Raw genomic sequence first — 57,671 nt, forward strand, 5'->3', positions numbered from 1 at the left:
GCAGATATTAGCTGGTTTATGCGAGTGCTTAACGAAGACATCGCCCGCCGAGCAAATAAAGAAGATAATTGTACAGGTCGGTTTTGGGAAGGACGATTCAAATCCCAAGCACTATTGGATGAAGCTGCACTGGCTGCCTGCCTCGCTTACGTAGACCTAAACCCAATTCGAGCCAAAATTGCCGCAACGCCTGAAACCTCAGACTACACCAGCATCAAAAAACGCATCGACCACGCTAAGCTGGGCAAACAACCAAAAAGCCTATTACGCTTTGCTGGCAGCCCACGAAAACACATGCCTAAAGGCCTGCCTTTTGAGCTCAAGTCTTATATCGAATTGGTTGAACTCACAGGCCAATATATTCGCGCCGACAAACGAGGCTATATTTTTGAGTCACAACCCATACTCACTCGACTCAATATTGAGCCTGAGAACTGGATAAAACTTACTACGCAGTTTTCTCGGATATTCCACGGCGCGGTTGGCCGAGAGCGTAGGATAACCGCTTACTGCGAAACACTGCAAAAACGACGACGGACAAACCTAACAAACTGCGAGCGCTTGCTGGCTTAGCATAACTCACATTCTCAATTCTAGAATTTTCTTACTGTTGTATTAGCAGTGCTTTGTCGTGCGGCGATAACCCTGTTTTAATGTAGAGATATGCCTAGGCGATAAGAATTAACCTATCGATAAACGTTTTTGACCAAAATGACTGGAGTGTTTAGATACTCTTTTACTTCACTTCCTCAGCTTTGATGTTAATAGTAGTGGGTGTCATCAATGATTTCATATCGGCTTATGCTTTTCGGGTGTGATGGAGGGGGTAATACGTTGCTTGTAAGATCTTCTATAATTTTTATGATTAAACTGCTTGCAAGGATTACAGAACCTATCTGCATCGCCTCCTAATTAACAGTCTAAATAGTTTTGTGGGAGGCGGTTCACCCGCCGATAAGTTATGCTCTTCTGGTCTGGTTAAGGGGATTAGTTTTGACTGCGAGTTCTAGTTTTTCTCTCAAAGCAGCAAATTTTCCTGCAATCACCAAAAAACTTTTCAGCACAGTATGTCTCCCTCATCACACCACTACAACGAATCAAATACTGGCTCTATCGCATCTAGACTGAAGTTGTCCAGATCCAAGTGATGCTGTATTCCTAGCGGCAAAATCCACTGCGGATCGGTATGGCCAAAGTCAAGCCGAGTTATTACGGGTAAACTCTTACAGCCAAACTCATCACGTACAACCGATAAAATCACCTCATCAAGCGCAGCCATCTCGCGTTCGCTGTAATCCCGCGCACGGCCAACCATTAAGCCGGATACTTTTTCAAACACCCCCATCACCCCATAGTTACGTAACCAAAAGCGAATATAGTCTTGACTGGGTTTATCCTCAGAGGTTTCTAAAAATAGCAATTTGTCTTGCCAAAATGACGGCGATGGCCAGTATTCTGTGCCTTTTAGCATCTCCATCACTTCAAAACAGCCGCCAAATAGCTGCCCTTCCACTTGCCCTGTACCTTGCAGTACTTTAGGACCATCTGTTGCTATTGAGGGATGCAGCTTACCGACGTTTTCTGGTATTGCCCACTCCGGATATCCATGAGAATAGGCTTTGAATATTGGATAATGGACTTCACCTAGCAGCGCCTGCGCTAAATAGGCTTGATATTCAGCACTAGCGTTGTGGTACTGGGAGAAACCGGCCATGACCGATGGGCCGTTAAAGGTGACTAATCCCCATTGGTTCAGCAATGTAGTGAACGTGGAAAAGTCAGAATAGCCCATCATAAACTTAGGGTTATTCAAGATAACGGATTTATCCAAATAAGGCAGGATCCGCGCGGAATCTGAACCACCAATGGAAGAAATTATCCCGGCCATATTCGGGTCGGCAAAGGCATCATTAATATCTTTTGCACGTAATTGTGGCTGTGAAAAAAGCACGTCTGCGGCAGTTCGAGCCGACGGCATTTCAACAATATTAAAACCAAGCGAACGCAGGTTTGCTAACCCTTGCTCAAAAATATGGGGAAATGTGCCTGGGCCACCCCAGCTAGGTGATACAATCGCAAGGGTATCACCTCGGTTTAGTTTTTTAGGCTTGCGTAATTGCACCGTCTACCATTGTCTTAATGGAATATTCATCAGCAACTAGATATATCCCATTAAGACAGCAGAATCAAATGCTTATTCGAACCTTTCAACGCGAAATGGAGCTAAATCAACAGAGGTAGGTTTGCCTGTCATGAGTTCAGTAATAAGCGTGCCAGTAATGGCCGACATTAAAATCCCCGTCCTAAAGTGCCCACACGCATTAATGTAACCTTCCACTCCATCAACGGGGCCCAAAATTGGCAGCTCATCCGGTGTACCAGGTCTAAGTCCCGCCCAGCAACGTTTAATACTCGACTCTTTTAGCACCGGCAAACACTTCATAGCACCTTGTGACAACTCGGTGATTTTATCTAGACTATTGGTGGTGTCGAAGCCTTTTTCCTCCGTTGATGAGCCAATTAAAATCTCGCCGTTATCCTTTTGTGCAATGTAGCAATCACTGGTACTGATACAACCATTTAATACTTTAGGCATGCGCTCAGACAACACTATTTGACCTTTAACTGGGTAAACTGGCATGTGTTTACCTGTTGCCTGATGGTAAATGTCATCCGCCCAGGCGCCAGCGGCATTAATTAGAGTGTCGCAATGCAGACTTTGATCTTGCGTCCTCACGCCTATCACCTTATTGCCTTCACGCAGTACCTCTAGCACTTCGGTATTCAGAAATAACTCAACACCATTTTGGCGCGCGCCTTCGGTATACGCATCAACTAATCGGTATGGATTTACCTGATGGTCGCAAATAAAATCTATTGCACCAATCGCATCAGGAGTGATGTAAGGCTCCTCTGCACGTAATTGCTGTTGGTCTAGCCAACGGATCTGCGAAGACAAATTAGGGATCCCAGACACTATGCTATCTGCATATATTTCATCATCACGATTGTACATAATGAATTTGAGACCGGTACGTTCAAACTTAAAGTCGACATCGTGTTTGGTCAGCATTTCTTCATGCAGTGCTGGATATAACTCGTTTGACTTGAGCGCAAGTTCAAAAAAGCATTCTGGTAATTGATGCGGCCGCAATGTTTCCGCAGCTTCGGTATCTCCTTCACTTTGGAGCTTAGACAAGGTTTTGAAGAAGATCACACCACAGCCAAGTCCAACCGACTCACCAATTGCCCATAATCCACCCGCAGATGCACGAGACGCGTTACCCGGCTTTTTTAAATCCACTAACGCGATTTTTAGGTTGGTATCACGACTTAAAAAGTAAGCACAAGCAGCGCCTATTACACCGCCACCTGCGATAATGACATCATACTGCTTCATGGTTTTTCTCCAGTAAAGTAAATGGAATTGGGTCTAGTGGGAATCTTGGCCTTATCACACCGAGTGTATCTAAGTGCCCTGCAGCGTGCAGTCGGTCTAGTGCATAGCTAGAGCACATTTTTCCTTGGCAGTCTCCCATGCCAATACGGGTTCTCATTTTCACGCTAGACAAATCTTTCGCACCTTGTTGCAACGCTAAATCGAGTTGCTGGCGCTTTACTTGTTCGCAGCGACACACCACGGTATCTGCTTGTGTTAATGCAAGCAGCCCCTCTCGACGCGCCGAGAAGCGATCAAATCCAGCTCTAAATTTCTGTGCTTGCTTACGCTTAGTTTTGAGCTTGCGCATTCGCGTGTGGAAGTTCGACTCGCTTAAACAGGCTTGCTCATAGGCAAGCATGGTTGCGGCTATTTTTCCTTCAATGATAGCCGCTTCCGCACCTAACAAACCATTGGTATCACCACAAACAAAAATTGAATTTAAGCTACTGCGTAAATTGTCATCTAATAAAGGCACATAACCATTCGTGGTGGTGTACTGATGAGAAACCCCAAGTAGCATGGCAAGCTGTGTGCGGGCAACAAAACCATAGCCAACTCCCAAACTATCCACGGCTAAATGCTGTGCTTTTGACAAGTCCGCATGCCAGTGCTCATCGTAAGGCGCTACGGTAACACTGGAGAGTTTTTCTTGGCCTTCTGCTTTCACGATGCCATAGCCATACTTGAACGGAATATTATGCTTTTTGAGATACGCCAACATACTCAATCCCGAAAGCGTAAGCTTAGGTTTATTGAGCAGCGCCACGGTCTCTTTCGCCAGTTCACTAAAGCGACTCGCTTCATATACGCCAACCACTTGTGCCCCGGATTTATGCAACTGGCAAGCAACCAATGGCAATAATGGTCCAGTTCCGACTAAAGCCACTTTTTTCCCTGGTCGAACTAACCCACTTTTAAGCTGAAGTTGCATCCCGCCCATTAACATCACACCAGGCAACTGCCACCCTTCAAATGGCACACTGCGCTCATGACAACCAGTTGCCAAAACCAACCTAGTGTAATCTATTTGTGTTAGCTGATTTTGTGTTTGCAACAACAAACCACTTTCACCCTCAGGCCCAAGCACTTTGGTTTGTAGTTGTAGCGTTATATCTTGTTTATGATGTTCGTAGCGTACCTTTAGTGCAGCCATCGCTCGTTTAAGATTTTCATCTAAATGAGGAAGCTTACTCGCCTGTCTAAGTGGACCGCGATAGATAACTCCACCAATTTTTGGCGCTTCATCAACTAAGGTGCTAGTAATGCCATATTTAGCCAGCTCAGCTGCACAGCTGACGCCTGCAGGTCCTGCACCAACAATAACGATTTTTTCTTTTTGACAAGTAGACATCACTATACTCCAACCTGCTTGAAACGATTTTGTTTAGTTTCAACCTGCATATTGGGTTGTACTAAGGTTTGGCAAGCCTTTTGTTTATGTTGTTTGTTTATTGTTACCTGACAACAATGACAAACGCCCATACCACAATAAGCACCGGATACGGCCTCTCGATCGCTTTCCATGATTTGCTTATAGTTCGCCGCAAGCAAAACAGACAACACGGTTTCGCCATCGCATGCATTAACCGCAATGTCGTCGATTTGAATTTGAAACTGTAACCCCTCGGGGTCCGTAATATCTTGGGTTCTGGATAATTCAGACATGAAAAAATGCTCCTTCAATAAAGTCGCACAAAGCCTACTATCCAAATATTAAAAATAAACATTTTATTTACTTTATTCACTTTAATTTGATCCAAATTAACTTTTAAGCACTCTCGCGCTAATTCTGTTCAATTCGGTGCAAATGCTGCACTCACCTCCCTAAAGCAGTGCAATGTGAACGTATTTACATACCAATAAAAAATACATCCTATTGATATTAAATAATTTTAATTTTTGGCACAGTTTTTCCTTATCAACTAACACGACAAAAAAGGAGCGTAATTATGTACACTTTATATCAAACGATGTACTTACTTTGGCATTTGGATGTGAGTATCTGGCCTGTGCACGATACAGCAACAAACCCAATAGATGTTAAGGAGAAAGCACAATGACACTTAGCAAACTAGACACTGCCGTACACGCTGTAATGAACGATATGCTCACCCCATCACAAGCCGCAAAAGCCTATCATGTGCCGCAGCGATCACTATACGAAGCACTGAGACGCTCCAAAGAGAAACAGCAAACTCGATGGCAAAAATTAATGCATGAAAAGGCAAGGCTTGAGCAAAGTCTGGCTCGGATAAATAAGGAACTGCATGAACAATTTGTCTAATACCGCAATGCAGCTTCGCATTATTCAGGCACCTAGCTTGAAATACAATCGCTTAGATTGTCAGCTTTGGGTAAAACAACTTAGCGCGCTGACGCAAGCCTGTATTAACCTTGGCGCCTCTATCGGTTTTTTGCAATCATCCTCTAGCAGAGCAATACAGAATTACTGGTGGCAAGTTCTCGATGCTGTGATCAAGTCGCAAAAGACGCTTATTATCGCTGAACTTAATGGCGTAATGGCAGGTTGTGTGCAACTCTCTCCTGCAACAAAAGATAATGCTCAGCACCGAGCTGAAGTTGAAAAACTATTAGTGCATCCAAACAGCCGGCGAAAAGGTGTGGCAACAAAGTTGATGCAAGCCATAGAGCAAGAATCTACACGGCAGCAGATATCGTTACTCGTCCTTGATACACAATCGGATTCGGACGCAGAAATCCTATATCAGAGTCTAGGCTTTAAAGTCGCAGGGCAAATCCCTCATTTTGTCAGTGATGAGCGCGGCGACTTCCATGCCACCACATACTATTACAAACTGCTTGCACCGACCTTGCGCAATCGTATTGGGAACCTAGCTCAAGCGCATTATGTCAATGAATACTAGCAAATCAGTATAATCAAGCGATTCGCTAAGACTTTCGTTGCGCAATAAGACGTCAAATCTTTGTAACTGTTAAATGCCGCCGTCGACGCCGCATTGATCAAATGTTCCTGAGACATAAACAATTTTATTTTTCATAAATTGCTATTTCCCTCCAGCTAAATCAATAAAAGTCCCTGTAACAAAGCTTGCTTCGTTACTTAAAAGCCAAGCGATGGCATTAGCAACCTCAATTGCGGTTCCACCTCGCTTCAGCGGTAAAAAATCGGCTAGACGGTCAACTCGGTCTGGTTCGCCACCGTCACCGTGGATATCGGTATAAATACAGCCAGGTCTCACGCAGTTTACACGGATCTGCTCAGCGGCTAATTCCAGAGATAAGCCTTTAGTGAAGCTGTCTATTGCACCTTTTGCAGCGGCGTAGTCAACATATTCATTTGCCCCACCTAAATAAGAAGCTGCTGACGATACATTTACCATTGCACACTGTGCTGGATTAGCACTCAAACGCATGTGTTTAATTGCTTCGCGAGCACAAATAAAATACGGCGTAACATTATTAGTAAGCATATTGTTGATACGCGCTGCAGTCATGTGTTCAACTCGAGTCTGCGTGTTCAGCACCCCCGCGTTGTTGACCAGATGCGTAACTATGCCAATATCTGCCTTTATCTTGTCAAACATTGCCTCTACAGACTTTTCGTCTGTGACATCTGCTTGCAACAAATGCGCTTTACCATTATTACTTAGGATGGTATTGGCAACCGTTTCTGCGGCTTGCACATTCTGCTTGTAATTTATAACAACGGTAAACCCTTGTTGTCCCAGCAACTGAGCCGTTGCCGCACCAATCCCACGGCTCGCACCGGTGATAAGTACCACTTTTTGCATGTATTATTCCTTAAATTGGGCCAACAGTTACTGATAGTTCAACACTTCTACACCCATGTCTTCTTTGACGTGTTCTATCACCATATAGGTATGATTTGTACCAACTCCAGGTATTTCAACGATTTGACCTAATACCTCACGATATTGACGCATATCCTGGACTCGGATCTTAACTAAATAATCAAAGCCACCAGCTACCATATCACAAGAAACGACGTTGGGGATTTTTACAATATGCTGTTTAAACACCTCAAATACCGCTTCGGTCGAGCTTTTCAAGGTTATTTCAACATGCGCAACCAAATGCTGGCCAAGTTTTGCGGCATTTAATCTTGCCGTATACCCTTCAATATACCCTTCCGACTCGAGTTTTTTTACTCGGTCGAGGCAAGGACTCGGGCTCAAGTTTACCTCTTTCGCCAAGTTTACATTAGAGATCCGACCGTTGCGCTGGAGCGCGTCTAAGATTGCTAAATCGATGCGATCTAATACCCGAGTTTTAATGGAAGTCGTCATATCAGCATAAAATTTTGTGAGGGTTTGAGATTACCCGCAAATTTACCGTATTCCTTGAAAATAAAACAGCATATTCTGCTGTCTTTTCGATAGAATGCCCGCGAAATTAACGATAAAGGGCAAAGCGGTTTATCTCTGTATCTAACGCAGCTTTGTTCAAACACTTAGAACATGCATTCTGGCTAAAATTTGAACCCCCGAATGGGTGTGTTATGGTTAGCAATGTGACTGCATCATTTTGTCGTAATTGAGGCTTCCTATGCAAAAGAAACTACACTTTCAACCTTTGGTTGCTTAGTTTGGCATCAGTTCAGATGTAGTTTTGTAATCTACACATTAGATGTGTGATTCCATAGGCTGGCGCGAATTACATGTATTTTTGACTCCAATTTTTGAGGGTTGCTTATGCTTTTTAACGGCGATTTGACAACTAACTGTCCTATTCGACAAAAGATCCGTGATTTTTACCGCATTGATGAGAACGCGGTTATTGATCATATTTTACCTTTAGCTGAGGTAGGCGTTACAGCTCGAAGCCGAGCATGGGAACGTGCGCGTCAAATGGTATTGAACATTCGTAGAGATCAAGATGGTCAAAACGGTGTAGACGCGCTTTTAAATGAATTCTCTCTTTCTACCGAAGAAGGCGTGGTGCTGATGTGTTTAGCCGAAGCGCTACTTCGTGTACCAGACAAAGCAACGCAAGAAAGCCTGATCCGCGACAAACTCGCACAAGGCGACTGGAGTTCACACTTAGGTAGCAGCGACTCGTTATTTGTTAACGCTTCAAGCTGGGGCTTACTCGTTACCGGTAAAATGGTTAATTACTCAGACAAGAATAAAGAAGAACAATTTGGCGTGCTAAAGCGCACAATTGGTCGTCTTGGTGAGCCTGTTATCCGTAAATCCGTTAACTATGCAATGAAGATCATGGGTAAGCAGTTTGTAATGGGTGAAACCATTCAAGATGCTATCGACCGTGCCGCTGATAAAGAACAAAAAGGTTATGTATATTCGTACGACATGCTAGGTGAAGGCGCACGTACGATGAAGGATGCAGAGCGTTACTTCCAAAGCTATATGAACGCCATCCACGCAATTGGTAAAGCGGCAAAAGGCCGTGGCCCAATTAAGAGTCCTGGTATCTCAGTTAAACTTTCAGCTATTCATCCGCGCTATGAATTCACACACCGTGACCGCGTGATGGACGAGCTAGTACCAAAACTAAAAGAACTTGCTATTGTAGCTAAAGAATACGATATCGGTTTTACTGTTGATGCGGAAGAAGCAGACCGTTTAGATATCTCTTTAGATGTCATTGAAGCGGTATTCTCTGATGATGCACTTGGTGACTGGAATGGTTTTGGTCTTGCAGTACAAGCATATCAAAAGCGTGCTATTTTCGTTGTGGAATGGGTAGCAGAACTTGCTCGTCGCGTAGGCCGTAAATTGATGGTGCGTTTAGTTAAAGGTGCTTACTGGGATACGGAAATTAAAACCACACAACAAGATGGTCTGGAGCACTTCCCTGTATTCACCCGTAAAGCAACGACTGACGTTTCTTATAAGGCCTGTGCTATTAAGCTCCTTGAAGCACGCGATGTATTATTCCCGCAGTTTGCAACGCACAATGCTTACACCGCAGCAACTATCCTAGAGGTTGCTAAAGGCGATAATAAAGGGTTTGAATTCCAACGTTTACACGGAATGGGCGAATCACTTTACGATCAAATCGTTGAAAAAGAAGGTATTCAGTGTCGTGTGTATGCGCCTGTTGGTCAGCACGAAGATCTACTTGCTTATCTGGTACGCCGTCTACTTGAAAATGGTGCAAACTCATCATTCGTAAACGCGATTGTAGATACCACTAAGCCTGTTGAGTCACTACTTCCTGACCCTGTAGAAACACTGCAAGGCCTACGTAACCGTTACAATACGCAGATTAAACTACCTATAGAGCTTTATGGCGATGAGCGTCCAAACTCAAAAGGTAAAGATCTGACGGATATCAATGATTTAACACCATTCAAAGAGAACCTAGACAACTGGTTTAACGAACACCTAATCGATGAAAGCCAAGTACCAGAAGGTCACCTTGCAGTTCGTAACCCAGCGAACCACAAACAAGTGATTGGCTCTGTGCCTTTACACGATGAAGTACACATGCAAAATGTACTAATAAATGCTGACGCGGCTTTTGAGAGTTGGTCACAGACCACTGTCGAAGAGCGTGCAAACCTACTACGCCGTATTGCTGACATTCTTGAGCGTCACCATGACGAACTCGTTGCTATTTGTATTAAAGAAGCAGGTAAAGTAGCCCAAGACAGCATCGATGAAGTGCGCGAAGCCGTTGACTTCTGTCGCTACTATGCAGCTCGTGCAGAAGAGCTGTCTAAAGATGAACGCTTTGAAGCTCGTGGCGTGATCTTATGTATCAGCCCGTGGAACTTTCCTCTGGCGATCTTCTTAGGTCAGGTAGCTGCTGCTATCGTGACTGGTAACACCGTTATTGCAAAGCCTGCTGAACAAACCAGTATGATTGCACTGCGTTGTATCGAATTAATGCATACTGTTGGCTTACCTGAGCACGTAGTACAGCCTGTTATCGCACGCGGTAGCGAAGTGGGTAAACACATCGTGCCTGATGAGCGCATCCAAGCGGTTATGTTCACAGGTTCAACAGAGACCGGTACGCTTATCTCGCAAATTCTTGCTGAGCGTAATGACATTCAGGTTCCTCTGATTGCAGAAACTGGTGGTCAAAACTGTATGATCGTTGACTCAACAGCATTACCAGAGCAAGTGGTTGACGATGTTATTTCTTCAGGTTTTCAAAGTGCGGGTCAACGCTGTTCAGCACTTCGTGTGTTATTTGTACAAGAAGATGTCGCTGATGGCATTATCGAAATGCTAACAGGTGCACTAAAAGAGCTGCATGTGGGTGACCCTTCACAACTTTCAACTGATATTGGTCCTGTGATCGATGAAAAAGCGCTGACCACGCTGACTAAGCACGTTGATTACATGAAGTCGAACGGCAAGCTACTATTCGAAGCTAAGATCCCAGATAACAGCGAGAATGGCGCTTACTTCTTTGCCCCTCGCTTATATGAGATTTCTGATCTATCCGTGTTGAAGCGTGAAGTATTCGGTCCGGTAGTCCACGTTGTACGCTTTAAAGCAGATCAACTTGATAATGTTATCGACCAAATCAATGGTACAGGTTACGGTCTAACAATGGGTGTTCATTCACGTATCGAAGAGCGCTGCGAATACCTAGCTAAGATGTCTCGTGCGGGTAACGTATACGTGAACCGTAACATGATTGGTGCTATCGTTGGTGTACAGCCATTTGGTGGTCGTGGCTTATCTGGTACAGGTCCAAAAGCAGGTGGTCCAAACTATCTAGTTCGCCTTGTAAAAGAAAAAGCGTCACCAGACAACGTCCAAATGACAGATTTAACACCTGATGAGCTAGAAATTCACCACTTCCCAGGTGCAGTTGAGCAAGTTGAAAAACTGATGCAAAACTCAAAGCGTGATGAAAAGATCTGGCGTCGTACAGCTTTGAATGACCGAGTTTCAGCAGTGCGTCAGCTACTTGCTAAAATCGCAACTGTAGACATTATTGATGAGTTGGCAGATGATTTATCATTAACGCTTTCTGATGCACGTGCTCAGCTAAACCGCTTAGAAAAGCGTATGCGTACTTACACCACGCTACCGGGACCTACTGGTGAGTCAAACACGCTGCACTTAGAAGCGCGTGGTTGTGTTGTGGTATATGCCGATAAGAGTACTTCGTTCAACTTTTGGGCGATTTCAATTATCACAGCGCTTGCTGCAGGTAACACAGTGATCACGGTAGCCTCTGACCTATTCTATGAAGAAGCATTGGCATTTAGAGATAAGTTTATCTCTACAGGGGTTGCTGAAGGCGTATTCCAAGTAGCGAAGCAAAACCAACTGCAAGCTATTTTGGCACACCCTCATCTTGCAGGTGCTGTTGTGGCTGCACGCTCTTCACGCCTTGGTTACTTCTCACAACAACTTGCAGAGCGCAAAGGCGCTATCCTGCCAGTGATCAGTGCAGAGTACTACGATACGCTTATCAATCGTCTAGTAACAGAGAAAACCATTAGTATCGATACCACAGCTTCTGGTGGTAACACTTCACTGATGACACTTGTTGAAGACGAAGAGTAAGAAAATATAAGTCGCTATGCTAGACATAGCGATTTTATCGAACAAAGCCAGCGTACGCTGGCTTTAATTTTTTACGCAGCACTTGATGTCCTTAACCCCACGATGACATTAACAATGTCCATTAAATAAACATCTTCAACCAATGCAATCACATCATTCCATTTAGGATTGTATTCGTTATTCTCCCAGCGCCTTAATGTTCGCTCCTCTATACCGTAGCTTGCGGCTGATTCAGCTTGAGTAAAACCGCGACTTTTACGTGCAAATCTAAGTATGGCAGCACCAAGCGGCGCGCGTTCTGAAATTAAAGGTTGGCTCATTAACATCACACTCATTCCTTAAAAAATTGCGCAAATATATGACGTTTATAAAAATCACTTATTTACGCACTCACTGACTAAATGCATTCACTGCGTAATTTAATGAAGATAATAGATCTGTTTATTACGCATTACAACGAATAAATGGATCTTTTTTGCGTCAAAAATGATTTTACTTCGCAAAAAATAGCCCATATAATGACGCACACGTATCATTATTTAAGAGGCAACGCATGGAACAAAGTCTCATGAGCCTAGCGGAGCGCGTAGAATATGCGATCAAGCCGGACAGTATTAGAGCTTTTGCGTTAAAAATTGATGTATCTGAAGGGACGCTGCGCAGAATATTAAAAGGGGAAGACCCAAAACTCAGTGTGATTGAACGCATTGCCAAACAGGCCAATGTAGACTTAATGTGGCTCGTTACCGGGATCCCACTTGATTGCAAAACAGAGTCACCAATCATCCAGCAAAGTATTACCTTGGAAGACTTTAATGAGGACTTTGTTGTTGTGCCTGGCTATCATGTTTCTGTCAGCACAGGTTATGGCGCATTTAACCAAAGCGCCGAGGTTGCACGCTACCTTGCATTTAGAAAAAAGTGGATTGAATTTAAAAATTTAGATAAGTCACAGCTGGTCGTGGTGTTTGCCAAAGGCGACTCTATGGAACCCACTATTCACAATAACAATACAATTTTAGTGGACTTATCGGATAAAAAATTAAGCGAAGGCCTGATCTATGTTGTTCGCCTTGGCGAAGAGCTTTATGCCAAGCGCCTACAACAAAACTTTGATGGCTCAGTACGTTTGATTAGCGATAATAAAGAATACCGAGAACAAGTTGTGATGCCGAATGAATTGGAGCAGCTGGAAATTCTCGGTAAAGTGGTATGGATTGGTAAAGATCTAATTTAATAATACGATGCTAAATCTTGAATACTTATTCTCATTTTTAATCGCCAGCACGGTAATTGCCGTAGCACCGGGTCCATCCAATGCATTTTTAATGGCGCAGACCTTTACTAATGGCCGCGCAGCTGGAATGCAGAGCGCATTGGGCTTTGCACTCGGAGGGGTGATCCACACACTCTTTGCCGTTGTTGGCTTATCGGCACTCCTAAAAGCTTCAGAGACCGCCTATACCACAGTGCAATACCTCGGCGCAGCTTACCTAGCTTATCTAGGTGTAATGACTATCAAGGAGACGCTTGGGAAGGGGCAGATAGCTTGCGAGGAAAAACCACACGTGAGCACCAAAAAGCCTAAAAACGTAATGTTCCAAGCAATGATGACGGAAGTCTTAAACCCCAAAGTCGCCCTGTTCTTTATTGCATTTATTCCTCAGTTTGTCGATAGTAGCTTGGCGACCTCGACAACGATGCAACTGGCCATGTTTGGCTTACTTTATCCTATTTTAGCTTTCCCCATTGACTGCATGTACATCTATGGTGGTGATAAAATTGCAGGCTATTTTAGGCAACATCCCGCAGCGCCGGTGTGGATTGATCGTATTTCTGGCTTAATTTTTATCGCATTAGCGGTCAATTTATTACTCTAAGTAGTGACACAAAATAGGAGCAGTACACATGCAAAAACGCTCACAGCCACTGCCAGCTAAAAAGCATATTGCTTTGGTTGCACACGACGGTATGAAACCAGCCCTACTTGACTGGTGTCAGACCCACTTTGCTAGTCTTAAACAGCACAAACTTTACGCTACGGGCACAACGGGTAACCTAATAGAAAAGCATACTGGTTTAGAAGTAACAAAGCTATTTAGTGGCCCAATGGGTGGCGACCAGCAAATTGGTGCCAAAATCGCGGAGCAAGATGTTCATGTCTTGATTTTCTTTTGGGATCCGCTCGCGTCACAGCCTCATGATCCGGATGTAAAAGCACTGTTGAGACTCGCTGCTGTTTGGAATATTCCCGTTGCCTGTAATGAAGCAACAGCAGATTTACTGATGGCGTGCGATAAAATGAGCCAGCCAATCGCAAGACATCTACCTGATTATGAGCAGTACCTAGCTAGTCGCTTAGATTGATAATATAAAGAGGAAAGAAGCGGGTTATTACCGCTTCTTTTATCACGACTTCAATTACTTAAATAGTTTATCCGCCCATTTAGTCAAACCTGCGGTTACACTACCAAAATTATCCCCGTTCACCATTTCAATATCACCAATTTGCTGTGCAAGCGTTGCTTTGAGCAGTGGTGATTGCGCGCTACCGCCAGTAAGATAAATTACATCGGGCTTTGACCCCGCTTGATGTATGGCTTCTTTCGCAAGCATGCCCATCTGCTCTAAGTTCGACATGACTGATTCGGCAAAATCTTGCTGCGTAAATTCAGAGGTTAACTGTGGCTCAATAAAACCAAGATCGGCGTTAAACTTTGCTTGCTCAGAGAGTGCTATCTTGCCAAGTTCACCTTCACGAACCACCTGATGAGTAAGTTTGTTCTGTTGAATATGAAGTAAACGGGCCAGCTTTGTCGGCTCGGCGACATCTCGCAACATGCTTTGCAATTCTCGCGCTAGTTTATCGCTGTAGAAGTCTAGTTGAGACTGAATATCATTAATTTTACATGCCTGCCAATACAGTTGACTAGGCATCGGCAAACCTGAACTCATGTTAGAGCCTAGACCGCATAACGGCATTAATTGGTGATAAGCAAGCGCAATATCTAAGTCGTTACCGCCGATACGTTTACCCGTATGCGCTAAAAAGTCTTGCTGGCGCTGTGTATTATTGCGATAGCTTGGCCCCATTCGGACAAACGAGCAATCGCTAGTACCACCGCCGATATCAACCACCAGCACAAGTTTATCTTGCTGAAGACGACTTTCGTACTCAATTCCCGCAGCTAGCGGTTCGAAGAGAAAATCCACTTCCTTAAACCCAGCTCTTTTTGCGGCGGTGGTAAGAATATTAACCGCTTGTTGGTTGCTTTCCTCTCCACCAACAGATTGAAAATTAACAGGTCGACCAATCACAGTGTCGGTAATGGACTGTTGCAGCTGCGACTCGGCACGGCGCTTAATCTCCATCATCATCGCCGCAGCAATATCTTCAAAGAAGGCGATTTGTTGAGGTTTAAGCCCAACCGCCCCAAAGAAGGACTTGGGTGATTTAACAAAAAAGCCTTCTTCAGGAAATTCTATATACTCAGAAATTGCCGCTTGACCAAAAAAAACGCCCGCTTCATGCGCTTCTAAATCGAGATCACGTTTGGCTTGCTGTGCTACCGTTAACAGCCCCTGTCGAGACTGCGTGTAGGCTGGATCTGGTTCATTGAGATGGCGGTTAACAAATGCAGGAATTAACGCATTGTGCATGGCATACATAGTCGAAGGCAGGTAATATTTATCTTGCTCGAGACGTAGTAAGTCCACTTCATCATTTTGCATAACGCCTATCGCACAATTAGAACTTCCGTAATCAAACCCGACTTTCATTCTCTACCTCAAACTGCTGAAAAGTCGCGAAGTGTATCATGGTTGTCGTTATTGTCAGATGAATTTATCTAGGTTCCAACACCCTTAACTGGCTTGTGGTAAAAAGCATAGCGCAAACTATCTGACTGCTTGGCTTGATACATAGCGGAGTCCGCCTGTCTGATCCCTGTCTCGATATCGAGGTTGTCAAACAGGCTAACGCCGATGCTAACCCGGCAATTTAGTTTATCGCTTTCAAAGAGGTACGGTTTATCTACCTTATTGATGATTTGCTGGCAGATCCCAACAACATGAGATTTAGCTTTAGAGTACTTCGGGGATAAATGAGTAATTAAAATAACAAACTCATCACCTCCCCAACGGATCACCACATCCCCCTGACGTACGCTAGCGCACAAACGTTGAGCAACCGTCTTGAGTAATTGATCCCCTACATGGTGACCATGTAAGTCATTTGCTTTTTTAAAATCATCAAGGTCTAAAAACAAGATTGCGCAATAACAACCAAGCTGTTGTCCTGCATGAAGTTGCTCCACCAGCCCATGCTGAAGAATATGGCGATTCGGTAACTCGGTTAACTGATCATGATACGCCAGTTTCTCGGCTTCAAGATACTCAAGCTTACGCTCATTGATATCCCGAGATAACACGATAAAACGCATTTCTGCATGATTGTCGCTTGAGGTCGCAACTTTACGAGCGATAGAGACTTCAAACCAACGCTCACCAACAGGTGTGGGCAAGTGAATATGGCTTCCATGTGAGTAGCCGTTAACTTTTGCTTCTCGCAATGCCAACATTACTACTTTAGCGGCATGCTCTGGCATCACCTCAGTCACCGTATGACCAATCAGCTGTTCTGCCGGAGCAACCAATAGCTCAGGGCGGAGTATTCTGGCATCCCAGTGTCTCCCCTCTTCATCCAGTTCAAACATTAAGTCCGGCATTGCGCTTAATGTCGACGCCAATTCCTCATAGCTCGGTTGTACCGAAGCTCGGGTACGAGCCATACGACGATCCTTGACCATGAGGCGCTGCAACATCCTGTTCCATAATTCTATAAACTTGAACTTTGCAATTTGAAACATGCCTATGAACACAGCTCATCTGCGGCTATCGTTATAAAATAATATACCAATTTTTTGAATTATGACTAGGACCTGCCGCACTTTACTGTTTAATTTTTGTTCTCAGAAATAAATTTTGACCGCGACACTCGACTGGCCTCTTGGAAATCTAAGTAAAAGTTGAGCAACAATGAACAAATCACATTTAGGTGAACTCGAACGACAGCACGAATTTGCAGAGGAAAAGCAATTGACGAACGCATAATAATTCCTATAATCGACACGGCAGCGCTTTCCATGATGGAAGGTCACAAGATATATAAGGATGACTATGTCTTTTTTCAAAAAAGCCCTTGGCGCAGTCGGTATCGGTGCAGCAAAAGTAGATACCATCTTAGAAACCCATCACGCCTCTCCTGGCGAAGAAATTTCTGGAACGGTTAAAATCATCGGTGGCAAAGTTGCTCAAGAGATCAACAAAATAGATCTCAACGTAATGTGCAACTACACGGTTGAAAGAGAAGACAGTGAAGGTGAAACAACGACCATCACTAAAAACCACACCCTTGCTAAATTTCAAATCAACGAACGATTTACTATCGAACCTGGTGATGAAAAGCACATTCCATTCGCGCTTGACCTCGCTGAAGAAACCCCGCTTACTGTAGGACAATCCAAAACTTGGATTGCTACCAACCTTGATATTGATATGGCGCTCGATAAGTCAGATAGGGACTATTTACATATCGTACCTACCGAGCTACAACAAGCGGCTATCGATGCGATGGAAGCGCTTGGCTTTAAACTCTATGAATCAGACTGTGAAGGTATTGATGAAGTATCATTCTCACGCCTCCCATTCGTACAAGAGTTAGAGTTTAAAACAATCACAGGTGACTTCCATGGTCGCTTTGATGAAGTAGAAGTGGTTTTCTTTAATCGTGGTGAGCAACTAGAAATCATCTTTGAGATTGACCGTAAAGCGCGAGGTTTTAAAGGCTTCTTTGCAGAGGCGCTAGACCTTGATGAATCAAAAGCCAGACTGCTGATAGATGAATCCGATTTAGAAGACCTAGAAGATGCTATCTATGACATTCTAGAGGCGAATTGCTAGGATACTTCAATAGTATTATGCTTTAGTGCTCGTTGCATTCATACGAATGCAACTTCTATATGAACAAACTCTCTATACTGACTTATGACAAATTTAAGCCATCGAAAAATGCGTACTACAGCGCTTTATAGTTGACTTAAGCTCAATAAGGCAGCACATTAAAACGAATGGTCAAGGTAGATTAGGTGACAATGAATGTCCAACTTTAGAATTTGGAAACTGGTTAGCCTACTGTGTGTTTTGAGCCTAATGCTGGGCTGTGAATCTAAAGAAGAGCGTATCCAGCAAACCATTACACATACACTTCAAGAAGCTTCAACAGCGATAAATACGCTGGGAACCGCCCTTGATAAAAAGCAGGTGAGAAATGCCAACCTTTTGACTGAGTATGGTAAAGTACTTAGTCAGCAAAAACCTCAGCTCAGCGAAATTGCGCAAATTATTTCCCAAGACGCAACAAGCAGTGGCACCTTATATCAGAGTTTATTAACTCGTTATCAGTCCCTCAAGTCCCCCGATCCTAGCATGAACAGCGATGACATTATCAACCAAGCAGTGTTGTTAAAAGAAGCAGCTTCCATCAGTTTATTCAACGATGCGCTCACAGATCCAATCAATGTTTTAGCCGATATGTCAGATGGCAAGCTAGCGCGAGTCGGCGCGATCAGTCAGCAAGCAGAACAAACGGCAAATGGCCAGACCGGTATCGGTAACCAGCTTGTTGGCAATGCCAACTATGGCGAATGGCAGACCAACTCAAACGGCACTAGCTTTTGGATGTGGTACGGCATGTATCGCATGCTTGGAGATATAGTGGGTGATGTGGAGTATGGCCGCTGGAGTAAACACCGCAAATACAGTTACTACAGTGACTATGGTCGCCATAGGTATACTAGCTATAAAGGTTACAAACGCCAAACAGAGCTCGCCAAGCGTACAAAACAATCGTATCAACGCCAGGGTAAACAATTTACCAGTCCCTATGCCAAGAAAAGATCTGGCGCGTCAGGGTTAAGCCGAAGTAGTAATACCCCATCAGCAGTAACTCGAAGCAGCTACTCTCGAACCTCAAGCTACGGCTCAGTTCGCAATAGCTCAAGTAGAACCTCCCGTGGCGTAAGCCGGGGCAAATAGCGCATATATAGCGGAGTTAACACATGTACCAATTTAACGGATTAACAGCTTGGACTTTTCAAGCATTGCTAATAGATATGGCGGTGATCGTCGCGTTGTTTGTTAGCTTAAAATACATCAAAGGTTGGGTATCTAACCTTCATGCAAACGACGAAATCACTGAAAGAGACAACTTTGCATTTGGCCTCAGTTTTGCTGGTGGTTTAGCAGGCTTAGCCATTGTGATTTCGGGCATTTCAAGTGGTGCTTTTGCCAGCTCTTTAGCTCAAGAAGCGCTACAAATGGCGGGCTATGGTATCGTTGGTATCGTCCTTATCAAGCTCGGCCATTTTTTCCAAGACAAAGTCGCGCTACGCAAGGTGGACCTTCATGACGAAATCGTTAAAGGTAATGTCACCTCAGCACTGATTGATTTTGGCCATGTGGTGAGTGTTGCCATTGTGATCCGCTCAGCTTTGCTTTGGGTACTCACAGAGGGCTGGTATGGTTTACCTATTGTGGTTGCAGCCTTCATTATTGGTAATATTTGTATGCTGCTTGTGAGCCAATACCGAGTACAACTATTTAAGCGCACCAACAAAAGTGGCGACTGTTTACAGCAAGCAATCAAAGACAACAATGTTGCGGTCGGGATCCGCTACGCGGGCTTTTTAATCGGCTCAGCACTTGCACTGACTGCAGCGTCCGGTTTAGCGCCTTATGTGGCAGACAACATTAACTCAAGTCTACTGTATTGGAGTATTGCTGCACTGGGTAGTATTGTGCTATTCATCGTCTTACACCTAGCCATGATAAAAATTATTCTGGCGGGTAAAGATATTTCCGATGAAGTGAACAGACAAAAGAATATTGGTGTTGCTGCCATCTCAGCCGCGCTTTCTTTTGCCATTGGTACGACTATGGCAAGTTTGTTAGGTGCATAACCCTTGAGCGTATCAGCACCACAAACTTCTGCAAGAGTGACCGGCAACTGGTCGTTGTTCGGTCACGATACCCTACTTATTGGCGTTATGGCCATTTTGGCCGGTTGCGGCCTAATCTACGAATATTTGCTTTCCCACTATGCGGGCCGCGTTTTAGGCTCAGTAGAGAGCGCGATTTATGCCATGATAGGCACGATGATCGTGGCGATGGGCATTGGCGCATTTTTAGCGCGTTGGTTTAAAGATCCTTTTACCGCTTTTGCATGGCTTGAAAGCCTAATAGCACTGCTCGGCATGAGCAGTATTTTGGTGATCGCCAGTGTTATTGCCCTTACTTATACCCTGCCCCATACACTTTCCAGCCTTTATAGCCTGCCTCCTGATAGTGTCTTAGATGGTATGCCATTTGAGCAATTACAAGTATTTGCCCGATTTCTACCTTATGTTTTCGGCCTCGTCCTAGGTATTTTAATCGGCATGGAAATTCCGCTGATCGCTAGGATCCGCCAACAAGTGTACGGTCGTTTCCTTGAAAATAACGCAGGCACCATCTACGGTGCAGATTATATCGGTGCAGGTGTTGGTGCTGCCATTTGGGTCACGATAATGCTTGCGCTACCAATAATGCAAGCAGCAGCGTGGACCGCACTATTTAATATCATTGCAGGACTTATCTTCCTATGGCGTTATCATGTTCACGTCCGTTTCGCTAAGTTATTATTCGCGTGTCACTTTGTCCTATTGGGAGTTTTTTTCGTTATTCTGAACCACGGCTCCAATTGGATGAAAGACCTCAGCAATGTGCTTTACAAAGACAAAGTGATCTATTCAGAATCAACGAAGTACCAACATGTTGTCATCACCGAGCGATTAAGCCGCGCACAACCGATGCCAATTAACGACTTATTCTTAAATGGTCGATTACAGTTTTCATCTGTTGATGAACAGATCTATCACACTATGCTTGTGTATCCTGCAATGCTGGCATCCAACCGTCGCGAAAAGGTATTAATCATTGGCGGCGGAGATGGTTTGGCACTTCGAGATGTACTTGAATGGCCTGTTGAAAATGCAACCTTAATCGATTTGGATGGGCAACTGCTCTCACTATTTGGACTACAAGGGCAGCCCTACCCCGCTAGACCGAACATCACTAGTCAATTAACTCAATTAAATGGCGATGCGTTAAATGACCCAAGAGCAACCGTTATCGTAGCAGACGCATTTTTAGAAGTAGAGAAAATGCTCGACCAAGCTAGACAATTTGACACTATCATTATTGATTTACCCGACCCAAATCACCCTGATTTGAATAAGCTATATAGCGACTACTTTTATAATCATGTACGTCAATTACTGGCACCCGATGGCGCACTCGCTATTCAATCAACGTCTCCCTATCACGCCAAAAAAGCGTTTATTAGCATAGCTAAAACGGTAAAGCATGCCGGGTTTACGCATGTTGAGCAATATCAGCAGAATATTCCCTCATTTGGCCAATGGGGTTGGACAATCGCTACGAGAGCTGGACAACCGGCAAGTGCTAGGATCAGGTCGATCGAGACTTTACCTGTCCCAAGTAACTGGATAAATAAAGAGTATTTACTTGCTACTTTCGCTTTCCCAAATCGCTTTTTTGATGGAGCAAAAGATATTGAAGTCAACCAGTTAGGAACGGGAAGACTATACGATTATTATCGCCAAGCATGGCAAACAGAAGATGAGTTGTATAAAAATTAGCGCACGGCCATTGACATATTATGTCTTACGTGCAACTCTTAACTCAGACATAATATGTCAAAACAAAAAAGGTAAATGAAGATGGAATTAAATGAACTATCAATCAAATTAGCATCATTTGAAACAGAAGGTGCTAACTTCGAATCATTCTTAATCGCCAATGAAGGCGAGCAAGATGTATTGCAAGTGATTGTTGACGGAAATGACGAATTACCAATTTTTGTGACTCAGACTGAAGAACAACTTGTATGCATTAGTTACCTATTTAAAGAGAACGAGGTAAAGCCTGAACTGCTAAACGAGTTAAATGAAGCACTATTAAAACTGAATGTGCCGATCCCGCTGAGTGCGTTTGCTAAAATTGATGAGCAGTATGCGATATTTGGTGCTCTAGCCGTTTCCTCCTCAATTGATGAGATCACGCACGAACTGGTCACCCTCGCGGACAATGCAATCGAAGCATTGGAAGCCGTGACTGTGTATTTGAATGAGTAATATTGGAGTTGTGAAATGAGTATTTTAAAGAAATTATTTACTGCTGTTCGTGGTGGCGCTAGAGAAGTTGGTGAGTCAATTGTTGATGCAAATGGCATTCGTATTTTTGAGCAAGAAATTGCTGACGCACAAAACGCATTAGCTAAAGCCAAAAAGAGCTTAACAGAAGTAATGGCGAAAGAGATGCAGACAAAACGCAAATTAGCTGCACTTGACGAAAGCATTATCGAGCATGAAAACTATGCAGGACAAGCGCTGGAAAAAGGTAACGAAGCTTTAGCGGTAGAAATCGCAGAGAAAATCGGTGAATTTGAAGTTGAGCGCGCAGAGCATCAGCAAGTGCTAGACGGTTTTAGTAAACATGTGATCCTGTTAAAACAGCAAATTAAAGAAGCTGAAAAAACGATTAAAGAAAACCAGCGTCAGCTGACGATGGTAAAAACCACAGACAGCGTTCAAAAAGCAACCATGGCAGTAAACAGCACGCTAAATACCAATGCGTCATCTATGGTAAATGCACGTCAGTCGCTTGAGCGTATCAAGCAACGCCAGCAAGATAGGCAAGATCAACTGGCTGCGGCAAAAGAGCTTGAAGCCGCTGCAACGGGCGCAGATCTAAAAGCTAAAATGGCAGAAGCTGGAATTGGCTCTACGCAAAAGAGTAATGATATTCTTGAACGTATTAGAGCTAAACAAAGCAACTAATATTTACTGATTAGAAAAAGGAGGCCTCGCCTCCTTTTTACCCTTTTTGATTATGTAGGTGCATTATGTTTGGCTTTTTTAAATCAAAAAAAACTCCTGAGCGACAGCTTACTCATGCAAAAGATCTGAAAGTTGGGGATATGCTCACCATCATTGATTCATTCGCTTATCCTAGCTGGCTCAAGGGACAAACCCTCAAAGTGGTTGGCGTACAAACTTACCAATTTGAACGCAGCGCTGCATATGAATTTGTTCTCGAAAGTGATTCAGGTAACATTACTTTTTTGCAAATTGAACAAAGTGACGGTGAGGAATACGCTAACTTCTCTATCAAAATCCAAAGAGAAGACGTCGATGCTATTTTTACACTTGATGAATTTGCGCGTATTTTCGATGAAGAAGCACTGACCCACATCGACGCGCAGGCCACTCCGGAGGCTTTCGAGCGATTTTTAGGTAAAAGCTATCAACAAAGTGAAGCGCCCTACATTTGCTACTTCTACGATAGCGATTATCGCGGTCGCACCTTGCCACGCTATCAAGATGAAAGTGGCGAAGTATGTGAAGTTATCGAGTTACTTAGTCCTGACGAAAAATTCGCTATCAATATCGAAATCTGGGATGGGGGAGAAACTGACGTGTCACTAACCATGTGCCGACCACTGAGCGATATTGTCGACCTATTCCCTGGAGCGAACTCGTGACCACAAGAGAAGACAAGTGGAAACGTCAAGAAGTCGCATTGAGGGCCACACAAATGGCCTTCGATTTAACCACTGAAGTACAAAAAAGCATTAAAAAACAGGCAATAGACGAAGAGCTAACACCATCCGATATGATCAGAAAGATCCTTGATTTAGAAGTTAAATCGAAGAAAACTCGGCAACGCTTATCCTTCAATCTAACCGATGATGAAATCGTACTATTAGCAGAACGTTTTGGCGTTGACTCTAACGACAAACGGGCTGTAAAGCAACAAGTCGCCAATATGCTACTTAGTCGCTATACAGAAAATAAAAAGAAGTAGTTGGCTGTATTTATTTTAGATTTATCTAGGTTGTTGTTCTATAAACAACCTATGGCGCCACCCTTATTCAACCTACATGATGTAGCGCCTTGCACAACTATAACACCGATCACTCTACCGCAAGCAGCTCAACTTCAAACACTAATAACGAACCCGGTTCGATTTTACCTGCAGCACGGTCACCATAGCCTAAGTCTGGACCAATCCAAAAGCGGTATTTATCCCCTTCGCTCATCAACTGCACGCCTTCGGTCCAACCAGGGATCACTTGATTAAGCCCAAAGCTGATAGGTTGGTCACGCAGTACTGAGCTGTCGAATACGGAGCCGTCAAGTAAAGTACCATGATAATGCACTTTAACTTTGCTCGTTGCATTTGGCTGTTTGCCACCGTCAGTTTGAGTTATTATTTCGTACTGGAGACCTGAGTCAGTTTTATGTACCTCTGTGCGCTTTTCGTTTTCTTTCAAAAAGTCAGCTGCTTGAATTCGATTAAACTGCGCAAGCTGCTTTTGTTTCTGACCACCACGAAAAAACACCACCGCAATCACCAGTGCAACAATAACGAGGATAATATTAGTTGTCGTCATGGTTTTCTTCTCCTTTGTCGTCATCGCCGTTTACTACTTTTGCAATACGCTCAAGTTTCGCCATTGCAACTGCATTGATACTGTTTTCAGGATAGCCTTCATCGCTAAGCTCTCCTGCTGGTCTATCCATTAACAAGCTAAGCGCTTCATCTACTGTAGCAACGGCATAGACATGGAATAAGCCTTTTTCAACAGCTGCAATCACTTCATCATCTAACACTAAGTTGACCTTGTTAGATTCAGGGACGATCACCCCTTGCTTACCTGTGAGACCTCGCATTTTGCAGAGTTTAAAGAAGCCTTCGATTTTTTCGTTTACACCACCAATGGCTTGTACTTCACCGTGTTGGTTAATTGAACCGGTGAGCGCTAACGATTGATCCACGGGCAGTTGCGTCACAGCCGATAGCAGCGCACAAAGCTCTGCAAGTGATGCGCTATCACCGTCAATAAAACCATAATTTTGTTCAATGGCAATATTTGCGCTAAGTGTCAGGCTAAAGTCTTGCGCATACTTGTTACCTAGGTAACCCGTAAGCAGCATCACGCCTTTTGAGTGAATTGACTTACCTAAGTCTACCTCACGTTCAACGTCAATCACCCCGTCAGCACCCGCGTATACCGTAGAGGTAATACGCGCAGGCGTACCAAATGCGGTGTCACCAATATGCAGTACCGTCAGGCCATTTACCTTACCAATTGCGGTGCCTTCGGTTGCAATCAAGGTATGCCCTTCTTGAATATCGCTGAGCATGTTTTCACTTAACTGTCCTGTTCGATATTCTTTTCCGGCTATCGCCTCATCGATGTGATTAGCGGCAATTTGGTTTACGCCATCTTGCTTGGCATAAAAACTGGCTTCTGCCACCAGCTCCAAAACATCAGCAAAGCGCGCCGAAAGCTTACTGTGGTGCTCCGCTTGGCGATAGCTAAATTTAAGCATCCGCGCCAGCGCCGCTGAGCTAAGCTCAATCTTCAAGGTATCATTGCAGTATTCCATCACCTTAGTGATAAATTGATACTGCATTTTGTCCGAGCTTGGTAAGTAGTAATCAAAATCAGCGAGCACTCTAAATAGCTCTGCAAACTCTTCATCGTACTCACCTATGGTGTAATACAGGTCTCGCGACCCCAATAGAATAATTTTGACATCCAACGGAATTAGCTGCGGCTTTAAGGTAAAGCTGCTGCCCACCGAATTGTCTTGATACGGTAGGTCATTTTTAATTTGGTGGGTTTTCAGCGACAGTTTAAGGCCATCCCACACTTGCGCGTTAGCCATAACTTTTTCTGCATCCATGATCAGATAGCCGCCATTGGCGCGGTGCAATGCACCGGCTTGAATAGAGCGATAGCTAGTGATCAAATTACCTTGGGAGGTTGCATATTCCACCTTACCAAAGATATTACCAAAGGTCGGATTTGGCTCGTACACCACAGGCGCAGGATCGTCTTCTTTAAACTCAACCAGAATATTGGGCGCAAAAAAGTCAGTGAGCATTCCCTTTGAATCAAAGTCGTCTTTGTTTTCGTCGCTGCTACTATCGTCGTCTAGCCAATCTAATACCGCATCGACAATTTCAACCTTGAGATCTTTAAGATAACGCAGTACGCCAATGTGTGCGGCATACTTATGCTCAAGTGCTTTTAATAGCGGTTTGGTCGCCATTTCGATGGTGGTTTTTTTAAGATTACGCAAGCGCTCAGAGGATTCGCGCTTCCATCTTGGCAGCTCAATAAGCGACTCAATGAGGGCATCTTCTAATGTTTCAATTGCCGTTAAAAAGTGTGCCTGAACATGCTCGTCTAGTGCTGAAAACTCCGTATCACTAAGTTGCTTACCGTCAACCACAGGAGCGAAACCAACCGTTCCCGTATCTTCTATCAGTGCAACGCTCATATTCATAGCTTGCTGCTCAACAGCGGTGATCGCAGCGTCGTATTTTTGTTCGAACTCTTTATCTAGCGACTTTTTCTTGCGTTGATAACCCGGGTTATCAAAAGCTGCAGGAAAAGTATCTAAGATCTCATCGATAAAGGCGTCAATATCTGCCTCAAGCTGCTTACTTTCACCCGCTTGCATAAACAGTGCGATAGGCTCACGATGGTCGTCATAGTTGTTGACGTACAGCCATTCTTTGGGCGTTGGCTTAGTTTTACTGTGCGCCTCGAGCTTGTCTTTTACCATGGTAAAACGACCCAGCGCCGCTTCTCCCATGACATAGACATTATAACCGGGTAGCTCCATTCCCAAGGCAAAGTCTAGCGCGGTTTGAGCACGCTGCTGGCCAATAAACGGTAGCGCTTCTGGGTAAGGGTTTTGAATACAATTTTCTATGTGAGTCAACGAAACTGATGGCGCGAGCTGGCTCGCAGGCAGTGCTTTTTCAGACGACAATTTAGATTTGGTCATTCTAACTTCTTTGTATTATTCGCATACGTTAGTCTACTCAGCTTGGTGCTTCCAAGCTGAGCGCCCACACTTTAGGGCGCTAATGCTTTTCTGGTATATTCCCCATGCCCGCACTCGCTGCAAGCTGGGATCTTGATGGCATAATAAACATCTAATTTATAGCCACAATTCTTACACACTAATTGTCCCAAAGCTATCCATTCACCTTCTTTATAAATGCCTTGGTGTTCAAAATCCTTTAAAAGTGCGGACCACTCAAGTTGAGTTCTATCTTCTAATTGGGATATTTCGAATAAGATGTTGGCTTTGAGTTCACTCCAAGCCGCTTCATCATAGAAGGTTTTGTTTTCGAGAAGATGTTCCAAGTCACGTTTTAGATAGTAACTATAATCATCATAGGTTTGTTTGGTGTAGTCTTTCAGTGCGCTCTGCGCTTCCCAGAACCGCTTAGATAAATCGTCAATTTCATGTTCTTTGACGTCTTTGAGCCAATCGTAAAATTGATCTAGCCATTTTTGATAATCCGCCATTGCTACACTCCTGTTTCGCCAATAGGTTAAGTGTAGACCAGATATACCATTCATTGTATTAGGGTTAGCTGAACTTAGGGCTCAGCAAACCCATTTGGCTTCTGGTTACGAAGCCAAAAGTCATTGCTATTAGCTTAGAAACGATACTTCACACCAACAGTTGCCGTCGTACCAAGGCCTTTAACATTGTAGCCGCCGTACGTATAGGCTTGTGCACGAGCTGGGTAGTAGTCAGAGTTAAATAAGTTCTCAATACCAACAAACGCTTGCCAGCTTTGCCCGAATTGATATTGACCACTAAAGTTAACCACGTTATAGCTATCTATTGGACCTTGATCTCCAACATAATTACCTTCATCGTCCCGTTCAAAACGTTTACGGTCGCCGACATGTAACCAGCTTAACGTCATAGATAACGCATCAACTGGCTGCCAGTTTAGGTTTGCCGTAAGTTTTGGTGGACTAATTTGTCTTGAGCCAAGGTACGTATCCGCTTTAGTATCTTTACCCTCTACATAGCTATATGTCGCAATGAGTTTTAGCGTGTCGTTGATCTCGTAATCGACAAGTGCCTCATAGCCCCATATTTTTTGTGGTGCTCGAACAGGCTCATAAACTCCGGTTACTTCATTGAATTTATTTGTTGTGCCAAATTCAGATGTACTTCTATATGCCGCAAATTCAAATCGTAACGTCTCAAATTGAGAGTTAAAACCGATTTCGTAGTTATCAACAATCGATGCTTCTGTTTGAATTTGACCAATGTCTTCTACTGTTGCACTGCGCAGCAGACGGCCAATATCCGAGATATCAGAGCCCTGCGAGTAACTAGCGAATGGGCTGAACTTTTCATTTGCGTTATATTTAATACCCACATTGTACGTTGTGGCGTCATAGTCAATGGTGTCACCTTTCACGTTAAGTGGCACAGAGCACTGCTCCGCTGAACGGCAAAGTTTTAGTGTTTGGTAATCAGCTACCGCAAGATCAATACTTTCTTGCCTCACTCCCGCTTTTAACACTAGGTCATCGGCAACAATCCACTTGGTCTGTAGGTAACCTGCGATGCTTTCCATGTCCATTTCTGGCACCCAAATACGACCATCAACAAGTGGCTGTGAAGTCACATCATTCAGCGCATCGACACCATAAATGAAGGTAGCTTGGACACTGTCAAAATCAACCAAAGTATTAAATGTCGCACGCGCGCCCTTTTTTTCAGAGCGGATGATAGATTGACCGCCAGTGTACCCTTCATCAGGGTTTGCTAAACTTGGCGAGAAGAAGAACACGTTCTCAATGTCTTGCATATACGCATCAAGCGTCATTTGTGTATTAGCAAAGATCTCAAAATCGATGTACTTGACTGTAATATTCTCGTTGCCTTCAGGCCCTTGTGGCTTACCTTGTTTCTGCTGAGCTGGTGGCACGTGAATAGCGTAAGATTTTTCACCTAAATTGATGTTGCCAAACACATCACCTAGGTCCGTTTTTTGCTGTGAACTGTAGAAGTTGTAGCTAAATTGCAGTTGCTTGTCTTCGTCAAAGTCATAGCCAAGCTTAGTAAAGTAGTTTTCTGTCACGGTATCCGACAGACCATACTGTAAACCCAGAATATCACCTTCAGCATCACGCTGAACGCCATTTTCTTCATAGCTTGCTGTGACTAAATAACTAAATTGGTCAACACGGCCATTAATTGCGCCCGCTATTCGAGCACCAGCGCTCTCTGCAAGCTTTACTGCACTAAAGCGGCTAGATAGACTAATTTCACCTTCTGGTTTGCCATCGCTTTTGGCCTGCTTGGTGATGTAGTTAATGATCCCGCCTGAAGCACCATTACCATAAATTGAGGTTGCCCCTTTGATCACTTCTATACGGGCGATGGCACTTGGATCGAGTGTTTTTACACCCAACGAACCATTTCGCAGTGGTGTAGACTGAGGTACACCATCAATCATCACCAGAGGCGCACGTCCACGCAACGATTGCCCAGTATTACTCGAACTCCCCGTATCCGGAGCAAGACCAGGAACAATTTGAGATAACAAGCTTTGTAGTTCTGGATTTACTTTTAAATGATCTTCAATTTGTTTTTGATTAATAATCGTAATGGAGGCAGGCACTTCATCAATGCTTTCAAACACACGGCTGCCCGAGACCACGATATGCTCCATATCTGCGGCTTGAAGATCTTTAACATTGGTATCGTCTGCAATGGCTGCTGCGCTAACAGCCAACGCTACCATACTGAGAGTAGTTTTTAACATGGTTATCCTTGCTGGATTTAGAATAATAATGATATAGAAAGCGGCAATATAATATTGCCAAACCTCAGTAAAAACAAGGTGAATGTGAATGGTTTGCATTATCCTTTACTTGAGAGTTATTCTACTCTGCACCGTTTTTTGCAATTATATCTACATAACAGCAACTTAGAGTGAAGTTAATTACCTCCTCCTGCGATGACGTTGTAACCAAAAATACAGGCCGGATACCGTAAACAAGGTCGGAGCTAAAGCAAGCACTAACCAGACAAATTGCACGATGGGGCCAGCAAAATCACCAATGTGAAACTTGTACTTAAAGTTCCAAATTTGCGTAGCGACTCCCGCTTTTGACGCATCATATTGCGCTACCACCTCACTGCTATAAGGATTTACCCAAACCCAGCTATAGGCATGACTTTCGCCCGGATTTTGAACTCTAAAAGCGACACTGTCGGATGCTTTGTCAGGCATATAAATACGGAACAGCTGACTGTTTGGGAAAGTTGATTTCGCGCGTGTTGTAGCGCTATTTAAATCATAGGGCAAGCCGTGAAAGTTAACCGCAATAGTAGGTGGTTTTGGCCTTGCTTCGACCTCATCAAAGCTCAACCACTCAACCACAGCCTTAGTTTGCGGCTGCCAGTTAAACGCCATGCCACTGAAGGCAATGAGCAGTATTGGTAAGAGCAAATATACACCCAATACGGTGTGTAACTGATAAAGCAGGACCCTTAGCTTCGCTTTTGGTTTTATCACTAGCCGTTTCAAGCGATTTTTAGGCTTTACCCAAAGATAAAAACCCAGCACTAACTCAATAATGAGTACCAGTGCACAAATAGATACCCAGTCTCTAAGCGGCTTTTTGTTGTCAGCATCTTCAAACAACAACCAACGATGTAGCGCCATCGTAAAGCCATATAGCGTAGAGTAATACTCGTAGCGATGAAGGATCTTGCCACTGTAGGGGTTAACGCTAACATAATCACCGCTAGACAACTTCAGTTGCCACGCCAAATCCGGCTGCTGCTCAGGCATAAACAATGAAACTTTTTCAGCGGTTGTAGATTCAACTGAGGTGACTATTTGCTCTACCCCAAGAGGCTCAGACTGCAGCTCAACTCGCCACAACTTAGGCTGAGTAAGATATTGAATATCTTTGGCATATATAAGCAGTGCCCCAGTTAAGCTTAAGCAAATAATAAAGGCACCAGCCACCAGCGCCATTACTAGGTGAGCACGGCGTAACCACAATTTTATCAAGGGAATTCTCAAACTTCTTTCGATATTTAGCAATAGTAAGTGATAATAACTCTTACTTGCAACAGCACAAAATTTACCCTTTTACCGCTGCAGGTCTTTGCGTAGTTTAGCTCTACTTCGACACCACCTTCAGTCCGCGGCAATCGACTAAAATAATTCCACTTTAGGTGCTGTGATTGCTGGCCAATTTCGGGTATGCTATCGAGCAATTTTCTATTAATTTTGCCAGATGTTTGGAAACCTAGATGCAAGAGCAATATAACCCGCAAGATATCGAAGCCAAAGTACAGTCGTACTGGGAAGAAAACAATACCTTCAAAGTTGTCGAAGACGAAAGTAAAGAGAAGTATTACTGTCTCTCAATGTTCCCATATCCAAGTGGTCGCCTCCACATGGGTCACGTACGTAACTACACCATTGGTGATGTGGTTTCTCGTTTCCAACGCCTACAAGGCAAAAACGTTATGCAACCTATGGGTTGGGATGCGTTTGGTCTTCCAGCTGAAAACGCGGCAATTAAAAATAATACCGCACCGGCTAAATGGACCTACGAAAATATCGACTACATGCGCAACCAGCTTAAGTTACTTGGTTTTGGTTACGACTGGGATCGTGAAATCGCAACTTGTCACCCAGAATATTATAAGTGGGAACAGTGGTTCTTCACTAAGCTTTACGAAAAAGGCTTAGTATACAAAAAGATGTCAACGGTAAACTGGGATCCAGTTGACCAAACGGTACTGGCAAATGAACAGGTAATTGACGGCCGTGGTTGGCGTTCAGGTGCCATTGTAGAGCAAAAAGAAATTCCACAATGGTTCATTAAGATCACCGATTATGCACAAGAGTTATTGGATGACTTAGACAAGCTTGAGCACTGGCCTGAGCAAGTCAAAACCATGCAGCGTAACTGGATTGGTCGCTCAGAAGGCGTTGAAATCGACTTTAAACGTGCTGACAACGACGAAAGCTTCACCGTATACACCACCCGCCCTGATACCTTTATGGGCGTGACTTATGTGGCAGTTGCGGCCGGTCACCCAATAGCTCAAGAAGCGGCAAAAAACAGTGAAGCAATCTCTCGCTTTGTTGAAGAGTGCAAGAACACTAAAGTTGCCGAAGCGGATATGGCAACGATGGAGAAAAAAGGCATCGCGACTGGCTTTACTGCTATCCACCCACTCACAGGACAAGAGGTGCCAATTTGGGTAGCTAACTTTGTACTGATGGATTACGGCTCAGGTGCCGTGATGGCAGTACCAGGTCACGACCAACGTGACTATGAGTTTGCAACCGCTTATGGTCTTGAGATCAAACAAGTTATTCAGCCTCTAGCCGGCGCAGAAGTAGAAGCTAATCTGGCTGAAGCAGCGTTTACCGAAAAAGGCACGCTTATCAACTCTGGCGAGTTCGATGGCCTAGACTTTGAAGGCGCATTTAACGCCATCGCAACTAAACTAGAATCACTTGGCGTGGGTAAACGTAAAGTAAACTTCCGTCTTCGCGATTGGGGTGTAAGCCGCCAGCGTTACTGGGGTTCGCCAATCCCAATGTTAAATAAAGAAGATGGTTCTGAGCTTGCAGCACCTGAAGACATGCTCCCTGTTCGTCTACCTGAAGACGTAGTCATGAATGGAGTAACTTCACCGATTAAAGCAGATCCAGAATGGGCAAAAGCAACAATAAATGGTGAGGCGGTATTCCACGAAACCGATACATTCGACACCTTTATGGAATCATCTTGGTACTATGCACGTTACTGTAGCCCACGCTATGATGAAGGTATGCTTGAACCAGGTGCAGCAAACTACTGGCTACCAGTAAACCAATATATTGGTGGTATTGAGCACGCTATCTTGCACTTGTTGTACTCACGTTTCTTCCACAAGTTGCTACGTGATTTCGGTTTAGTGAACTCTGATGAGCCATTTGAGCGTCTACTGTGTCAAGGCATGGTACTTGCGGATACTTACTACCGTAAAGACGAGAAAGGCGGCGATATTTGGATCGCACCAACTGACGTATTAACTGAGACTGACGACAAAGGCCGCATCACTAAAGCGTGGCATAAAGAAGACGGCGAGCCGGTATTCTCTGCTGGCATGAGCAAAATGTCTAAGTCGAAGAACAATGGTATTGACCCGCAAACGGTTATCAAGCAATACGGCGCTGACACAGTTCGCTTATTCATGATGTTTACGGCTCCACCAGAGCAAACGCTGGAATGGTCTGACTCAGGCGTTGAAGGTGCGCACCGTTTCCTTCGTCGTATTTGGAAGTACGCGGTTGACGTAAAGCAAGCAGGCACTGCCGAGCTTGATTTAAGCAAACTAAATGCAGCGCAAAAGACGCTACGTCGCGACATCCACAAAGCCATTGCAAAGGTGACAGACGATATCGAACGTCGCCAAACGTTTAATACGGCAATTGCGGCAGTGATGGAGCTTTCAAACAAGCTTATCAAAGCGCCACTTAATGATGAGCAAGACATTGCACTAGCAAACGAAGCACTAGAAGCTATGGTGATCATGCTTGCGCCTATCACACCGCACATGTGTCACGAGCTGTGGACTGAGCTTGGCAAGGCTGGTGATATTCTTGATGCGGCATGGCCTATCGTCGACCAAAGCGCACTAGTTGAAGATGAAAAGCTTATCGTGGTGCAAGTAAACGGTAAACTGCGCTCTAAAATCACCGTAGCGGCAGATGCAACGCAAGAGCAAGTTGAAGCGATTGCATTTAGCGAAGAAAACGTCACTAAGTTTACTGACGGCAAGACCATTCGTAAGGTGATCTATGTTCCTGGTAAACTACTTAATGTGGTTGCAAACTAAGATGCGTAGCCTATTTTGGCACACCAGCAAGCTAGCAGTTTTGCTAGCTTGCTTCTTCGTGGCGAGCTGCGGTTTTCACCTCAAGCAAGCCTCTTACCTTCCTGACGATCTAAAAGAGATCACCTTAAGCGGTGACGACAAGCGCTCAGCCTTGTTTGAACAATTACAATCCGATCTTCAGCGTGCTCAGGTATCCCTTACACCAAAAAATACCAAACAAGCTGCTGAGTTGTACTTGTACAATGATTCACTTGAACGTCAAACACTCAGTTTGTTCAAAAATGGTCAGGTTGCTCAGTATGAACTGGCTTATCGCGTGTCTTATCGATTGAGTCGTCCGGGCCAAGAACCCGTTAAACAAATGTTCGAGCTGTATCGCAACTATCAGGACGATCCTGACAACGCGCTAGCAAAGGCAAAAGAGCTTGAGCTGATCCTCACTGAAATGCGCCGCCTTGCAAGCCAACGTATTATTCGAGAGTTGTCGCAACTGTAATGCGTTGTTATGCCAATCAACTCTCCAATTACCTGAATAAGGGGCTTGCGCCTTTTTATCTTGTCTTTGGTGAAGAACCCTTTCAACAAGGTGAATGTGTACTTGCAATACGAACAGCAGCTAAGCAACAAGGCTTTGACGAAGTCATTAAATTTGCTCTACTCCCGGGATTTGACTGGCAAGAGCTCAGTGCGCAGTACAATAGTATGTCTTTGTTCAGTGCGCGTACGCTCATCGAATTCGACTTTAATGAGCAAAAAGTTCCTACCCAAGGTGTTGCGGTTTTAAAGTCTTTGGCCGAACAAGTCAATCCTGATGTCGTTGTTATTTTTAAAGGGCTAGGCGCGGGTCAAGACATTCAACGCACTGCTTGGTTCAAAGCATTAGAGCCTAAAGGCCTATTTGTTCCTTGCTATGCGTTAACAGGCCGTTATCTTGAACGTTGGTTTGATGATGAGTGTAAGCGGCTGAAGCTTTCTGTCTCACCACAAGGCAAGCGCGCCCTACTCGTCGCCACAGAAGGCAACTTGCTTGCAACGCATCAGGAGCTCGAGAAGCTCTCCTTACTATTTGGTAAAAACCCAGTTGATGAACAGCAATTGCTAAGCGGCTTATTAAATCAATCTAAGTTCGATATCTTTGATTTAAATACCGGATTATTAACTGGCAACCCTAAGCAAATTATCAAAGTATTGAACAAGCTCGCCAGCGATAATGTAGAGCCCGCGAGTATTCTCTGGACCTTGCAAAACCAAGCTCGTACTCTGCTGGGAGTTAAAACCTTATGGCAAACTGGCACTACACTTGCGGATGCCTATAAAAAGCATAATGTCTGGAAAAATCAGCAAACCATCACGCAGCAAGCGTTAGACAGGTTAACGCTAGAGCAGATGAAACAGTTGCTCTGTATGATGGCAGACTTTGATACCGCATATAAAGAAGCAAGGATCACTGCGCCATACCAAGCTCTGGCACACATTGCGCTGGCCTTTGCCACACCCATCACAATGCCGTTGCCAATTAGTCAGAGTGAGCATGTATGATTGCTTTGTTTGGTGGTACTTTCGATCCTCCGCATTTAGGCCATTTAAATATGGCGATGCGCTGCGTCGACGAGCTAAGTCTGGCTGAGTTAAAGTTTTTACCTTGTGCCATACCGGTTCATAAACAAAAGCCCAGCATCAGTGACGAGCATCGCCTAGCGATGCTTGCAAATTTGCTATCAGGGCAACAAAAACTGGTTATTGATAGACGTGAACTTGACCGACAAGGGCCCTCTTACAGCCTGCTAACACTGCAAGAACTGCGTAGAGAATATCAGGACCAACCGATTTTATTTTTAATGGGTATGGACTCGTTTAATAGTCTGCACACTTGGTATCAATGGCAAGAAATCACAAAGCTGTGTCATCTTGTGGTGTATCAACGCCCAAAAGAACATTGCTCGCCGGATGCTAAAGTCTCGGCTTATTTAGCCAAAGCAGGCACAGATAACGCAGATAAGCTCCAAACCACCAACGCGGGACATTGCTATTTCCTTCACGGTGAGCAAAAAGACATTGCATCGAGTACAATTAGGGCTGCAATCGTGCAGCAAGATACAGAATATTTGGAACATTGGCTGCCCGCTTCGGTCATAGATTATATAAATAGCCATGGCTTGTATGCTGATTAACCCCATAAAGCGTGCTAAAATCGCCGATTATTTGAAATACAGAGACAAAAACTTGGATTCACAACAGTTATTAGATTTCGCGCTAGACAAAGTAGATGATATGAAAGCGCGTGATATTGTTAAGCTCGACGTTCGCGAAACTTCTTCAATCACCGACTACTTAGTGATCTGTACAGGCACCTCAAAACGCCATGTACAATCGATTGCCGATCATGTTGCAAAAGAAGCACGTCATGCTGGAGAAACACCAATTGGCCAAGAAGGTCAAGACATTGGAGAGTGGGTATTGGTTGATTTGGGCGACGTTGTTATACACGTGATGCAAGATCAAACCCGCGACTTTTATGACCTAGAAAAGCTGTGGGGTTAATGTGAAGATCCAACTCATTGCAGTAGGTACCAAAATGCCGAAGTGGGTTGAAACTGGCTTCACCGAATATCAAAGACGCTTTCCCAAAGATATGCCACTGGAGTTAATTGAAATTAGCGCGGGTAAACGGGGGAAAAACGCAGATATTAAACGCATTTTGCAACAGGAAGGTGAAAAAACCTTAGCCGCTATCCCAAAAGGCAATCGGATCGTAACCTTAGAAGTGACTGGCAAGCCATGGGATACACACCAACTTGCGAGCAATATGGAAAAGTGGCAGCTGGACGGTCGCGATGTCAGCTTACTGATTGGCGGCCCTGAAGGGCTTGCGCCAGAATGTATTGCTGCGGCCGAACAAAAGTGGTCATTATCAAACTTAACCCTACCCCACCCTTTGGTGCGTATAGTGGTTGCCGAGAGCTTGTATCGCGGCTGGAGTTTAAATAACAATCATCCTTACCACAGAGAATAATAATGATAAAAAAGCGGCCGACGATTAGGGATCATTCTGCCGAGGCGAACCTCTTTGCGAGACGGGCCTTTGTCGGCTTTGTTTTTGTCGTTATTATTGTTGGGATCTTGTTTCACAATGTCTACACGCTTCAGGTGACTGAACACGAAACCTATCGCACCCGCTCTAACGATAACCGTATAAAAGTCATTCCTGTCGCCCCTAATCGTGGTCTAATTTATGACCGCAATGGTGTGTTGCTCGCCGAAAACCGCCCCGTTTACAATCTTGAAGTGATCCCAGAAGACGTTGAAGACCTCGAAGCATCATTAGCTTCTGTACGCCAACTTATTGAGATTTCTGAGCAAGAAATAGAAGATTTTAAAAAAGAAATCAAGCATAACCGTCGCTTCAAAAGCCAAGTACTAAAGGGCCGCTTGAATGAGGAAGAAGTTGCGATCCTCTCGGTTAACCAACACCGCTTGCCCGGCTTTAGCGTTGAAGCCCGCTTATCTCGCTACTATCCATATGGCGATACCCTCACTCATGCCCTTGGCTATGTAGCAAAACTCAATAAAGAGGAGCTCTATGATTTAGAGCTTGAGGGCAAAGACACGAACTATCGTGCCACCCATGATATCGGTAAACTCGGTGTCGAAAAGTTTTATGAAGAACAGCTACATGGCATTGTTGGCTCTCGTCGCGTCGAGGTGAATAACCGTGGTCGCATTATTCGCACGCTGAGCATGGAAACACCGCAACCAGGTAAAGACTTGGTGCTAACGCTTGATATCGGTTTACAACAAATCGTACAACATGTACTTAAAGACACCCGAGGCGCAATCATCGTTATGGATCCGCGCGACGGGGGTATTTTAGCGCTCTATTCTAATCCAAGTTACGACCCAAACCTTTTTGTCCATGGGATCAGTGGCAAAGATTACCGAGCCTTACTTAACCCAGACAGGCCACTGATAAACCGTGCAACTCAGGGCCGTTATGCGCCTGCTTCCACAGTGAAGCCCCATCTCGCAGTGCTTGCACTGGAAGAAGGTGTTGTCACCGAAACAACCAAAATTTGGGATCCCGGCTTTTTTCAAATTCCAAATGTAAAACATAAATGGCGTGACTGGCGTCCTTGGGGCCATGAGCATGTTGATGTGTATAAAGCTATTGAGCAGTCTTGTGATACCTACTTTTACGAAACCGCATATAAACTCGGCATAACCAAAATTAGCGACTTTATGAACCAGTTTGGCTTTGGTGAGCTTTCGGGTATCGATATTCACGAAGAAACCTCTGCTATTTTACCATCCGTTGAGTGGAAAAGAGCTCGTTTTAAAGAGGCTTGGTATCCTGGGGATACTATTTCCGTAGGGATAGGCCAAGGTTACTGGACTGCCACTCCAATGCAAATAGCAAACTCGCTGAGCATTTTGGTCAATAAAGGCATACATAGGCAGCCACACTTAGTACAAATCTCTAAGCAAGATACTGAAGTGGAGCAGTTATTTACGGAAGAAAAGCCACCTGTCGTGCTGAAAAACCCTTATCACTGGGATATTGCATTAAAAGCCATGCACAACACGGTAAAAATAGGTACCGCAAAAAATGCGTTTAAGGGCGTAACTTATGATCACGCTGGTAAAACGGGAACCGCGCAAGTTATTAGCATTGCTCAAGGCGAAAAGTATGATGCCAAGAAGCTAAAAGAAAAACACAGAGACAATGGTATTTACGTGGGTTTTGCGCCTTTTGATGATCCGCAAATTGTTATTACTGTAGTCGTGGAAAACCAAGGTGGCGGTAGTGCAATCGCAGCGCCAATGGCAAGACAAGTGATGGATTATTACTTTTCAGCCTACCCGCTTGAGAAGGAGCAACAGCAATGAGTCCGCTGAATAAGCCACGTTCACTCTTTGAAAAGGTTCATATCGACCTACCATTATTTGCAGCCTTGATTACGATGATGGTTGGCAGCCTAGCGATTGTTTATAGCGCTAGTGGGCAAGACATGGGCATGATGATGCGTCATGGTACACGCATGTTTGGTGCATTAGTTGCCATGTTATTTATGGCACAATTCTCTCCAAATACGCTTAAGCGTGTGGCTATTCCCGTTTATCTCGTGGGCCTTGGCATGCTCGTTGCGGTGCTGTTTTTTGGTGTCAGCAGTAAAGGGGCTCAGCGCTGGTTAGACTTAGGCGTTACCCGTTTTCAACCCTCTGAAATAATGAAGCTAGCAGTGCCCATGACGGTCGCTTGGTTTATAGGCCGCTCTCACTTACCTCCAAGTATTTTAAATTTAACAATCGGCTTTGTGATTGTGCTAGTGCCAACTATTCTGATCAAAGAGCAGCCTGACCTCGGTACTTCTATCTTAATTGCCAGTTCTGGTATTTTTGCGCTCTTTTTAGCTGGATTAAGTTGGCGTTTAATCGGTTCAGGTATATTACTCGCGGTTCCCGGTGGCTATGCGTTTTGGCATTACGGAATGCATGCCTATCAAAAACAACGTGTCCTGACTTTTTTAGATCCAGAAAGCGACCCGCTGGGCTCTGGTTACCATATCATCCAATCAAAAATTGCAATAGGCTCTGGTGGTGTTGAGGGCAAAGGCTGGCTACACGGAACCCAATCTCAATTAGAATTTTTGCCAGAGCGCCATACCGACTTTATCTTCTCGGTGTTGAGCGAAGAGTTTGGCTTGTTAGGTGTCACCATATTACTCAGCTTGTATCTTTTTATAATTGGTCGCGGATTATATATCGCAGTACAGGCACAAGACGCTTTCAGTAAGCTGCTTGCAGGAGCACTGACGTTGACCTTCTTCGTCTATGTCTTTGTAAATATCGGAATGGTTTCTGGTCTCTTGCCAGTAGTCGGTGTACCTCTGCCCCTAATTAGCTATGGTGGCACATCGATGGTGACCTTAATGGCCGGTTTTGGCATTATTATGGCAATCGCAACAGATAAGAGGATGTTGTTAAAATAATGACTGTTCGTATTACTCTGATTTCAAAATTGATTTTAGTATTTGCCCTGTTAAGCATGCTAAGCGCTTGCGGTAGTCGTTATCATATTCGTCATGACAAAGCGCCACTGCGCGAGCCTACCGAACTGGAAATGCAGGATGCCATTGTCACCAACGAGAAAAAGAGCGTCAGTGCCAATCGCCCCTACACTGTTCTTGGAAAACGTTACACGCCAATTTCGGACGAACATGGGTATCAACAACAAGGCATTGCCTCGTGGTATGGCCGAAAATTCCATGGCTACCACACCTCCAATGGTGAAATTTTTAATATGTTCGATATGACAGCAGCACATAAAACGCTGCCACTCCCTAGCTTTGCTAAAGTAACAAACTTAGACAACGGACGCTCTGCCATCGTTAGAATTAACGACCGAGGTCCGTTCCATGACGATAGACTAATCGACCTCTCTTATGCGGCTGCCTACAAGCTAGGCTATCACCTTCAGGGTACAGCGCGCGTTAAGGTCGAAGCCATTACTCTATCGCGCGAGTCTCCAAGGCTAACTTATGTACAAGTTGCTGCTGGCAGTAAACTTGAGAATATACAGTTATTAGCAGGTCAGTTAAAACAAGAGCTGGGGTTAGGTACACCCATCACGTTTGAAAACAACCTGTACAAGCTTAGAGTCGGCCCTATTACCGACGACAATCAAGCACAATCTTTACTAAAAACCTTACAACAAGGTCAATTTAGTCGTGCTTTCTTGCTTTACAGTGAGCAGGAACTTTAGAATAACCGCAATGAATGCCGATAAACAAAAAAGCGAGCATAATGACTTCTATCAAACCAAAAATCGTTAAAAAAGTCCTTGGACTGGTGTGCACTTTCTCTATTATGAGTGCCAGCGCACAAATTATTCCTTCGCCGCCGCAAATCAATGCGAAAGGCTATTTCCTTGTGGACTTCACAACTGGAAAAGTGATTGCTGAGGGCGAAGCGGATACTAAGCTAGCGCCAGCAAGTTTAACCAAAATGATGACCAGCTATGTTATTGGTACCGAAATCGCTGCAGGTAACATTAGCCCATCAGATCAAGTCACTATTAGTGAAAAAGCGTGGGCTAAGAATTTTCCTGGTTCGTCGGTGATGTTTATCGAAGTAGGTAAGCAGGTCAGTGTTGATGACTTAAACCATGGGATCATTATTCAATCAGGCAACGATGCTTGTGTTGCAATGGCCGAGCACATTGCTGGCAGCGAAAGTGCGTTTGCCGATCTGATGAATGCACATGCTGAAAAACTGGGGATGACTAATACCCACTTTATTAACAGTCATGGTTTAGATACTGATGAGCATTACACCACCCCAAGAGACATGGCAACACTCGGGGCGGCACTTATTCGTGATGTACCTGATGAATACGCTTTGTACAAGAAAAAGTCTTTTTCATACAACGGTATAAAGCAATATAACCGTAACTCACTACTTTGGGATGCAAGCCTTGAAGTGGATGGCATTAAAACAGGCCACACCTCGGATGCAGGCTACAGCCTAGTTACTTCAGCGGTTAAAGATGATATGCGTCTTGTTGCGGTAGTCATGGGCACAGAAAGTGAGCGTGCACGTAAAGTTGAGAGCAAAAAGCTACTTAACTACGGCTTCCGTTTCTTTGAAACCATTACTCCATACCAAGCTGGTGACGCTTTTGCCGATCAGCGTGTGTGGATGGGTAACAAAGAAACCGTATCGCTGGGCATTATGGAAGACACTCCTATTACTATTCCACGCGGTCAAAGTAAGAATTTAAAGGCTAACTTTGAGTTAGATAAAACACTCGAAGCACCTCTGGCGAAAGGCACTAAAGTTGGTACTTTGTTCTTACAGCTTGAAGGTGAAGACGTAGCACAATACCCGCTAGTTACACTTGAAGAGATCCAAGAAGGTGGATTCTTCAGCAAGATCTACGACTATCTACGTTTACAGATCTCGCAATAACCCTATTTTATGTAAGTGAACGCCTCATCATGAGGCGTTTTTTTTTGCGCCAAAAATGATAGAATGCGGCCAATAAATGACGACCTTGGCAGCTCCTGGCTTGAAAGAGCATCTTAGTGGCCAAATAAAGGCGTCAGCAAGTAGTTCGTTGTGAGGATACCGTCGTGGTAAAACCAGTTAAAAATACTAAGTTTGATGAATACTTAGAATTTCCTTGCCCATTTACATTCAAGATTATGGGCCTTGCAAATGTCGATTTGACGGATCAGATCCTAACTAAACTGCAGGTTATTGCACCGGGTGATTATGCACCAAAGGTTAAACCAAGCAGCAAAGGCACCTATGAAGCCGTATCTCTTGTCGTTACCGTAACCAGCAAAGAGCATATCGAGCAGATTTATACCGAGATCGGTGGCATCGAAGACGTCCGTTACATCCTGTAGTTGGTAAGGACCCCTAATTATGGAATCTCGTAAGTTAATTGTGCGCCAACTCGGCCTTTGTAGTTACGAGCCAATTTGGCACAAAATGCAATCTTTTACCGATGAGCGTGATGACACCACAGCGGATGAAATCTGGCTGGTGGAACATGAGCCTGTTTTTACACAAGGTCAAGCTGGTAAAGAAGAGCATGTCTTGGCGCCCGGTGATATTCCTGTCGTAAAAGTGGACCGCGGTGGTCAAGTTACCTATCACGGTCCAGGGCAACAAATGCTTTATGTATTGCTCAACTTACGACGATTGAAAATAGGGGTACGTGAACTCGTCACTTGGCTAGAAGAAAGTATAATCGACTCCCTAAAAGAATATGGGATAGAAGCTTACGCTAAAGCCGATGCGCCGGGTGTATACGTCAACGATAGCAAGATAGCATCTCTTGGACTTAGAGTCCGCCGTGGCTGCTCGTTTCATGGTCTCGCACTCAACGTTAATATGGACCTTGGTCCATTTTTACGAATAAACCCTTGTGGTTATGCGGGCATGAATATGGTGCAAAGTAGCGAAATTAATGGACCTCAAACCGTCGCTGATGCGGGGGCTGGTCTGGTAAAACACATGCTAAAACGCATTAATGCTGAGCATGTCGAATACACTGAAGGGTTTGAAAACGTATGAGTAAACCAGTCAAAATGGAGCCAGGGGTAAAGCTCCGCGATGCAGAAAAAATGGCATTGATCCCAGTTAAAGTCATGCCAACAGAACGCGAAGAAATGCTGAGAAAGCCTGAGTGGTTAAAGATCCGTTTGCCAAAATCAAGTGAACGTATCGATGGCATTAAACAAGCAATGCGTAAGCACGGTTTACACTCTGTTTGTGAAGAAGCATCTTGCCCTAACCTGTCTGAGTGCTTTAATCACGGTACAGCAACCTTTATGATTTTAGGTGCAATTTGTACTCGCCGCTGTCCATTCTGTGATGTGGCCCATGGTCGTCCACTAAAACCTGATGCACAAGAGCCGGAAAAGCTTGCGCTTACGATTAAAGACATGAAGTTAAGCTACGTTGTTATTACCTCTGTTGACCGTGATGACTTGCGCGACGGTGGTGCACAACACTTTGCCGACTGTATTCGCGAGATCCGTAAGCACAATCCAGGTATTACAATCGAAATTCTCGTACCTGATTTCCGTGGTCGTATGGATAGAGCGCTTGAAATCTTAAGCGAAACCCCACCGGATGTATTCAACCATAACCTTGAAACAGCACCAAGACTTTACAAACTAGCGCGTCCGGGTGCCGATTATAAGTGGTCACTTGAATTGCTACGCCGCTTTAAAGAAATGCACCCAGAAGTGAGAACTAAATCTGGCTTGATGGTTGGACTAGGCGAGGAAATCTCTGAAATTGAAGAAGTATTAAGAGACTTGCGCGAGCATAACGTAGATATGCTTACCGTAGGCCAGTACCTACAACCTTCAAAGCACCACTTACCAGTCAAACGCTACGTGCCACCAGTTGAGTTTGATGGGCTAAAAGAATATGCCGACGAGATAGGCTTTAGCCACGCCGCTTGCGGACCATTTGTGCGCTCTAGCTACCATGCAGATCAGCAAGCCGCGGGTAAAGAAGTAAAATAAACAGTGCCATTATATTCACTGTTTTGAAAGCCGTATTCCTATACGGCTTTTTTGTATCCGTAATTCCCCGTCTAACAGCCATTAACAGCAAAACGGTTTCAATTCCGTGCTATTCGTTATATCTTGCCTCACCAGATAATAATAATCAGGGGCAAAACGTGCTTAAGAATAAAACTTTGGGCAGCATGCTGATTGTAGCAGGTACTACAATTGGCGCAGGTATGCTCGCCCTCCCTATTGCATCAGCAGGACTTGGCTTTTCTACCGCTATCGCATTATTAGCAATCACATGGTTATTAATGACCTATACTGCATTGCTTATGCTGGAAGTACATCAATACGCAGATCAAGACGCAACATTAAATACACTAGCAAAAAACTTACTTGGTAAAACGGGGCAGTATGTCGCTAACTTTTCAATGGTCTTTTTGTTCTATGCCTTATGTGCGGCTTATATCGCAGGTGGCGGCGCACAGCTTCAAACCAAACTTGTCGGCATGTTAGGTGATGGCATAACCCCTCAACTGGGCTCTGTACTGCTTGCTGTTATCATAGCGACCATAGTGACATTAGGCACAAGTACAGTTGATAAGCTCAATCAGTTATTATTTACTATTAAAGTTATTGTGCTCGCGAGTTTGTTCTTTATTTTAACACCTTATGTTCACGGCCAGCACCTCATCGATATGCCGGTAGAACAAGGGCTGGTAATTGCAGCAATTCCGGTCATTTTTACTTCCTTTGGTTTTCATGGCTCAATCCCATCAATCGTTAAGTATGTGGGTGTAGATATCCGCCAACTACGTAAAGTAATGATGTTTGGTGCTGCCCTCCCGCTTATCATCTATGTGTTCTGGCAGTTGCTCAGCCAAGGTGTTATGGGTCAAGAGAGCCTAATGGCAAGTGAGGGACTGCCGGGTTTTGTCACTAGTATTTCGTCTATCGCACACAACGACAACGTACAGTTATTTGTGACTATATTTGCAGATCTTGCTCTCGCGACTTCGTTCTTGGGTGTAAGCCTTGGTTTATTCGACTTTTTTGCTGATACCTTTAAAAAGCAAGACACCAAGAAAGACCGTATAAAAACGGCGTTCATTACCTTTTTACCACCGCTAGGGTTTGCCCTTTTTTATCCCAAAGGTTTTATCATGGCACTGGGATATGCGGCGATTGCATTGGTGGTATTGGCGGTGTTTCTGCCAGTTGCTATGGTATGGAAACAGAGAAAAGCTAGAGGCAATGATGGATATCAGGTTAAAGGTGGTACGCTTGGATTAGGGCTTGCAGCCGCTTTCGGTGTAATGATCATTACTTCCCAGCTGATGCAAATGGCTGGCCTTATTCCTAGTTTAGGGTAAACAAAACAACAGCAAATTAATCTGAACCTTGGGAAAGCATTAATTATCCAAGGTTCAGATTAACTAGTAGTTTCTGTTAGACTGTGTTCCCTAGCCAGTCTCGCTTCTTTTCTATCTTGCATTAACTTCCAAAAAGTAAACACTGGCACAAATGCTAAGCACAGAGTAGCCACATTAACCATAGGGATAACTGTGGGGTACAGGTAAGTTGAATAGGAAAGATCCATAAAATGTCTGTCGACAAGTCTAAAAAACTGTAATAGCGGAGCTGGAATAATGATTATTTGAGCAAGAATACTTTGCCATAGATACATCTTATCTTTAACAGCCCAGTAAGCAATAATTGCCATAAAGGCAATGTCTGAAAAGGCCCAATATATGTATCGAAACACCTTAACATCATCGAATTGCATAATCCAATCGTAGGTTAACCACCCTAAAATATAAAACAATGCAACCAAAGATGAATATCGCAGTGCTTGCTTATCTCGCACCACGATACACATTACTACCGCTAAAAAAGAAACCCAAATACTGTATTCCTGAAAAAACAGTCTAATAGGTTCCCATTCAGGCCACATATACCTTAACGTCCTACTTCTGGTCTCTGCTCTTCATCACCGCCATCACCACCGCCACCATTGTTTCCAGGTAATCTATAATTTTTAATGTTCATCATTTTATCCTTATCGAGAGTATGTAGAGCAGCTAGAACTTTAGCGAATTCCCTGTAATTTGGCAACAAACTGTAATCAATTTTGTCTTACTTCAATAGGCTCAGATTCTTTCGCTTTACCCTGTAAAATAGAGATTTCAACGCGCCTATTACGCCGTCTATCAGCGTTGCTCTCATTGGGAACAAGCGGTCTGGTATCTGCGTGTCCAACCACGACCATTCTGTTCTTATCAAAACCACGAACTCGCTCCATCACAGTTGCGACGGCCACAGCTCGAGTTGCCGATAAGTCCCAGTTATTCGAATAAAGCTCGTTCGTCACTCTAAAATCGTCGGTGTGACCCGACACAGTGATTTCACCAGGAACATCTTTTAGTAACTCTGCAATTTCTTCAACCACAGGCTCAAATTTAGGCTGCAAAAATGCACTACCTGCTGGGAAAGAGCCATTCTCCTGAATGCGTATAATGATTTGTTGCCCTAGCGATTCAAGCTCAATTGCACCATCCATAATTTGCTTTTCTAGCTGCTGCGCAATCTTTTTCACAAGTTCATTAACTTGTTCTTGATCCGCTGATGCAATTGCTTGCGTTGACGCCATTTCCTGCGCAGTACTGGCTGATTCACCACCACGCTTGTTGCCACGCTGTTCTTGCCGACCACCCGCAGAAGATTCATCACCAGCCTGAAACTCGAGCATCTGCTGCGTCATCTCTACCGTTTGCTGTTGAATAGTTTCAATCGGTGTCGGCTCTGGCTTTCCTGGAGTAAACTCCATCGCGATAACGCTGGTACCTTTTGGGATATCCTTTACTTCAATTTTATTTTGTACGCCAAAAGCAAACTTCATCGAACCGGCGATTTGCTTAAACTTCAGCACATCCATTTCAGAAAAAGCCAACAGTAGTACGAAGAAGCACATTAACAATGACATCAGATCGGCAAAGGTTCCCATCCAAGCCGGAAGACCTGGAGGGGGACATTTACATTCGTTCTCATCTGACATGATTATTCCTCAGCCTCAGCACCACGTTTAGACTCAGGCAAATAGTTCTTCAAGATACCTTCAATAACCTTCGGGTTTTGGCCATCTTGTATACCTAATATAGCATCCAAGATAAGTCGCTGATTTCGTTCTTCTTCATCTTTACGGAGTTCAAGTTTTACCTGAATAGGGATCGCAACCACGTTAGCTAAAAACGCACCATACAAAGTTGTTAAAAGCGCAACGGCCATAGCAGGTCCAATTGCTTTTGGATCATCCATGTTAGACAACATCGCCACTAGGCCGATAAGTGTCCCAATCATCCCCATCGCAGGCGCAATATCCGCTAGGGACTTGAATAAACCTGCGCCTAATTCATGCCTTGAAGACGTCAAGGCAATATCTTTTTGCAATGTAGCACGCACAACATCAGCATCATGACCATCGACTAGCATATCGACGCCTTTACGCATAAATTGGTTGGGGATTTCAGCTTCTTCTAACGCTAAAAAACCACCTTTACGCGCAGAATCTGCTAGCTCAACTGCTTTTTCAATCAGCTCTTCAGGGGTTTCAATCTTAAACATGAAGGCCTTCCCGGCCACCTTACCAATACCGAAAAACTGCCCAAGCGTAAAATTGGACAACACGATAAAAATTGAACCACCAAATACGATAACGACGGAAGGCGTGTTATAGAACATAGCGATCTGGCCATCACTACTCAATACCATTGACATTACAATCAAACCTATGGCACCCAGGATCCCTATTACCGTTGCTAAATCCACATGTCCTCCGGGGGAAGTTATTTGTGATAAATCACGCAGTTATTGTTGTTTGAGTTATCGGCAAGTTTTTCTACAACTTAACACTATTATATTAAAAAGAGTTTAAAATGCGAGTTTATAGCAGATCTTGTAATGCCGATACTCGGACAGATCAAAAAGTCACTGGTTTTTTTGACCTTGACGTCCAATCCCCCTAAAATTGCCACACTTTTACTTTACGGGTCGGTGTGATATATGGCAGTAAAAAAACCAGATAACTTGAGCTTTGAAGAAGCTATGCAAGAACTGGAGCAAATCGTTGCGGACATGGAAAATGGTAGCTTGCCTTTAGATCAAGCACTTAAACAATTTGAGCGCGGGATTAAGCTTGCAAAAGCATCAAATCAAAAACTTCAGCAAGCTGAGCAGCAGGTCGCTATTTTAATGGGCGAAGGTGAGCAAGCACAATTACAGCCATTTGATAACGAAGCCTAATGTCAGCAAAATTAAAAGAAAAACTGCAGCATGCTAAAACCCGTGTAGAGAACACCGTTTTACACTATTTTGATAATGCGCTTGATACCGAAGAAAATATAAAAGCAGCTACCCGTTATAGCATCGAAAACGGTGGCAAACGTCTGCGACCATTTTTGGTATATTGCACTGGTGAATTATTTGGTGCTGCTCCAGAAGACTTAGACAAGGCCGCCGCCGCAATAGAGTGTGTGCATAGCTATTCTTTGGTGCACGATGATTTACCGGCTATGGATGATGATGAGCTTAGGCGCGGCCGCCCAACTTGTCACATTCAATTTGACGAGGCGACCGCTATTTTGGCTGGTGACGCTCTGCAAACGCTGGCTTTTGAACTATTAAGTGATCAGCAATTCACAGTGAGCCATCATGCACAAATCAAAATGATTTCCGCACTAGCCAAAGCATCAGGTCTAGCGGGGATGGTTGGAGGTCAAGCGCTGGATATTGCAGCCACAGATCGGTCTATTACAATTACTGAACTTGAGCGTATTCATAAGCTAAAAACTGGTGCTCTCTTAAGTTGCGCAGTAGAGTTGGGGATTTTGTGCGGTAACCCTGAACAAGTTACCAAGCAAGCGCGTGAAGCAATGCATATATACGGGCGTGCAATCGGCCTTGCATTCCAAGTCAGAGATGACATCCTAGATGTAGAAGGCGATACTTCTGTGCTTGGCAAACCACAAGGTTCTGACTTGGAACACAACAAGTCTACCTATCCAGCGCTCCTTGGTCTCGCACAAGCAAAAGAGAAAGCGGAACAATTGATTGATGAAGCACTAGATGCACTCAAAGTTATCGATGGCAACACGGAAATACTTGCAGATTTAGCAAAATACATCATAGATCGAGAATATTAAGCTGACGTATAAAATAACTACGCCAAGCTAAGAAAATATTCACAAGTACTTTGTAAACGCTGGCTAACATAATATCATGACCAGTTAGTGAAGAATTTTAATAATTATGAAGTGAACCACGTGAGGAATTGCGCTGAGATTCACTTAGGACTCTGATAAATACCATGAAACTTGATAGTAGCAAGTATCCATTACTCGCGTTAATTGACGAGCCAAGTCAACTCCGTCAATTACCCCAGCACAAGTTAACCGCCTTCAGTGATGAGCTTCGCGAGTATTTGCTGAACTCAGTCTCTCAAAGTAGCGGTCATTTTGCCTCAGGCTTAGGTACTGTAGAACTTACCGTGGCTTTGCATTATGTGTATAACACACCAAGCGATAGACTCGTTTGGGATGTTGGTCATCAAGCCTACCCACACAAGTTACTGACAGGTAGAAGAGATAAAATGCATACTATCCGTCAAAAGGATGGCTTGCACCCTTTCCCTTACAGAGAAGAAAGCGAATACGATACGTTTAGCGTTGGCCATTCAAGTACATCGATATCAGCAGCACTTGGTATGGCTATCGCAGCCGAAAAAGAGGGAATTGGACGTAAAACCGTCGCTGTTATTGGTGATGGTGCGATGACCGCAGGTATGGCGTTTGAAGCAATGAATCACGCAGGCGACATCAATCCAGATATGCTGGTTATCCTAAACGACAACGAAATGTCTATTTCGGAAAACGTTGGTGCACTCACCAACCATTTCGCCAAGATCCTTTCCGGCAGCTTTTACACCAACATTCGAGAAGGCAGCAAAAAATTGCTGTCTGGCGTGCCTCCAGTCAAGGAGCTTGCAGGCCGTATGGAAGAGCATTTAAAGGGGATGATAATTCCGGGCACTTTCTTTGAGGAATTAGGTTTTAATTACATTGGACCAATTGACGGGCATAACGTAGATACCTTGGTTGATACACTGCGCAATATGCGAAATCTGAAAGGCCCTCAACTATTACATGTTAAAACCCAAAAAGGAAAAGGCTATAAACCAGCAGAAGCAGATCCTATTGGTTATCATGCGGTGCCTAAGTTCGATCCAAGCGTGCACAGCTTACCCAAATCAAAACCCAGCGCACCGACCTTTTCAAAGGTGTTTGGAGATTGGCTTTGTGATATGGCAGCGCAAGATAATAAGTTGATGGCAATCACACCAGCAATGCGTGAAGGCTCAGGTATGGTGCGCTTTTCAAAAGAGTACCCTACTCAGTATTTCGACGTTGCCATTGCTGAACAACATGCTGTAACGCTGGCCGCGGGTTTTGCATGTGAAGACCTCAACCCAGTGGTTGCAATCTACTCTAGTTTCTTACAACGCGCATACGACCAACTCATTCATGATGTCGCGCTACAAAACCTACCGGTGTTGTTTGCTATTGACCGTGCAGGTGTCGTTGGTGCAGATGGTGAAACACACCAAGGCGCATATGACTTAAGTTTCTTGCGCTGTATCCCTAATATGGTGATCATGGCACCAAGCGATCTCAATGAGTGTCGTCAAATGCTCTACACAGGTCATCGCCTAGATAGGCCAGCAGCGGTAAGATACCCTAGAGGCAGTGCTGGAAGCGCAGACATTAGTACAGACATGGCTGAGTTAGAAATTGGCAAAGGAAAAATTGTAAGAGAGGGTGAAAAGCTTGCAATTTTAAGCTTTGGTACATTGCTTGAAAATGCTCAAACCGTTGCCGACGAGCTAAATGCGACACTTGTGGATATGCGCTTTGTAAAACCTTTAGACACGGCTCTTCTCGAAGAGCTAGTGGTAACTCATGAGCGCTTCGTTACACTTGAAGACAATGCCATTGCAGGTGGTGCAGGCTCTGCTGTGTGTGAGTATTTATCGACTCAAGGGCACGTTAAGCCGATTAAATTACTAGGTTTGCCTGATGAATTTATTAAACACGGCTCACAAGCTGAGATCCACGCAGAGCTTGGTTTAAGTAGTGAAGGAATAAGCCAACAAATTAAAGCTTGGCTTAAATAAATTTAAAGATGCAAAAAAGGCTTTCAGTTGAAAGCCTTTTTTATTCTCTACAAACTATCGGATATATTGGCAGTTTTAAAGACTTACCTCATCCACACCCTAACGTCTGCAAGCCCATTGCCCTGCAATAGTTGCAACTGAGACTCTATGTTCGCACTTTGCTCAAACTCAAACGCATCTAGCTGTTCATCAAAAATGATAGTAGCCGCGCCATCACCGCCACGTTGCTTAACTTGATGCAAGGCAATATCAGCAAGATTCACCGAAGACTCCCAGCCAATAACCTTACCGCCCAACAGTGGTAGCGGATAGTAAGACCAGCCCATTGACACTGTGAGCTTGGTAGTTTTGCCGTTAGGTAAGAGATAATCGGTTTCAGCAATCGCTTTACACAAGTCGCTAACGTATTCTTCGATATAGTCTCGACTAAAATCGCGCAATAGCAATAAGAATTCATCACCACTCCAGCGAACCACATAGTCTGACCCTTGAGTGCGTGTGTTTAATAACGTAGCCAATTGCTGCAAGCAACTATCACCGCCAATTGGACCATATGAGTCATTAATTTTACTGAAATCATCAATATTCATGATCATCAATACCAAACTCTTATTTTGAGCCTGCAATGACTGTGCATTGCGCTGATAATGCTCAACGTCTTTTGGTAACTGATCAAATAGAAAGCGACGACTACGTAACCCCGTTAATTCATCTGAGTGACTCACAAGTTTAAGCTGAGTATTGACCTGATTCAGCTTCTCGTTAGCTTTCCTGAGCTCTGTCGTACGCTCTGCGATTAATGCCTCAAGTGCAGCTTGTTTTCTTCTCTCTTGTGCTCTGAATACCCAAAAAATCAGATAGAACATAAAGATAAATGCACAGGTGATAAATAATCTAAAATAAATCGTCTCATCGAAACGGCGCGGTAATGTGATGGATAAGTCAAGCACCTTCGCCTGCTCCCAATCTTGCCCTTGGCGCTTAACTTCTAACATAAAGGTAAAGTTACCTGGTGGTAGATTAGTATAAATCGCCTCACGCCGAGACTGAGCATCACGCCATTGCGTATCGTGCCCTTTTAGCTTGTATCTAAATTCAATACTATGCGGCGCGTAAAAGTCGATTGCAGTATAATTAATGGTTAAGTCACGCTCTGAAGTATTAAGCTGAATAACTTGATTTAAGGACTCAGTACTAAATACTCTGTCATGGGTAGAGAGTGATTCTAATCGAGGCATTAGATCTCCACCACCAAACAGCAGGACGTTTTTGGGGATCTCTACCACACCTTGTAAGCTGGGGTAAAAAATAGCGGACTCAGTTTCCACTACAGCATCATGGCCAAGACCTGAGCAACACTGGCTCGGTCTGCCATCAAGCTGCCGGTCAAATGGGCTGATCACTTGCTCAACTTGTAAACTCTCTATCACATCGCCAAATTGTGCAACGGGCATGCGATATACCCCTTTCATCGTACTTACCCAAACTAGCTGATTGCTCTTATCATAATGCAACGAAAAAATTGAGCCATAGGGTAGGCCATTTGAGGCATCAAGTTGGTACCAGTCACCATCGGAGGTGCGATAGAATAATCCATCATTGAGGGAGCCAACTAAAGTAGTCACTGTATCTAAATGCAAAATACTGGTGATGTAAGCGGTGTCCAACGAGGTTTGCGCACCAATTTTTTCAATACCTTTTTCATTATAGCGATATGCACCTTTATTCGTGCCGATAAAGCCATACCTCGGAAAGTCCTGAATAAAAGTAACGAATTGGCTGCCAAGGAAGGCATTATAGGCAAATGGTGTTATACCTTTATAATCTAACCGATATAGCCCCCTTCCCGTACCAAACCACATTCCCCCGCGATTTGATGGGCTAAGTGAAAAGACTGGGTTTTGCCTAAGTTCTCTTTCATTTAATTTTTGCAGTGAACCATTTTCATAGATAAGTGCACCGCGATCGGTACCGAGGATAAGCTTTTCGCCGATAAACTCAAGGTCATGTATTACTGAGCGGTTCAATTGAGCACTCGTCAGTATTGGTTGATAATTGTCGTTCGGCTCAATGATCCCAAGCCCTTCTCGGCTTGCAACCCAGAGCTGACCACCGGGTCCTTGTGTGATTGCCGAAATGGCTTGGTTAGTCTTCAAACCAATATGATGACGCTCGACCTTCCCCGAATGCGCAAGCCAAAGTCCTTCGTTTAAACTAGCAAGCCAAATATTATTGTCTTTGTCCATAAAGATATCAGCAAACCAGATACTTTGATCAAGTTGTATCGGCTCTACCGCTTGCCAAACGCCATTATTCTGTCGATAAAGTAGTCGCCCATAAGTAGAGACCCACAGCCCACCGTCTTTATCGTTGAGAAATTTATACACAGCGTTATTACCCACTTCTTGATAGCGGCGTAATACTTCATCAATATCTAGAAAATAAGCCCCCAGCTCTGATGCTAAAAACAGCTTACCATCAACCCAAGCTAGGTCATGAATGATGGTTTGCGCTAACTGCTCAGGTAGTGAGACCTTGCTCGCTAACTCAAGTCTAACTCCATCTCCATTACGATTGCTCGATTCGCTAATTTTAAGTAAGTGACGTTCATTTACTAACCAAATGCCATCGGGAACCAGCGCCATTTTAGTCACTGAGCCCACTATTTGATTGATTTGGGTAACATCTAACGTACTTTGTTCGATATTATTTGCAGCTAACGTCAGCTTTTTCGCAGAAACATAATACAGACCATTTGCAGCAATCCAGATCCCGCCATCTTCATCTTGTAGTATATCTCTGACAGGGCCCTGTATGTCGAAGCGCCTAGCCTCTAAGGTTTGTGGGTTAAGTCTTAACAGTCCTCGACGTGTGCCAACCCAGAGCATACCGAATTGATCCACCACCAATTTATTGATAGCGTTGCTATTCAAAAACTCGGTATTTTGCGTATTGAAGTTTTGGAATTGATGACCATCAAAACGACTTAAGCCAAACTGAGTTCCGAGCCAAATATAGCCTTGATTGTCTTGAACGACACTCTTGACACTTTGTGATGGTAAACCACTTTGGATATTCCACTGTTTAACCACGTAATCATCTATCGCCGCTACACTCGTCATTGGTAGCAGCAAAGTGAAAATGAAAAACAATAGCCTTGTCATCTCGATTCCATCACATCAGTACAATTAGACTAAAATGCCAGTTTTAAACAAAGCTTGCACGCAAATCAATGAAAAAATGCCGGCTAATACATCATCTAGCATAATCCCAGAGCCACCGTGTAAGCGCTTATCGAGCCACTTTATCGGACCCGGTTTCAAAATATCGAAAAAACGGAACAAAATAAACCCAACGATTAGTGACTGCCAACTCAGTGCAGCCCCTATCATGGTGATATAAAAGCCCGCCACTTCATCCCAAACAATCGCGGGGTGGTCATGAACATTAACATCGTCCGCTGTTTTACCACACACCCAGATCCCAAATAACGTCATGGCAATAGCAATTAGACATTGCAGCCAAATCGCTGCACCTTGAGTTGCAAAGATAAATGGTAATCCAGCTAAAGTACCAAATGTACCTGGCGCTTTCCTTGCTAATCCTAAACCAAACCCGAGCGCAAAAAATTGATGCGGCTTCTTTAAATTAAATACACGTTGTTTAGCCAAACCTACTCCTAGCTAAAATGCTCAAAACCAAGCCCGGTGAGCTGGTAAGGTTGGCCTTTGTTGAGTAATTGAACCTCACCATTATTAGCCGTTATTTGACCAATACAAACAGGTTCAACGCCATATTGCTTTAACCTAGTTTCCACGGCATTTTTGTTATTATCATTGACAGTGAAGAGCAATTCATAGTCATCACCAAAACCGAGCGCCAATCGCATGCGTGCGTCTTCATCAAGGCTTGAACGCAGTGCATCTGACTGTGGAACTTTATCCGCATTTATCTTAGCCCCCACTAAAGAGCTACGTAAAATGTGCTTAAGATCCGCAAGTAGACCATCTGAGATATCAATTGCAGAGGTGGCGAGACCCCTAAGAACTTGACCCGCAGCAACACGTGGCGCTGGGTAATGAAACTTTTCCAGAGCCGCTTTGTCGTGTTTTGGCTCAAGTGTCCAACCTTGCTTGCGCGCTTCGATTGCAAGTCCTGCATCACCAAGTGGGCCAGTCACATAAATCCAATCACCTACTCGTGCTCCTGAACGCTTGAGCGCTTTACCGGTTGGTATAATACCTTTTGCACACACTGTGATGGTCAATGGACCTTGCGTTGTATCGCCACCTATCACCTGTACGTTATAGTACTCAGCGATTTCATGCATCCCCTCAGTAAAGGCTTCTAGCCACTCTATGTCAGCGCTGGGTAACGTTAAACCAAGCGACACCCAAGTAGGTTCAGCGCCCATTGCTGCTAAGTCGCTAAGATTTACCGCAATAACACGATGGCCAAGCGCCCGCGGTGGAATATCTTCAAAAAAGTGCACACCCGCAACTAGCGTATCGGTTGTTACTGCAAGTTGACTGCCAGCAGGAACTGAAACCAAGGCACAGTCATCACCTATTCCAAGTTCTACATCTCGGCGAATAATGCCACGGCCTTTAAAATAGTGATTGATTAGCTCAAATTCTTTCATACACAAAAAAGCCGGCCAAGGCCGGCTATTCCTATAGTAAAGCTTATTTGCGAATAAACTTAACCGCTTTGTCTAGTACACCATTGACGAACTTGTGACTCTCTTCAGCGCCAAACATTTTTGCCAACTCAATGCCTTCATTGATAGCCACTTTGTATGGCACATCTTCACGGAATTTAAGCTCATAAGCACTAACACGTAATACGGCAAGCTCAACCATATCCAATTCTTCGAGTGGACGAGCTAAATGCGGACGAATTGCTTCGTCTAGCTGCTTTTGGTTAACAACAACACCACGTGCTAAGTCTTTGAAGTATTCTACATCGACTTTCGTTACGTCGTTTTCGATCAGCATTTGCTGTTCGATATCGGCAATTGGGTTACCACTTAGCTGCCAAGAATAAATAGCTTGTAAAGCAAGTACACGTGCTTTGCGTCTAGCTGCTGGTTTCACTGAGATTCCTCTTAAATTTGCTCTAGCACGTTCACCATTTCTAGAGCTCCAAGGGCGGCTTCTCCCCCTTTGTTGCCCATTTTAGTGCCCGCGCGCTCGATAGCTTGCTCAATGCTTTCAGTAGTAAGTACACCAAAAGCAACAGGGATGTCATAATCTAATGAAACGCTAGCTAAGCCTTTGTTAGACTCGTTAGCAACTAAATCGAAGTGTGGCGTACCACCACGAATAATCACGCCTAGCGCAATAATCGCATCGTGCTCTTTTTTCATCGCAACGCGTTTTGCTGCCAGTGGTAGTTCAACCGCTCCCGGTACATATACAACCGTGATGTCTTCATCGCTAACACCACCGGTACGTTTTAATTCATCTACAGCGCCTTCAAGTAGGCTGCTACCGATAAAATCGTTAAAACGTGAAATGACAATGGCAAATTTTTTGCCAGGAGCGTATTTATTACCTTCGATTACTTTCATTAGATGTTCCTAATCTGTATGAGCAATTGCCAAATTGAGGCGCATGATAGCACAGTAATATGGCAATCGCCTACTATCTGAATATAGGCGATTGCGATCAATTTAGCATTTTGGGATTATTTTGGTTCGACGTATTCAACCACTTCTAAGTGGAAACCAGACAGTGCATGATATTTTTTAGGTAGACTCATTAGGCGCATTTTCTGAATGCCTAAATCAGCCAAAATTTGCGACCCCACACCTACGGTGCGCGAAGTACCTTGGAATTTACGGTAGTTCACCTGTTCACCCGCATCTTCCGCAGCAAATGCCTTAACCAGCGCTTCCATTTCTTCGCTGCGTTCTTGTTTACCAAGAATGACTAATACGCCTTCGTTGTCGGCGATGTGCTTCATGGCACTTTGCAGTGTCCAGCTTCTATCCGCACTACGATCTGAATGAAGAATGTCGTTAAACGTGCTTTGCAAATGCACACGGACTAAATTGGCTTCTTCCGATTTGATCTCGCCCTTCACCATCGCATAGTGCAGTTGATTATCAATGGTGTCTTTGTACGTCACCAGGTTAAACTCACCAAACTCGGTAGGAAGTTTACACTCTGCTACCTTTTCGATGGTGGTTTCGTTTAAGTTACGATATTCAATCAAATCAGCAATGGTGCCGATTTTAATATCGTGCTCTTTTGCGAATACTTCTAGTTGTGGGCGACGTGCCATAGTGCCATCTGGATTTAGAATTTCAACAATCACAGATGCAGGCTCCAATCCCGCCAAACGCGCTAAATCACATCCAGCTTCAGTATGGCCTGCACGCGTTAAAACGCCGCCTGGTTGCGCCATGATTGGGAAGATATGACCAGGTTGTACAATATCATCAGGTACTGCACCTTTGGCAACTGCAGCTTGCACTGTACGAGCGCGATCTGCCGCTGAAATTCCCGTCGTTACGCCTTTCGCGGCTTCAATAGACAAAGTAAAGTTGGTAGAGAACTGAGCGCCATTGGTTTTCACCATTAGTGGCAA

General features: G+C 44.2%; 54 protein-coding genes and 1 pseudogene (1 of these 55 running past the window's edge). 32 read left to right on the forward strand and 23 right to left on the reverse strand.

Annotation, left to right across the window (positions count from 1 at the left end; translation table 11 throughout):
* Window positions 1-573: pseudogene (locus tag DRB05_RS19520) on the forward strand (transposase); the annotation flags it as partial.
* A 514-nt stretch (window positions 574-1,087) separates the two neighbouring features.
* Here the strand turns inward: DRB05_RS19520 and DRB05_RS19525 are convergent.
* The 4 genes from DRB05_RS19525 to DRB05_RS19540 all read right to left on the reverse strand — a co-directional run bounded on the left by DRB05_RS19525 (window position 1,088) and on the right by DRB05_RS19540 (window position 5,107).
* Window positions 1,088-2,122, reverse strand: a complete 1,035-nt coding sequence (locus tag DRB05_RS19525) for a S66 peptidase family protein (RefSeq protein WP_128728412.1) — start codon at window positions 2,120-2,122, stop codon at window positions 1,088-1,090.
* Window positions 2,123-2,194: 72 nt separating this feature from the next.
* Window positions 2,195-3,400 (reverse strand): FAD-dependent oxidoreductase, encoded by a 1,206-nt coding sequence (locus DRB05_RS19530; protein ID WP_128728413.1) that lies wholly within the window; start codon window positions 3,398-3,400, stop codon window positions 2,195-2,197.
* Window positions 3,387-4,793 (reverse strand): FAD/NAD(P)-binding oxidoreductase, encoded by a 1,407-nt coding sequence (locus DRB05_RS19535; protein ID WP_128728414.1) that lies wholly within the window; start codon window positions 4,791-4,793, stop codon window positions 3,387-3,389. Before DRB05_RS19535 ends, DRB05_RS19530 begins: the two co-directional genes overlap by 14 nt.
* A gap of 2 nt (window positions 4,794-4,795) precedes the next feature.
* Window positions 4,796-5,107 (reverse strand): 2Fe-2S iron-sulfur cluster-binding protein, encoded by a 312-nt coding sequence (locus tag DRB05_RS19540; protein ID WP_010371949.1) that lies wholly within the window; start codon window positions 5,105-5,107, stop codon window positions 4,796-4,798.
* Between the two features lie 391 nt (window positions 5,108-5,498).
* Between DRB05_RS19540 and DRB05_RS19545 the strand changes: the two genes are divergently transcribed.
* Both DRB05_RS19545 and DRB05_RS19550 read left to right on the forward strand, forming a co-directional pair.
* The gene (locus tag DRB05_RS19545) at window positions 5,499-5,726 is read left to right on the forward strand and encodes a helix-turn-helix domain-containing protein (protein WP_128728415.1); all 228 of its coding nucleotides are present in this window, start codon (window positions 5,499-5,501) and stop codon (window positions 5,724-5,726) included.
* Window positions 5,710-6,327, forward strand: a complete 618-nt coding sequence (locus DRB05_RS19550) for a GNAT family N-acetyltransferase (RefSeq protein ID WP_128728416.1) — start codon at window positions 5,710-5,712, stop codon at window positions 6,325-6,327. Before DRB05_RS19545 ends, DRB05_RS19550 begins: the two co-directional genes overlap by 17 nt.
* Window positions 6,328-6,468: 141 nt before the next feature.
* Here the strand turns inward: DRB05_RS19550 and DRB05_RS19560 are convergent, their stop codons facing one another.
* Complete coding sequence (locus DRB05_RS19560; RefSeq protein ID WP_128728417.1) at window positions 6,469-7,215, reverse strand: SDR family oxidoreductase; 747 nt, start codon at window positions 7,213-7,215, stop codon at window positions 6,469-6,471.
* Between the two features lie 27 nt (window positions 7,216-7,242).
* A complete protein-coding gene (locus DRB05_RS19565) occupies window positions 7,243-7,731 on the reverse strand; it encodes a winged helix-turn-helix transcriptional regulator (protein WP_010371968.1) in 489 nt (162 codons plus the stop codon).
* Window positions 7,732-8,136: 405 nt separating this feature from the next.
* On the opposite strand from DRB05_RS19565, the gene putA reads away from it, so the two are divergent.
* Window positions 8,137-11,940 (forward strand): bifunctional proline dehydrogenase/L-glutamate gamma-semialdehyde dehydrogenase PutA, encoded by a 3,804-nt coding sequence (gene putA / locus DRB05_RS19570; RefSeq protein ID WP_128728418.1) that lies wholly within the window; start codon window positions 8,137-8,139, stop codon window positions 11,938-11,940.
* Window positions 11,941-12,011: 71 nt separating this feature from the next.
* Here putA and DRB05_RS19575 read toward each other — a convergent pair whose 3' ends face one another.
* Window positions 12,012-12,266, reverse strand: a complete 255-nt coding sequence (locus tag DRB05_RS19575; protein WP_010371972.1) for a helix-turn-helix transcriptional regulator — start codon at window positions 12,264-12,266, stop codon at window positions 12,012-12,014.
* Window positions 12,267-12,493: 227 nt separating this feature from the next.
* Between DRB05_RS19575 and DRB05_RS19580 the strand changes: the two genes are divergently transcribed.
* Genes DRB05_RS19580 through DRB05_RS19590 form a run of 3 tightly spaced genes read left to right on the forward strand, consistent with a single transcriptional unit; the run spans window position 12,494 to window position 14,307 of the window.
* A complete protein-coding gene (locus DRB05_RS19580) occupies window positions 12,494-13,177 on the forward strand; it encodes a S24 family peptidase (protein ID WP_010371973.1) in 684 nt (227 codons plus the stop codon).
* 7 nt (window positions 13,178-13,184) lie between these two features.
* A complete protein-coding gene (locus tag DRB05_RS19585; protein ID WP_088529978.1) occupies window positions 13,185-13,820 on the forward strand; it encodes a LysE family translocator in 636 nt (211 codons plus the stop codon).
* Window positions 13,821-13,848: 28 nt separating this feature from the next.
* Window positions 13,849-14,307: a methylglyoxal synthase gene (locus DRB05_RS19590; protein ID WP_128728419.1), complete on the forward strand. Its 459-nt coding sequence runs from the start codon at window positions 13,849-13,851 to the stop codon at window positions 14,305-14,307.
* Window positions 14,308-14,361: 54 nt separating this feature from the next.
* Here DRB05_RS19590 and yegD read toward each other — a convergent pair whose 3' ends face one another.
* Entirely contained in the window at window positions 14,362-15,720 is a 1,359-nt protein-coding gene (gene yegD / locus DRB05_RS19595; RefSeq protein ID WP_128728420.1) for a molecular chaperone, read from the reverse strand.
* 68 nt (window positions 15,721-15,788) lie between these two features.
* On the reverse strand, window positions 15,789-16,730 hold the full coding sequence (locus DRB05_RS19600; protein ID WP_240036278.1) for a sensor domain-containing diguanylate cyclase: 942 nt from the start codon (window positions 16,728-16,730) through the stop codon (window positions 15,789-15,791).
* 388 nt (window positions 16,731-17,118) lie between these two features.
* Between DRB05_RS19600 and DRB05_RS19610 the strand changes: the two genes are divergently transcribed.
* From DRB05_RS19610 to DRB05_RS19645, 8 genes are all read left to right on the forward strand, one after another.
* Window positions 17,119-17,901 (forward strand): sporulation protein, encoded by a 783-nt coding sequence (locus tag DRB05_RS19610; protein WP_128728423.1) that lies wholly within the window; start codon window positions 17,119-17,121, stop codon window positions 17,899-17,901.
* A 195-nt stretch (window positions 17,902-18,096) separates the two neighbouring features.
* Window positions 18,097-19,035, forward strand: coding sequence for a CHAD domain-containing protein (locus tag DRB05_RS19615; RefSeq protein WP_128728424.1), 939 nt, complete (start codon window positions 18,097-18,099; stop codon window positions 19,033-19,035).
* A gap of 23 nt (window positions 19,036-19,058) precedes the next feature.
* Window positions 19,059-19,958, forward strand: a complete 900-nt coding sequence (locus tag DRB05_RS19620) for a DUF350 domain-containing protein (protein WP_128728425.1) — start codon at window positions 19,059-19,061, stop codon at window positions 19,956-19,958.
* A 3-nt stretch (window positions 19,959-19,961) separates the two neighbouring features.
* Entirely contained in the window at window positions 19,962-21,698 is a 1,737-nt protein-coding gene (locus DRB05_RS19625) for a polyamine aminopropyltransferase (protein WP_128728426.1), read from the forward strand.
* 81 nt (window positions 21,699-21,779) lie between these two features.
* The gene (locus DRB05_RS19630) at window positions 21,780-22,193 is read left to right on the forward strand and encodes a DUF2170 family protein (RefSeq protein WP_010606165.1); all 414 of its coding nucleotides are present in this window, start codon (window positions 21,780-21,782) and stop codon (window positions 22,191-22,193) included.
* Between the two features lie 15 nt (window positions 22,194-22,208).
* Window positions 22,209-22,898, forward strand: a complete 690-nt coding sequence (locus tag DRB05_RS19635) for a PspA/IM30 family protein (protein ID WP_010371996.1) — start codon at window positions 22,209-22,211, stop codon at window positions 22,896-22,898.
* A 65-nt stretch (window positions 22,899-22,963) separates the two neighbouring features.
* The gene (locus tag DRB05_RS19640) at window positions 22,964-23,602 is read left to right on the forward strand and encodes a DUF4178 domain-containing protein (protein ID WP_128728427.1); all 639 of its coding nucleotides are present in this window, start codon (window positions 22,964-22,966) and stop codon (window positions 23,600-23,602) included.
* Window positions 23,599-23,925: a hypothetical protein gene (locus tag DRB05_RS19645; protein WP_128728428.1), complete on the forward strand. Its 327-nt coding sequence runs from the start codon at window positions 23,599-23,601 to the stop codon at window positions 23,923-23,925. The genes DRB05_RS19640 and DRB05_RS19645 overlap by 4 nt, the downstream gene beginning before the upstream one ends.
* A 109-nt stretch (window positions 23,926-24,034) precedes the next feature.
* Here the strand turns inward: DRB05_RS19645 and DRB05_RS19650 are convergent, their stop codons facing one another.
* The 5 genes from DRB05_RS19650 to DRB05_RS19670 all read right to left on the reverse strand — a co-directional run bounded on the left by DRB05_RS19650 (window position 24,035) and on the right by DRB05_RS19670 (window position 30,984).
* Window positions 24,035-24,514, reverse strand: a complete 480-nt coding sequence (locus DRB05_RS19650) for an FKBP-type peptidyl-prolyl cis-trans isomerase (protein ID WP_010606161.1) — start codon at window positions 24,512-24,514, stop codon at window positions 24,035-24,037.
* Entirely contained in the window at window positions 24,501-26,927 is a 2,427-nt protein-coding gene (locus DRB05_RS19655; RefSeq protein ID WP_128728429.1) for an AAA family ATPase, read from the reverse strand. Before DRB05_RS19655 ends, DRB05_RS19650 begins: the two co-directional genes overlap by 14 nt.
* 71 nt (window positions 26,928-26,998) lie before the next feature.
* Window positions 26,999-27,457 carry a hypothetical protein gene (locus tag DRB05_RS19660; RefSeq protein ID WP_128728430.1) on the reverse strand — a complete coding sequence of 153 codons (459 nt, stop codon included), beginning with the start codon at window positions 27,455-27,457 and terminating at the stop codon, window positions 26,999-27,001.
* Window positions 27,458-27,591: 134 nt separating this feature from the next.
* Window positions 27,592-29,727, reverse strand: coding sequence for a TonB-dependent receptor (locus tag DRB05_RS19665; protein WP_128728431.1), 2,136 nt, complete (start codon window positions 29,725-29,727; stop codon window positions 27,592-27,594).
* A 180-nt stretch (window positions 29,728-29,907) separates the two neighbouring features.
* Window positions 29,908-30,984 carry a PepSY-associated TM helix domain-containing protein gene (locus DRB05_RS19670; protein WP_162847801.1) on the reverse strand — a complete coding sequence of 359 codons (1,077 nt, stop codon included), beginning with the start codon at window positions 30,982-30,984 and terminating at the stop codon, window positions 29,908-29,910.
* 248 nt (window positions 30,985-31,232) lie between these two features.
* Here DRB05_RS19670 and leuS point away from each other — a divergent pair, with 248 nt between their 5' ends.
* From leuS to DRB05_RS19740, 14 genes are all read left to right on the forward strand, one after another.
* Complete coding sequence (leuS, locus tag DRB05_RS19675; protein WP_128728432.1) at window positions 31,233-33,821, forward strand: leucine--tRNA ligase; 2,589 nt, start codon at window positions 31,233-31,235, stop codon at window positions 33,819-33,821.
* The gene (gene lptE, locus DRB05_RS19680; RefSeq protein ID WP_010606155.1) at window positions 33,805-34,317 is read left to right on the forward strand and encodes an LPS assembly lipoprotein LptE; all 513 of its coding nucleotides are present in this window, start codon (window positions 33,805-33,807) and stop codon (window positions 34,315-34,317) included. Before leuS ends, lptE begins: the two co-directional genes overlap by 17 nt.
* Window positions 34,317-35,360 (forward strand): DNA polymerase III subunit delta, encoded by a 1,044-nt coding sequence (gene holA, locus DRB05_RS19685; RefSeq protein ID WP_128728433.1) that lies wholly within the window; start codon window positions 34,317-34,319, stop codon window positions 35,358-35,360. The genes lptE and holA overlap by 1 nt, the downstream gene beginning before the upstream one ends.
* Window positions 35,357-35,992, forward strand: coding sequence for a nicotinate-nucleotide adenylyltransferase (gene nadD / locus DRB05_RS19690; protein WP_128728434.1), 636 nt, complete (start codon window positions 35,357-35,359; stop codon window positions 35,990-35,992). Before holA ends, nadD begins: the two co-directional genes overlap by 4 nt.
* A 52-nt stretch (window positions 35,993-36,044) precedes the next feature.
* On the forward strand, window positions 36,045-36,362 hold the full coding sequence (gene rsfS / locus DRB05_RS19695) for a ribosome silencing factor (protein WP_128728904.1): 318 nt from the start codon (window positions 36,045-36,047) through the stop codon (window positions 36,360-36,362).
* 1 nt (window position 36,363) lies between these two features.
* Window positions 36,364-36,834, forward strand: coding sequence for a 23S rRNA (pseudouridine(1915)-N(3))-methyltransferase RlmH (rlmH, locus tag DRB05_RS19700; protein WP_010372039.1), 471 nt, complete (start codon window positions 36,364-36,366; stop codon window positions 36,832-36,834).
* A gap of 2 nt (window positions 36,835-36,836) precedes the next feature.
* On the forward strand, window positions 36,837-38,705 hold the full coding sequence (gene mrdA, locus DRB05_RS19705) for a penicillin-binding protein 2 (protein WP_128728435.1): 1,869 nt from the start codon (window positions 36,837-36,839) through the stop codon (window positions 38,703-38,705).
* The gene (rodA, locus tag DRB05_RS19710) at window positions 38,702-39,808 is read left to right on the forward strand and encodes a rod shape-determining protein RodA (protein WP_128728436.1); all 1,107 of its coding nucleotides are present in this window, start codon (window positions 38,702-38,704) and stop codon (window positions 39,806-39,808) included. The genes mrdA and rodA overlap by 4 nt, the downstream gene beginning before the upstream one ends.
* Window positions 39,808-40,581: a septal ring lytic transglycosylase RlpA family protein gene (locus DRB05_RS19715; RefSeq protein ID WP_128728437.1), complete on the forward strand. Its 774-nt coding sequence runs from the start codon at window positions 39,808-39,810 to the stop codon at window positions 40,579-40,581. The genes rodA and DRB05_RS19715 overlap by 1 nt, the downstream gene beginning before the upstream one ends.
* Window positions 40,582-40,622: 41 nt before the next feature.
* Window positions 40,623-41,786, forward strand: coding sequence for a serine hydrolase (locus DRB05_RS19720; protein ID WP_010372052.1), 1,164 nt, complete (start codon window positions 40,623-40,625; stop codon window positions 41,784-41,786).
* Window positions 41,787-41,950: 164 nt separating this feature from the next.
* On the forward strand, window positions 41,951-42,229 hold the full coding sequence (gene ybeD / locus DRB05_RS19725) for a DUF493 family protein YbeD (RefSeq protein ID WP_095728297.1): 279 nt from the start codon (window positions 41,951-41,953) through the stop codon (window positions 42,227-42,229).
* Window positions 42,230-42,248: 19 nt separating this feature from the next.
* Complete coding sequence (lipB, locus tag DRB05_RS19730; protein ID WP_010372061.1) at window positions 42,249-42,902, forward strand: lipoyl(octanoyl) transferase LipB; 654 nt, start codon at window positions 42,249-42,251, stop codon at window positions 42,900-42,902.
* The gene (lipA, locus tag DRB05_RS19735; RefSeq protein ID WP_010372064.1) at window positions 42,899-43,864 is read left to right on the forward strand and encodes a lipoyl synthase; all 966 of its coding nucleotides are present in this window, start codon (window positions 42,899-42,901) and stop codon (window positions 43,862-43,864) included. The genes lipB and lipA overlap by 4 nt, the downstream gene beginning before the upstream one ends.
* A gap of 158 nt (window positions 43,865-44,022) precedes the next feature.
* Window positions 44,023-45,225 carry an aromatic amino acid transport family protein gene (locus DRB05_RS19740; protein WP_162847797.1) on the forward strand — a complete coding sequence of 401 codons (1,203 nt, stop codon included), beginning with the start codon at window positions 44,023-44,025 and terminating at the stop codon, window positions 45,223-45,225.
* A 59-nt stretch (window positions 45,226-45,284) separates the two neighbouring features.
* Here the strand turns inward: DRB05_RS19740 and DRB05_RS19745 are convergent, their stop codons facing one another.
* The 3 genes from DRB05_RS19745 to pomA all read right to left on the reverse strand — a co-directional run bounded on the left by DRB05_RS19745 (window position 45,285) and on the right by pomA (window position 47,677).
* Window positions 45,285-45,806 carry a hypothetical protein gene (locus tag DRB05_RS19745; protein WP_128728438.1) on the reverse strand — a complete coding sequence of 174 codons (522 nt, stop codon included), beginning with the start codon at window positions 45,804-45,806 and terminating at the stop codon, window positions 45,285-45,287.
* A gap of 171 nt (window positions 45,807-45,977) precedes the next feature.
* Entirely contained in the window at window positions 45,978-46,907 is a 930-nt protein-coding gene (locus tag DRB05_RS19750) for a flagellar motor protein MotB (protein WP_128728439.1), read from the reverse strand.
* A 2-nt stretch (window positions 46,908-46,909) separates the two neighbouring features.
* Complete coding sequence (gene pomA / locus DRB05_RS19755) at window positions 46,910-47,677, reverse strand: flagellar motor protein PomA (RefSeq protein WP_010606140.1); 768 nt, start codon at window positions 47,675-47,677, stop codon at window positions 46,910-46,912.
* A 234-nt stretch (window positions 47,678-47,911) separates the two neighbouring features.
* Here pomA and xseB point away from each other — a divergent pair, with 234 nt between their 5' ends.
* From xseB to dxs, 3 genes are all read left to right on the forward strand, one after another.
* Window positions 47,912-48,151, forward strand: a complete 240-nt coding sequence (gene xseB, locus DRB05_RS19760) for an exodeoxyribonuclease VII small subunit (protein ID WP_128728440.1) — start codon at window positions 47,912-47,914, stop codon at window positions 48,149-48,151.
* Complete coding sequence (gene ispA / locus DRB05_RS19765) at window positions 48,151-49,050, forward strand: (2E,6E)-farnesyl diphosphate synthase (protein ID WP_128728441.1); 900 nt, start codon at window positions 48,151-48,153, stop codon at window positions 49,048-49,050. Before xseB ends, ispA begins: the two co-directional genes overlap by 1 nt.
* A gap of 164 nt (window positions 49,051-49,214) precedes the next feature.
* Window positions 49,215-51,077: a 1-deoxy-D-xylulose-5-phosphate synthase gene (gene dxs / locus DRB05_RS19770; protein WP_128728442.1), complete on the forward strand. Its 1,863-nt coding sequence runs from the start codon at window positions 49,215-49,217 to the stop codon at window positions 51,075-51,077.
* A gap of 83 nt (window positions 51,078-51,160) precedes the next feature.
* Here the strand turns inward: dxs and DRB05_RS19775 are convergent, their stop codons facing one another.
* The 6 genes from DRB05_RS19775 to ribBA all read right to left on the reverse strand — a co-directional run.
* The gene (locus tag DRB05_RS19775; RefSeq protein WP_128728443.1) at window positions 51,161-54,241 is read right to left on the reverse strand and encodes a ligand-binding sensor domain-containing diguanylate cyclase; all 3,081 of its coding nucleotides are present in this window, start codon (window positions 54,239-54,241) and stop codon (window positions 51,161-51,163) included.
* 24 nt (window positions 54,242-54,265) lie between these two features.
* On the reverse strand, window positions 54,266-54,748 hold the full coding sequence (locus DRB05_RS19780) for a phosphatidylglycerophosphatase A (RefSeq protein WP_128728444.1): 483 nt from the start codon (window positions 54,746-54,748) through the stop codon (window positions 54,266-54,268).
* Window positions 54,749-54,756: 8 nt separating this feature from the next.
* The gene (gene thiL / locus DRB05_RS19785) at window positions 54,757-55,719 is read right to left on the reverse strand and encodes a thiamine-phosphate kinase (protein WP_128728445.1); all 963 of its coding nucleotides are present in this window, start codon (window positions 55,717-55,719) and stop codon (window positions 54,757-54,759) included.
* A 43-nt stretch (window positions 55,720-55,762) separates the two neighbouring features.
* On the reverse strand, window positions 55,763-56,173 hold the full coding sequence (gene nusB, locus DRB05_RS19790) for a transcription antitermination factor NusB (RefSeq protein WP_010372094.1): 411 nt from the start codon (window positions 56,171-56,173) through the stop codon (window positions 55,763-55,765).
* Between the two features lie 11 nt (window positions 56,174-56,184).
* The gene (gene ribE / locus DRB05_RS19795; protein WP_010372096.1) at window positions 56,185-56,649 is read right to left on the reverse strand and encodes a 6,7-dimethyl-8-ribityllumazine synthase; all 465 of its coding nucleotides are present in this window, start codon (window positions 56,647-56,649) and stop codon (window positions 56,185-56,187) included.
* A 116-nt stretch (window positions 56,650-56,765) separates the two neighbouring features.
* Window positions 56,766-57,671: the 3' portion of a bifunctional 3,4-dihydroxy-2-butanone-4-phosphate synthase/GTP cyclohydrolase II gene (ribBA, locus tag DRB05_RS19800; RefSeq protein WP_128728446.1), read on the reverse strand. 207 nt of this gene lie beyond the right edge of the window; 906 of the gene's 1,113 nt are visible here — the last part of the coding sequence; its start codon lies off the right edge, out of view; it ends in the stop codon at window positions 56,766-56,768.

The organism is Pseudoalteromonas sp. A757 (assembly GCF_004103285.1).
Taxonomy (GTDB): Bacteria; Pseudomonadota; Gammaproteobacteria; order Enterobacterales; family Alteromonadaceae; genus Pseudoalteromonas; species Pseudoalteromonas galatheae.

What these genes read in the sequence shown, in the direction of transcription:
- dxs (WP_128728442.1), top strand. Translation starts at nt 49,215, where the DNA reads ATGAAACTTGATAGTAGCAAGTATCCATTACTCGCGTTAATTGACGAG.
- DRB05_RS19655 (WP_128728429.1), bottom strand. Translation starts at nt 26,927, where the DNA reads ATGACCAAATCTAAATTGTCGTCTGAAAAAGCACTGCCTGCGAGCCAG.
- DRB05_RS19565 (WP_010371968.1), bottom strand. Translation starts at nt 7,731, where the DNA reads ATGACGACTTCCATTAAAACTCGGGTATTAGATCGCATCGATTTAGCA.
- DRB05_RS19530 (WP_128728413.1), bottom strand. Translation starts at nt 3,400, where the DNA reads ATGAAGCAGTATGATGTCATTATCGCAGGTGGCGGTGTAATAGGCGCT.
- nadD (WP_128728434.1), top strand. Translation starts at nt 35,357, where the DNA reads ATGATTGCTTTGTTTGGTGGTACTTTCGATCCTCCGCATTTAGGCCAT.
- DRB05_RS19665 (WP_128728431.1), bottom strand. Translation starts at nt 29,727, where the DNA reads ATGTTAAAAACTACTCTCAGTATGGTAGCGTTGGCTGTTAGCGCAGCA.
- DRB05_RS19580 (WP_010371973.1), top strand. Translation starts at nt 12,494, where the DNA reads ATGGAACAAAGTCTCATGAGCCTAGCGGAGCGCGTAGAATATGCGATC.
- DRB05_RS19560 (WP_128728417.1), bottom strand. Translation starts at nt 7,215, where the DNA reads ATGCAAAAAGTGGTACTTATCACCGGTGCGAGCCGTGGGATTGGTGCG.
- DRB05_RS19620 (WP_128728425.1), top strand. Translation starts at nt 19,059, where the DNA reads ATGTACCAATTTAACGGATTAACAGCTTGGACTTTTCAAGCATTGCTA.
- holA (WP_128728433.1), top strand. Translation starts at nt 34,317, where the DNA reads ATGCGTTGTTATGCCAATCAACTCTCCAATTACCTGAATAAGGGGCTT.
- leuS (WP_128728432.1), top strand. Translation starts at nt 31,233, where the DNA reads ATGCAAGAGCAATATAACCCGCAAGATATCGAAGCCAAAGTACAGTCG.
- DRB05_RS19635 (WP_010371996.1), top strand. Translation starts at nt 22,209, where the DNA reads ATGAGTATTTTAAAGAAATTATTTACTGCTGTTCGTGGTGGCGCTAGA.
- DRB05_RS19610 (WP_128728423.1), top strand. Translation starts at nt 17,119, where the DNA reads ATGTCTTTTTTCAAAAAAGCCCTTGGCGCAGTCGGTATCGGTGCAGCA.
- xseB (WP_128728440.1), top strand. Translation starts at nt 47,912, where the DNA reads ATGGCAGTAAAAAAACCAGATAACTTGAGCTTTGAAGAAGCTATGCAA.
- DRB05_RS19575 (WP_010371972.1), bottom strand. Translation starts at nt 12,266, where the DNA reads ATGTTAATGAGCCAACCTTTAATTTCAGAACGCGCGCCGCTTGGTGCT.
- ribE (WP_010372096.1), bottom strand. Translation starts at nt 56,649, where the DNA reads ATGAAAGTAATCGAAGGTAATAAATACGCTCCTGGCAAAAAATTTGCC.
- DRB05_RS19650 (WP_010606161.1), bottom strand. Translation starts at nt 24,514, where the DNA reads ATGACGACAACTAATATTATCCTCGTTATTGTTGCACTGGTGATTGCG.
- DRB05_RS19775 (WP_128728443.1), bottom strand. Translation starts at nt 54,241, where the DNA reads ATGACAAGGCTATTGTTTTTCATTTTCACTTTGCTGCTACCAATGACG.
- mrdA (WP_128728435.1), top strand. Translation starts at nt 36,837, where the DNA reads ATGATAAAAAAGCGGCCGACGATTAGGGATCATTCTGCCGAGGCGAAC.
- DRB05_RS19585 (WP_088529978.1), top strand. Translation starts at nt 13,185, where the DNA reads ATGCTAAATCTTGAATACTTATTCTCATTTTTAATCGCCAGCACGGTA.
- DRB05_RS19640 (WP_128728427.1), top strand. Translation starts at nt 22,964, where the DNA reads ATGTTTGGCTTTTTTAAATCAAAAAAAACTCCTGAGCGACAGCTTACT.
- rodA (WP_128728436.1), top strand. Translation starts at nt 38,702, where the DNA reads ATGAGTCCGCTGAATAAGCCACGTTCACTCTTTGAAAAGGTTCATATC.
- DRB05_RS19600 (WP_240036278.1), bottom strand. Translation starts at nt 16,730, where the DNA reads ATGGCTCGTACCCGAGCTTCGGTACAACCGAGCTATGAGGAATTGGCG.
- thiL (WP_128728445.1), bottom strand. Translation starts at nt 55,719, where the DNA reads ATGAAAGAATTTGAGCTAATCAATCACTATTTTAAAGGCCGTGGCATT.
- DRB05_RS19720 (WP_010372052.1), top strand. Translation starts at nt 40,623, where the DNA reads ATGACTTCTATCAAACCAAAAATCGTTAAAAAAGTCCTTGGACTGGTG.
- yegD (WP_128728420.1), bottom strand. Translation starts at nt 15,720, where the DNA reads ATGAAAGTCGGGTTTGATTACGGAAGTTCTAATTGTGCGATAGGCGTT.
- lipA (WP_010372064.1), top strand. Translation starts at nt 42,899, where the DNA reads ATGAGTAAACCAGTCAAAATGGAGCCAGGGGTAAAGCTCCGCGATGCA.
- putA (WP_128728418.1), top strand. Translation starts at nt 8,137, where the DNA reads ATGCTTTTTAACGGCGATTTGACAACTAACTGTCCTATTCGACAAAAG.
- DRB05_RS19745 (WP_128728438.1), bottom strand. Translation starts at nt 45,806, where the DNA reads ATGTGGCCTGAATGGGAACCTATTAGACTGTTTTTTCAGGAATACAGT.
- DRB05_RS19750 (WP_128728439.1), bottom strand. Translation starts at nt 46,907, where the DNA reads ATGTCAGATGAGAACGAATGTAAATGTCCCCCTCCAGGTCTTCCGGCT.
- DRB05_RS19630 (WP_010606165.1), top strand. Translation starts at nt 21,780, where the DNA reads ATGGAATTAAATGAACTATCAATCAAATTAGCATCATTTGAAACAGAA.
- DRB05_RS19715 (WP_128728437.1), top strand. Translation starts at nt 39,808, where the DNA reads ATGACTGTTCGTATTACTCTGATTTCAAAATTGATTTTAGTATTTGCC.
- DRB05_RS19550 (WP_128728416.1), top strand. Translation starts at nt 5,710, where the DNA reads ATGAACAATTTGTCTAATACCGCAATGCAGCTTCGCATTATTCAGGCA.
- DRB05_RS19535 (WP_128728414.1), bottom strand. Translation starts at nt 4,793, where the DNA reads ATGTCTACTTGTCAAAAAGAAAAAATCGTTATTGTTGGTGCAGGACCT.
- lipB (WP_010372061.1), top strand. Translation starts at nt 42,249, where the DNA reads ATGGAATCTCGTAAGTTAATTGTGCGCCAACTCGGCCTTTGTAGTTAC.
- lptE (WP_010606155.1), top strand. Translation starts at nt 33,805, where the DNA reads ATGTGGTTGCAAACTAAGATGCGTAGCCTATTTTGGCACACCAGCAAG.
- DRB05_RS19540 (WP_010371949.1), bottom strand. Translation starts at nt 5,107, where the DNA reads ATGTCTGAATTATCCAGAACCCAAGATATTACGGACCCCGAGGGGTTA.
- DRB05_RS19615 (WP_128728424.1), top strand. Translation starts at nt 18,097, where the DNA reads ATGTCCAACTTTAGAATTTGGAAACTGGTTAGCCTACTGTGTGTTTTG.
- DRB05_RS19545 (WP_128728415.1), top strand. Translation starts at nt 5,499, where the DNA reads ATGACACTTAGCAAACTAGACACTGCCGTACACGCTGTAATGAACGAT.
- DRB05_RS19590 (WP_128728419.1), top strand. Translation starts at nt 13,849, where the DNA reads ATGCAAAAACGCTCACAGCCACTGCCAGCTAAAAAGCATATTGCTTTG.
- ispA (WP_128728441.1), top strand. Translation starts at nt 48,151, where the DNA reads ATGTCAGCAAAATTAAAAGAAAAACTGCAGCATGCTAAAACCCGTGTA.
- DRB05_RS19660 (WP_128728430.1), bottom strand. Translation starts at nt 27,457, where the DNA reads ATGGCGGATTATCAAAAATGGCTAGATCAATTTTACGATTGGCTCAAA.